Source organism: Myroides indicus (assembly GCF_004364575.1).
In the GTDB taxonomy this organism is placed as follows: Bacteria; Bacteroidota; Bacteroidia; order Flavobacteriales; family Flavobacteriaceae; genus Flavobacterium; species Flavobacterium indicum_A.
Window position 1 is genome coordinate 1 of the sequence record NZ_SOAG01000020.1, and the last position, 57671, is coordinate 57671.

The 57671-nt window shown below is 35.3% G+C and carries 41 protein-coding genes, 4 tRNA genes, 2 rRNA genes and 2 CRISPR repeat arrays (1 of these 49 running past the window's edge); of the genes, 26 read left to right on the plus strand and 21 right to left on the minus strand.

Going from position 1 to position 57671, the window contains the following annotated elements; translation table 11 throughout:
* From C8P70_RS09075 to C8P70_RS09090, 4 genes are all read left to right on the plus strand, one after another.
* A 23S ribosomal RNA gene (locus tag C8P70_RS09075) occupies positions 1-185 on the plus strand; the annotation flags it as partial.
* A gap of 142 nt (positions 186-327) precedes the next feature.
* Positions 328-437 (plus strand): 5S ribosomal RNA (gene rrf / locus C8P70_RS09080).
* A 121-nt stretch (positions 438-558) separates the two neighbouring features.
* On the plus strand, positions 559-3780 hold the full coding sequence (locus C8P70_RS09085) for an AsmA family protein (protein WP_133713022.1): 3222 nt from the start codon (positions 559-561) through the stop codon (positions 3778-3780).
* Positions 3781-3822: 42 nt separating this feature from the next.
* Positions 3823-4641 carry a tetratricopeptide repeat protein gene (locus tag C8P70_RS09090; RefSeq protein ID WP_133713023.1) on the plus strand — a complete coding sequence of 273 codons (819 nt, stop codon included), beginning with the start codon at positions 3823-3825 and terminating at the stop codon, positions 4639-4641.
* On the opposite strand, the gene C8P70_RS09095 is transcribed toward C8P70_RS09090, so the two are convergent.
* Both C8P70_RS09095 and C8P70_RS09100 read right to left on the minus strand, forming a co-directional pair.
* The gene (locus C8P70_RS09095) at positions 4642-5319 is read right to left on the minus strand and encodes a response regulator transcription factor (RefSeq protein WP_133713024.1); all 678 of its coding nucleotides are present in this window, start codon (positions 5317-5319) and stop codon (positions 4642-4644) included. It abuts the gene before it with no gap.
* A complete protein-coding gene (locus C8P70_RS09100) occupies positions 5312-6640 on the minus strand; it encodes a sensor histidine kinase (RefSeq protein WP_133713025.1) in 1329 nt (442 codons plus the stop codon). Before C8P70_RS09100 ends, C8P70_RS09095 begins: the two co-directional genes overlap by 8 nt.
* A 124-nt stretch (positions 6641-6764) precedes the next feature.
* Between C8P70_RS09100 and C8P70_RS09105 the strand changes: the two genes are divergently transcribed.
* Together C8P70_RS09105 and C8P70_RS09110 are read left to right on the plus strand one after the other, a co-directional pair.
* Positions 6765-9131: an outer membrane beta-barrel family protein gene (locus tag C8P70_RS09105; protein ID WP_133713026.1), complete on the plus strand. Its 2367-nt coding sequence runs from the start codon at positions 6765-6767 to the stop codon at positions 9129-9131.
* 168 nt (positions 9132-9299) lie between these two features.
* Positions 9300-10763, plus strand: a complete 1464-nt coding sequence (locus C8P70_RS09110) for an SLC13 family permease (protein ID WP_133713027.1) — start codon at positions 9300-9302, stop codon at positions 10761-10763.
* 44 nt (positions 10764-10807) lie between these two features.
* On the opposite strand, the gene C8P70_RS09115 is transcribed toward C8P70_RS09110, so the two are convergent.
* Together C8P70_RS09115 and rimO are read right to left on the minus strand one after the other, a co-directional pair.
* The gene (locus tag C8P70_RS09115; RefSeq protein ID WP_133713028.1) at positions 10808-11557 is read right to left on the minus strand and encodes a glycerophosphodiester phosphodiesterase; all 750 of its coding nucleotides are present in this window, start codon (positions 11555-11557) and stop codon (positions 10808-10810) included.
* A 99-nt stretch (positions 11558-11656) separates the two neighbouring features.
* Positions 11657-12970, minus strand: coding sequence for a 30S ribosomal protein S12 methylthiotransferase RimO (gene rimO, locus C8P70_RS09120; protein ID WP_133713029.1), 1314 nt, complete (start codon positions 12968-12970; stop codon positions 11657-11659).
* A 141-nt stretch (positions 12971-13111) separates the two neighbouring features.
* On the opposite strand from rimO, the gene C8P70_RS09125 reads away from it, so the two are divergent.
* The 4 genes from C8P70_RS09125 (at position 13112) to C8P70_RS09140 (ending at position 18023) form a co-directional block, all read left to right on the plus strand.
* Positions 13112-14905 (plus strand): ABC transporter ATP-binding protein, encoded by a 1794-nt coding sequence (locus C8P70_RS09125; protein ID WP_133713030.1) that lies wholly within the window; start codon positions 13112-13114, stop codon positions 14903-14905.
* Positions 14906-15124: 219 nt separating this feature from the next.
* Complete coding sequence (locus tag C8P70_RS09130; RefSeq protein WP_133713031.1) at positions 15125-15961, plus strand: helix-turn-helix domain-containing protein; 837 nt, start codon at positions 15125-15127, stop codon at positions 15959-15961.
* Positions 15962-16143: 182 nt separating this feature from the next.
* Entirely contained in the window at positions 16144-17604 is a 1461-nt protein-coding gene (locus C8P70_RS09135) for a MauE/DoxX family redox-associated membrane protein (protein WP_133713032.1), read from the plus strand.
* A gap of 110 nt (positions 17605-17714) precedes the next feature.
* Positions 17715-18023 carry a DUF6520 family protein gene (locus tag C8P70_RS09140; protein ID WP_133713033.1) on the plus strand — a complete coding sequence of 103 codons (309 nt, stop codon included), beginning with the start codon at positions 17715-17717 and terminating at the stop codon, positions 18021-18023.
* A 52-nt stretch (positions 18024-18075) separates the two neighbouring features.
* Here the strand turns inward: C8P70_RS09140 and C8P70_RS09145 are convergent, their stop codons facing one another.
* The 4 genes from C8P70_RS09145 to C8P70_RS09160 form a co-directional block, all read right to left on the minus strand.
* Positions 18076-20595, minus strand: a complete 2520-nt coding sequence (locus C8P70_RS09145) for an alpha/beta hydrolase family protein (protein ID WP_133713034.1) — start codon at positions 20593-20595, stop codon at positions 18076-18078.
* A complete protein-coding gene (locus C8P70_RS09150; RefSeq protein WP_133713035.1) occupies positions 20585-21952 on the minus strand; it encodes a RagB/SusD family nutrient uptake outer membrane protein in 1368 nt (455 codons plus the stop codon). Before C8P70_RS09150 ends, C8P70_RS09145 begins: the two co-directional genes overlap by 11 nt.
* Positions 21953-21963: 11 nt before the next feature.
* Complete coding sequence (locus C8P70_RS09155) at positions 21964-24975, minus strand: SusC/RagA family TonB-linked outer membrane protein (RefSeq protein WP_133713036.1); 3012 nt, start codon at positions 24973-24975, stop codon at positions 21964-21966.
* Positions 24976-26149: 1174 nt separating this feature from the next.
* Complete coding sequence (locus C8P70_RS09160; protein ID WP_133713037.1) at positions 26150-26800, minus strand: carboxypeptidase-like regulatory domain-containing protein; 651 nt, start codon at positions 26798-26800, stop codon at positions 26150-26152.
* A 783-nt stretch (positions 26801-27583) separates the two neighbouring features.
* On the opposite strand from C8P70_RS09160, the gene C8P70_RS09165 reads away from it, so the two are divergent.
* Both C8P70_RS09165 and cas13b read left to right on the plus strand, forming a co-directional pair.
* Entirely contained in the window at positions 27584-28084 is a 501-nt protein-coding gene (locus tag C8P70_RS09165) for a RodZ family helix-turn-helix domain-containing protein (protein ID WP_133713038.1), read from the plus strand.
* Between the two features lie 232 nt (positions 28085-28316).
* Positions 28317-28682: a CRISPR direct-repeat array (repeat unit 36 nt; unit sequence GTTGTAACTACCTTTATTTTGAAAGGTAAACACAAC).
* A gap of 521 nt (positions 28683-29203) precedes the next feature.
* Positions 29204-32617, plus strand: a complete 3414-nt coding sequence (gene cas13b, locus C8P70_RS09170) for a type VI-B CRISPR-associated RNA-guided ribonuclease Cas13b (RefSeq protein WP_133713039.1) — start codon at positions 29204-29206, stop codon at positions 32615-32617.
* A gap of 114 nt (positions 32618-32731) precedes the next feature.
* Positions 32732-33098: a CRISPR direct-repeat array (repeat unit 36 nt; unit sequence GTTGTAACTGCCTTTATTTTGAAAGGTAAACACAAC).
* A gap of 1197 nt (positions 33099-34295) precedes the next feature.
* Here the strand turns inward: cas13b and C8P70_RS09175 are convergent.
* Entirely contained in the window at positions 34296-34856 is a 561-nt protein-coding gene (locus C8P70_RS09175; protein WP_133713040.1) for a four helix bundle suffix domain-containing protein, read from the minus strand.
* Positions 34843-35241: a hypothetical protein gene (locus tag C8P70_RS09180; protein WP_133713041.1), complete on the minus strand. Its 399-nt coding sequence runs from the start codon at positions 35239-35241 to the stop codon at positions 34843-34845. The genes C8P70_RS09175 and C8P70_RS09180 overlap by 14 nt, the downstream gene beginning before the upstream one ends.
* A 135-nt stretch (positions 35242-35376) precedes the next feature.
* Between C8P70_RS09180 and C8P70_RS09185 the strand changes: the two genes are divergently transcribed.
* Together C8P70_RS09185 and C8P70_RS09190 are read left to right on the plus strand one after the other, a co-directional pair.
* Positions 35377-35676, plus strand: a complete 300-nt coding sequence (locus C8P70_RS09185; protein ID WP_133713042.1) for a DUF6922 domain-containing protein — start codon at positions 35377-35379, stop codon at positions 35674-35676.
* Positions 35663-36388, plus strand: coding sequence for a nucleotidyl transferase AbiEii/AbiGii toxin family protein (locus C8P70_RS09190; protein WP_133713043.1), 726 nt, complete (start codon positions 35663-35665; stop codon positions 36386-36388). The genes C8P70_RS09185 and C8P70_RS09190 overlap by 14 nt, the downstream gene beginning before the upstream one ends.
* A 2128-nt stretch (positions 36389-38516) precedes the next feature.
* Here the strand turns inward: C8P70_RS09190 and C8P70_RS09195 are convergent.
* From C8P70_RS09195 to C8P70_RS09205, 3 genes are all read right to left on the minus strand, one after another.
* Positions 38517-39368, minus strand: a complete 852-nt coding sequence (locus C8P70_RS09195; RefSeq protein ID WP_133713044.1) for a hypothetical protein — start codon at positions 39366-39368, stop codon at positions 38517-38519.
* A 109-nt stretch (positions 39369-39477) separates the two neighbouring features.
* Positions 39478-41046: an OmpP1/FadL family transporter gene (locus C8P70_RS09200; RefSeq protein ID WP_133713045.1), complete on the minus strand. Its 1569-nt coding sequence runs from the start codon at positions 41044-41046 to the stop codon at positions 39478-39480.
* A gap of 32 nt (positions 41047-41078) precedes the next feature.
* Entirely contained in the window at positions 41079-42080 is a 1002-nt protein-coding gene (locus tag C8P70_RS09205) for a hypothetical protein (protein WP_133713046.1), read from the minus strand.
* A 103-nt stretch (positions 42081-42183) separates the two neighbouring features.
* On the opposite strand from C8P70_RS09205, the gene proS reads away from it, so the two are divergent.
* The 10 genes from proS to C8P70_RS09255 all read left to right on the plus strand — a co-directional run bounded on the left by proS (position 42184) and on the right by C8P70_RS09255 (position 49534).
* Complete coding sequence (gene proS, locus C8P70_RS09210; protein WP_133713047.1) at positions 42184-43659, plus strand: proline--tRNA ligase; 1476 nt, start codon at positions 42184-42186, stop codon at positions 43657-43659.
* Between the two features lie 153 nt (positions 43660-43812).
* Positions 43813-44103 (plus strand): hypothetical protein, encoded by a 291-nt coding sequence (locus C8P70_RS09215; RefSeq protein WP_133713048.1) that lies wholly within the window; start codon positions 43813-43815, stop codon positions 44101-44103.
* Positions 44104-44195: 92 nt separating this feature from the next.
* Positions 44196-44267: transfer RNA gene (locus C8P70_RS09220), tRNA-Glu, on the plus strand.
* Positions 44268-44303: 36 nt separating this feature from the next.
* A tRNA-Glu gene (locus C8P70_RS09225) sits at positions 44304-44375 on the plus strand.
* A gap of 35 nt (positions 44376-44410) precedes the next feature.
* Positions 44411-44482: transfer RNA gene (locus C8P70_RS09230), tRNA-Glu, on the plus strand.
* Positions 44483-44518: 36 nt separating this feature from the next.
* Positions 44519-44590, plus strand: a tRNA-Glu gene (locus C8P70_RS09235).
* A 42-nt stretch (positions 44591-44632) separates the two neighbouring features.
* Positions 44633-44884, plus strand: a complete 252-nt coding sequence (gene rpsT, locus C8P70_RS09240) for a 30S ribosomal protein S20 (RefSeq protein ID WP_133713049.1) — start codon at positions 44633-44635, stop codon at positions 44882-44884.
* Between the two features lie 112 nt (positions 44885-44996).
* Positions 44997-46796, plus strand: a complete 1800-nt coding sequence (gene typA / locus C8P70_RS09245) for a translational GTPase TypA (RefSeq protein WP_133713050.1) — start codon at positions 44997-44999, stop codon at positions 46794-46796.
* A gap of 109 nt (positions 46797-46905) precedes the next feature.
* Positions 46906-48060 (plus strand): glycosyltransferase family 2 protein, encoded by a 1155-nt coding sequence (locus tag C8P70_RS09250; RefSeq protein ID WP_133713051.1) that lies wholly within the window; start codon positions 46906-46908, stop codon positions 48058-48060.
* 175 nt (positions 48061-48235) lie between these two features.
* Positions 48236-49534, plus strand: coding sequence for a dihydrolipoamide acetyltransferase family protein (locus tag C8P70_RS09255; RefSeq protein ID WP_133713052.1), 1299 nt, complete (start codon positions 48236-48238; stop codon positions 49532-49534).
* An 80-nt stretch (positions 49535-49614) separates the two neighbouring features.
* Here the strand turns inward: C8P70_RS09255 and C8P70_RS09260 are convergent, their stop codons facing one another.
* The 4 genes from C8P70_RS09260 to C8P70_RS09275 are packed head-to-tail and all read right to left on the minus strand — an operon-like array spanning position 49615 to position 51582.
* Positions 49615-50097: a DUF4252 domain-containing protein gene (locus C8P70_RS09260; RefSeq protein WP_133713053.1), complete on the minus strand. Its 483-nt coding sequence runs from the start codon at positions 50095-50097 to the stop codon at positions 49615-49617.
* Between the two features lies 1 nt (position 50098).
* Positions 50099-50617: a hypothetical protein gene (locus C8P70_RS09265; protein ID WP_133713054.1), complete on the minus strand. Its 519-nt coding sequence runs from the start codon at positions 50615-50617 to the stop codon at positions 50099-50101.
* Positions 50614-51102, minus strand: a complete 489-nt coding sequence (locus tag C8P70_RS09270) for an RNA polymerase sigma factor (protein WP_133713055.1) — start codon at positions 51100-51102, stop codon at positions 50614-50616. The genes C8P70_RS09265 and C8P70_RS09270 overlap by 4 nt, the downstream gene beginning before the upstream one ends.
* 6 nt (positions 51103-51108) lie before the next feature.
* Entirely contained in the window at positions 51109-51582 is a 474-nt protein-coding gene (locus tag C8P70_RS09275) for a DUF4252 domain-containing protein (RefSeq protein ID WP_133713056.1), read from the minus strand.
* Positions 51583-51748: 166 nt separating this feature from the next.
* Between C8P70_RS09275 and C8P70_RS09280 the strand changes: the two genes are divergently transcribed.
* Positions 51749-52588, plus strand: a complete 840-nt coding sequence (locus tag C8P70_RS09280) for an aldo/keto reductase (protein WP_133713057.1) — start codon at positions 51749-51751, stop codon at positions 52586-52588.
* 77 nt (positions 52589-52665) lie between these two features.
* On the opposite strand, the gene C8P70_RS09285 is transcribed toward C8P70_RS09280, so the two are convergent.
* Positions 52666-53910, minus strand: a complete 1245-nt coding sequence (locus C8P70_RS09285) for a 3-deoxy-D-manno-octulosonic acid transferase (protein WP_133713058.1) — start codon at positions 53908-53910, stop codon at positions 52666-52668.
* A gap of 170 nt (positions 53911-54080) precedes the next feature.
* Between C8P70_RS09285 and C8P70_RS09290 the strand changes: the two genes are divergently transcribed.
* Entirely contained in the window at positions 54081-55211 is a 1131-nt protein-coding gene (locus C8P70_RS09290) for a DegT/DnrJ/EryC1/StrS family aminotransferase (protein ID WP_133713059.1), read from the plus strand.
* 39 nt (positions 55212-55250) lie between these two features.
* Here C8P70_RS09290 and C8P70_RS09295 read toward each other — a convergent pair whose 3' ends face one another.
* From C8P70_RS09295 to C8P70_RS09305, 3 genes are all read right to left on the minus strand, one after another.
* Positions 55251-56435 (minus strand): multidrug effflux MFS transporter, encoded by a 1185-nt coding sequence (locus C8P70_RS09295; protein ID WP_133713060.1) that lies wholly within the window; start codon positions 56433-56435, stop codon positions 55251-55253.
* Positions 56436-56506: 71 nt separating this feature from the next.
* Entirely contained in the window at positions 56507-57379 is an 873-nt protein-coding gene (gene fabD, locus C8P70_RS09300) for an ACP S-malonyltransferase (protein ID WP_133713061.1), read from the minus strand.
* A gap of 123 nt (positions 57380-57502) precedes the next feature.
* Positions 57503-57671 carry the 3' end of a peptidylprolyl isomerase gene (locus C8P70_RS09305; RefSeq protein WP_133713062.1) on the minus strand. Its footprint extends 1931 nt past the window's final position, so only the last 169 of its 2100 coding nucleotides appear in the window; its start codon lies off the right edge, out of view; its stop codon occupies positions 57503-57505.

The following is a 57671-nucleotide window of genomic DNA, read 5'->3' on the forward strand; positions in this document are numbered from 1 at the left end:
GCCAGGGGCATCGCAGAGTAGCTACGTTGGGCAGGGATAAGCGCTGAAAGCATATAAGTGCGAAACCCACCACAAGATTAGATTTCTTTAAAGGGCCGTTGAAGATGACAACGTTGATAGGCTACAGATGTAAAGGCAGTAATGTCACAGTCGAGTAGTACTAATAGCCCGTACGCTTATGTGCACTCTCCCTGTCTTAGGGATGGGGAGAGGGCGTCTTTCTATTCAGGATAGGGTTATACTATCTATGAGTTTTATTGTTTTTTTGTGGCATGTTTTTTCAGTATAGTTAACCATATAAGTTACTTTTAGTAGTAGCTGCCGATTCAGGGTGGTTATTGCGGCGGGGTCCACCTCTTTCCATATCGAACAGAGCAGTTAAGCCCGCCAGCGCAGATGGTACTGCCGCAAGGTGGGAGAGTATGTCGCTGCCCTTTTTTTGAAAATCCCCTTCACACAAAAGTGAAGGGGATTTTTTGTTGAATGTAAATCAATAAAGTCCGTTAAACTTACCGAAAAAAAACGTTATTTTGCTTTATGCTTAAAGATCAATACAAAATGATAAAAAAAATACTATTAAGGTTGGGTATTGGCACAGGAGTACTATGTGTATTGATATTGTTGCTGATGTATATTGTGCCGGTATTTTATGCTGATCAGATAGATGCGAAGGTTAAAGAGCTGATGAAGGAATCCATTAAAGGAGATGTGGATTTTGAAAATATCGATTTGTCTTTTTACAAAAAATTTCCAGTCTTGACAGCAACAGTTTTTAAGCCGACTATTCAAGGAGTTCAGTTAGACACTCTTTACACAGACAACTTATTTGGAGCTGAATCTGTGAGTTTAGGAATTGATCTTGTTAGTATTTTCAGAGGTGAGATGGTGTTTAACAGGATTTATATTGACCATCCTGAGGTCAATATTTATGTTACGGAAGCAGGTAAGGCTAACTATGATATTTTTATATCCGCTGATGAAAAGGAGGAAAGTGATCAGAGTCTTGCGTTAAAGATTGATGAGCTCTATATAAATAATGCAGAAATTGTTTACAATGACTTAGCCAGTAAATTAAGTCTTGTTGCCTCTGATTTTGACTATATCGGACAAGGAAATATGAGCGATGCTGTTTTTAATTTGAATAGTAAAGCTAGTATTAATTCCTTTGATTTTAATTTTGATGGAGTACACTATATCAAAGAAAAGCCGATTTTAGCTGATCTTGAGACAAAAGTAGATACTAAATCTCTTACGTTTTTGTTTTCAAAAAACGATTTGCGTATAAAAGGTTTACCAGTGGATTTTAAAGGACATTTTGGCTTTATTGAAAACGGCTATGATATGTTGTTTGATATAAAAACGGAAAATGCTACATTAGAACAATTACTGTCAGTGATTCCGCCTGATTATCAGTCATGGCTTGATAATACTAAATTTGAAGGTGATATTGACGGCAAATTCCATTTGGAAGGAAAATACGTCATTGTTGATAGTTTGGCTCCTGATGTAAATTTATCCTTAAAACTTAAAAATGGCTTTATTCAAAATGGACAGGTAAATCAACCGTTAGAAAACATTGTCTTGGATTTTGCTTACTCCATCCCCGGATTAAATATTGAAAAGGGCGTTGCAAAAGTTGAAGAATTATCTTTTGATCTTAATGGAAAACGCAGTGATTTAAATTTTGAAGCAGAAGGCATAACCACAATTAATACAAAAGGAAAGATCAATGCAGCTGTAAATCTTGATTTGTTGCAGAAAGCCGTTGGTATTGAGGGTTTTGTAATGCGAGGAGAATTAGCATTAAATGGTGAATTTGATGGGATTTACTCTAAAGGAGAGGTAATCAGAAAGACTATACGCAAAGTCTATAGGGATTCTATTATTACAAGTATACCCGAGTTTAATTTAAAGGGATTTGTCAAAGAAGGATATTTTAAATTGGCCGGACTTCCTGAAGCGTTAGAAAAAATTAATTTTGATTTTGAGTTTAGGACTAAGAATTCTGATTATAGAAGTATTTCGGCGAGACTCTCTGATATTGCTTTAATGGCAATGAGTAATTATGTAAAAGGGGATTTATATTTAAAAAATCTCTCAAATTATGATGTTGAAGCTACTATTGATGCTAAAATAAATTTAGAAAATATAAAAGAATTCATTCCCGTGAAAGATATTGTCTTGCGAGGGATAATTGATGCTAAAACAAATATAAATGGGACTTATGAACCTCAACGAAGGTTATTTCCGATAATTGATTCTGACATTAAATTTACCAATGGTTATATTCAGTTTAATCGAATTCCAGATTTGCCGATAGAAGACATTCAAATTCACACTATTGTCAATAGCAAGCGAGGCTCGTTTAGTGATTTGACGATTAAAGTGCTTCCGATTGACTTTAAGATAGCCGGAGAGCCTTTTCAGCTTGCTGCAAGTTTATACAATTTAGATAACTTAAATTACAACGTTAAATCTAAAGGCGTATTAAACATAGGAGATTTATATAAAATTTTCAAGATTGATGGATTAGATTTACACGGCAAAATTTTGACAAACCTATTTTTAAGCGGGTTGCAAAGCGATGCTTTAAAAGGAGATTTTGACAAACTAAAAAACGGAGGTTATTTTGAAGTAGAGAATATTAATGTTTCTTCTGATTTGTTTCCAAAACCATTGCATATTAAGAAAGGAGTTTTTAAATTCTTCAAAGAAAAAATGAAATTTGAGAAGTTTGAAGCCAATTACGGGAGTTCTACGATTTCCATGGACGGGTATTTGACAAATGTTATTGATTATATGCTTCAAGGAGATACATTGAGAGGTAATTTTAACCTTCAGACACCTTATATGAATGTTGATGAATTTATGATGTTTGCAGATAATCAGACGAGTAAAATAACGACAGCTAACACTGTAGATGCAGGTGTTATCCAAGTACCGGCAGACTTAAATATCGGCTTTAATGCTACTGCAGATAAAATTAAGTATACAGAATATAATTTGGAAAACTTTACCGGGAATTTGCTTATAGCTCATGGAGGAATCAGTTTAAAAGATACTCAATTTAATCTGATAGGAACTAATGTTCAAATGAACGGTATCTATCAGCCAACAGGATATAAAAGTGCTTTATTCAGTTATAATATCAAAGCTTCAGATTTTGATATACAAAGAGCCTATAAAGAAATTACGCTGTTTAGAGAAATGGTCAGTATGGCAAAAGATGCTTATGGGGTTGTTTCTTTAGATTATAGCTTAAAAGGGCAATTAAACAGTAGTATGTTTCCGGTGATGAAAAGTTTAGAGGGCGAGGGCACTCTTTCACTGGCAGATATCAGCTTTAAGGGATTTAAGCTTTTGGGAGCAATTGCAGAAAAAACCGAAGCTAAATCACTAGAAAACGGAAGTTTATCAGATGTAAATATTAATTCATCCATCAAAGAAAACGTTATTACTATTGAACGCACAAAGATGAAGATGGCGGGGTTCAGACCTCGTTTTGAAGGTCAGGTCAGTTTGGACGGAGAGCTCAATATTGGTTTCAGGTTAGGTTTGCCGCCTTTAGGTATTATTGGTATACCAATGAAAATAACCGGAAATTCAGAAGATTTTAGCATTAAGCTGGGCAGGTACAAACCCAGCGAAGTATTAGGAAAAGAAGTTGAAAGTGACGATGAAGACATAGATGTAGAATCAGTGCATGATTCTATACCCGAATTGCCGGAGGTTCCTGCTGATACACCTGAGCAGGAAAACGAAACAGAAGCCAAGGCGTAATTAGTTAATACCATTACCTTGTAAAATAAAAGATTTAGATTTATGAAATATATCAAAACCCTGATCATATATTTTTTGTTTTTGGGGATATTGAACGCCCAAAATCAAACTGAATCCTATATTTATGAAAGTATAAAATTTGAATGTCCAACAGAAAATGACACTATAAAAGCGTTGTATAAATCGGCGTTTGAAGCATTAAATACGCCAAAATACATTAATACTGCCGGCAAGATTTTTTTTAATATTTTACAAATTGACAAGAGTTTATGCGATGCTTATTTTTTTACAGGAATAGCGCTTACCCAGCAAGAAAAACATCAGGCAGCACTAAGCTACTATTACTATGCGGATAGTTTAGCTACGAATAATAATTCTGTTTTTAAAGAAGAACTTGCACAAGCGGCTTTAAGAGTCAATAATGTGGGATTAGCCCGTAAAAAGTATGAAGAGATAATAAAATATTTTCCGGAAGACCCTGATGGATATTATGGCTTAGGGCTTACGGCAACCACGTTAGGAGATTCTGAAGAAGGGTTGAAAAATTTGGAAATTGCAGAACAAAAATATTTGTCAGAACAAAGCTGGACAGTGCAAAGAAAAAACGAAGTATGGCTGATGAAAGCCATACTCTTAACCATGGAAGAGCGATACAAAGAGGCAATCGATTATTTTGACAGATGTGAAAATACATTTGGAGAACTGGAAGATTTTAATGCCAATCTAGCTTTATCAGCATATCATTTATATCAAGAAAAAAATGATGAACAATGGAAAAAAAGATGTTTGGAGGCTTTACAGAAACTAAAAGACAAGGAAAAACTCAAAGAAAGTTTTTTAGCTATTTTTAAATTTGAATAATCATCTCAACGCCAAGTCAATTTCAAAACCAATGCCGCGTATACTGGTTATTTGGATGTTGTCGTCGTGTATAAAATATTTCCGGAGCCGGGTTATAAATACATCCATACTGCGCCCGCTGAAATAATCCGAAGAATGCCATATTTTTTCAAGAATAACATTTCTATGGACAATTTTATTGTTGTTTTGGATAAGTAAAAGGAGTAAATCCCTTTCGCGTTCGGTTAAGCGAAAACTTTCTTTCGGATGAGTCAACTTTAATTGAAACGGATGAAAAGAATAATTTCCCAATTGATATTGTTGCGTTTGTGCAGATTCAGCATATTTTAAAATATTATCTATGCGGAGTTTAAGCTCTTCAGGATCACAGGTTTTGGAAATATAGTCTGCAGCACCTGATTTTAACCCCATCAGTCGGTCTATATTTTGGTTTTTTGCCGTAAGAAATAAAAAGGGCAATGCCGGGTACAGCATCTGTATTTCTTTTGATAAACTGAAACCATCTTTTACAGGAAGCATAATATCTAAAACCGCTAAACTGAATTTTTCCTTTTTCAGCATATCCAAAGTGTTCTCAGGTGTTGTAAGCCAGATTACTTCGAAACCGCTTATCTCCAAATATTGCTGCATTACTGTACCGTAATCGATATCGTCTTCTACCAAAAGAATTTTATGCATAGGGCAGAGAAATTTTAAAAGTTGTTCCTGTGTTTATTTTGCTTAGCAGTTCAATGTTTCCGTTTAGCTGTTGTACAATTTGTTGTACTTGATAAAGCCCGATACCCAACCCCGTAGTGGTGTGGACATTGTTATTGATTATGCGATAAAATTTTTTAAAAATCAGTTTTTGTTCTTCTTTTTCAATTCCTAAACCATTGTCCTTAACCATTAATAGAATGGAATTGCTGTGCTGAGTTATGTGGCAGGTAATTTCTGTTGCTCCATATTTAACGCTGTTTTCAAGCAGGTTTAATATTATGGTTTCCATCGGGGTATTTGGCAGCGATAAGGTTTCATCTGCGTTCCATTGCGTATAAAAAGTTACGCCCGTATAATGCAGTTGCAGATCGTGAATCATATTGTCAAATGAAAGGCTGCTAAACGGCGAACTGTTCTGTACGTTAGACGGAATCAATTGCTGTTGTATTTTTTCTAATCGGTTTATCTGGCGTAACAGAAGTTCAACCGTAGGAGATTTATATTCTTTGGACAGGTTATTACAGCCATATTTTAAGGTTGCAATCGGGAGTTTAAACTCATGGGAAACATTGTCTACCATATTGTGCAAACTTAAAACTTCTCTTTCTTTCTGTCGGATGGTTTTGTAAGTAATGTAATACAAAATCAAAATAAAGAGGCAGATTAATACAGAAAAAGCCAGTAAAGGAAAAAGCTCTTTAAGTGCAATGCGGTAAATGTTTAATACTTCGATATGCGTTTCCTGATTAATGGTAAAATGACGGTTATAATCTTCCGGACAATCTAAACACTCCTCATCGTTTTTGTTGGAGCTGCTTTCGTTAATTTCCCATTCTGAAGTGTTGATACGAGTAGGTTTTTTTACTTTTTGAGTGGTTTCTAATATGGTGATCGGTTCTTTTAATAAGTTTTGGGCAGAAGAATTGAGAGTAATCTGTTTTACACTAAACCGGACGGCAACATCATAATTTAAATTTTTAAAGACACTATCTGTTTTTTGAGTAAAAAGATGACTGTTTTTTTCAATATTTAGAGCTATGGTATTTTGAACCGAATCTATAGTTGTTTTATTTTTCAATACATCTAAAAACGAATTATAAATTTCACTTTCCTTTTTTAAGGTTATTTGCTTAAAAAAAGAGGTTTCTGTCAGAGCATCAACTTTGTCGTGAGCAATGCGGTTAATTTCTTTTTTTTTAAGCTCTAAAACTTTAATGAAATAGAATGCCATTATTCCCACCAGTAAGAAATAAAAAATGCAAAACGCCTTAAAATAATATTTGGGCTTAGACTGACTCATTCTTACAAATGTAAATCAAAAAAAGAAATTCTCTTTTCCGCGTTTCGCCATTAACCGTTCATTAACCATCCGTTAACCGGGTCTCTTTTAAGAAGAAGCGATTTTTGTCAGAAATATTCAGGTTATGATTAGATTAATTGTTTTTTGTTTTTGCCTTTTATTAGCACTGATTGCCCATGCCCAGCCACAAAACGTGTGGCGCGGAACAATACAAAATGCACAAGGAACTGCTTTGCCTTTTGTTACTATTGAAGTGCAAAACAGCGAGGGAATAAACTTGTTAACTTCTTTTAGCGAAGAAGACGGAAGTTATGAGCTGACTTGTCCGCAAGAAGCTTTTGAACTGCGTTTTAAATACGTGGGATATAAAGATTTTATTTTGCCTGTTTCAAATAATTTTTTGGCTGAGATAACCCTGCAGGAAGACAGCGCTTTATTAGATGAAGTGGTCATTACAGCCAAACGACCAACAATTAAACGCGAAATAGATCGGCTGGTGTTTAATGTGCAAGATACCCCTTTGGCAACGACGAATGCCTGGGATATTGTCAAACAAACACCGGGCGTGAATGCAATAGGAGACAATTTAAGTATACGAGGAAGTCAAAGTATTTTGATAACTATCAATGATAGAAAAGTAATGTTGATAGGAGATCAATTAAAATCTCTGCTAGAAGGAACGGAAGGAACACAGGTCGAAGCTGTAGAAGTGATTACCAATCCGCCAGCAAAATACGAGGCTCAGGGAAACGCTGTACTTAATATACGATTAAAAAAGAATAATTTATTAGGATATAAGGGCAGTATTTCCGAGCGATTCAAGCAAACCACTTATGCTTATAATACAGCAAGTACGCAACACATCTATACAGGTGAAAAATTCAATGTATCCGGAAGCTATTCTTTTGGCACTGGTGCAGGGGTTCGTTACAATGAAGATAATGTCTTGTACGAAAATGGCGAACGATGGAGTAGTGTGATGACGCGTAAGAACAAAATAAAGGGACAACATAGTTTCCAGGCGGAGATGGATGTGAAGCTTGATACTACGCTAACACTGACTGTTGGCGGAACAGGATACATTAACGAACAATCTAAAGGAGATTATGAAATTCCAACTTTGATTTACAATCCACAAGATATTGTTGAGTCTTCCTATACGACTTATAATAGAAAACGCGCGAATATGGATACCTATACAGGATATGCTTTAGTAGAAAAGAAATTCAATCCTGAGCAAAAATTATTGTGGTCGTCTTATTTTACTTATGAAAATCAAAAAGACAACCAACGAGTTTTGACGGAATTGAATTTTAAGGATCAGCCGTTCTCTGAGCGACTTTTTGCTACTAAAGACAGACAGCGCACGCGTTTGGCTGTTTCAGGTTTAGATTATAGTATTGATAATGAATTATCAAAATGGGAGTCAGGCGCAAAATACAGCATTGTAAAAGCCTCGTATTTATTAGACTTTTTTGGTCAAAAACAGGAGAATCTGGCTTATGACCCAGCCAAGAGTAATGTTTTCGATTATCAGGAAATTAATTGGGCGGCTTATACTTCCTACACCAGGCAATGGAAGCAATGGCAAGCGAAAGTAGGTATACGAGGAGAATACACAGGCATTCAAACGAGAAGTACACAAGGAGGGACAAACAACCAATCGTATTTTAAGCTATTCCCTTCAGCTTATTTAAAATATGATGTAACCGAAGATCATCAATTGAGTTTGGCGTATAGCAAGCGAATTGACAGACCTTCTTATTCTTGGATGAACCCTGCAAAAAGCTATTATAACTTGTTCTCGTATTTTCAAGGAGATCCCGATTTGAAAGCAGCAATTAGTCATAATTTTAGTTTGAATTACACATTTGAGCAATTGAATATCGAATTTTTTTACAATAAAGAGATTCATCCTTCCATGGAAATTTCATATCAAGAAGATGCAACAAATATGTTGATTTATCACTATACCAATATAGATAAAAGACAAACAGCAGGGGCAGTGACAAGTTTCGCTTATCAGATTTTACCACGTTGGTCAGCCAATACCTTTTTGCAGTTGCAACAGCAGGAAGATTATTTTTATGGAGTTGATAAGCAGCTACATAAAAATGACGCTTTTGTTTTTGGAGGTCGTATAAGCACCTCAGTAGATCTCGATCAAAATAGCAATTGGAAAGCGATGCTGACGTACACTTTTCATACACCAACGGTGCAAGGATCTTTTACCATCAGCGGATATCAACGCACCGATTTTATTATGAGCCGCGAGTTTAATCAAAAGAAATGGTCAGCTAATCTGTATGTCTATAATATTTTTGGAAGTGATCGACAAATTATTAAAACACAATATGCCAATCAGTACAATTACTTCAAAGATTATATGGATACTCAGGGAATTGCCCTTGGACTACGTTACAATTTTGGCAATCAAAAAGTAAAATACAGCAGCAAAGAAATTGATATGCAAGAAAAGGATCGCCTGTAAGATTGATTTAGTTTAGTAAAAAAGGAAAGCTGAAATAGCTTTCCTTTTTGTTTTGGTCTATTTTTTGTAATAATTGTTTTATTTAAGAAAAAAGAAAGAAGGCTGTTTTGTAGAGTTGTTAAAATACATTTTAGTTATTTTGTAGCTTTGCAGGATAAACCGATAGCTATGGCATTTGATTATTTTGACCAGATTCGTAAAATTAGAACAGGGATCCGCTTTTATAGTGAATTGCTAATTGAAGCTTCCTGGAATGTGTGGAATATTAAAACGAGAGTAGGTATTTTTTTCTTTTCGCTCTTAGTTTCTCTTGGCATTACCTATTTTTTTACTCCGGAAGTATTTACAGATGCACAAACTTACACACTTTTTATTCTCATTTTTTCGGTATTGCTGTGGGCAACGGAAGCTATTCCGCCTTTTGCGGTAGGAATTATGATTATTGGTTTTTTGGTTTACACGATGGGAAATATGGAAGGAGCTACTATTTCTCCAAAAGAAATTTCAGATACCTGGTCCGACAGTGTAATATGGATTTTTTTGGGAGGGTTTTTTCTCAGTGAAGGAATGCGTAAAACAAATTTGGATTTATCGCTGTTTAAAAAAACAATCTCTTTGTTTGGTGCTAATCCCAATATGCTTATTTTGGGTATTATAATCGTAACTTCTGTTTTATCGCTTATTATATCCAACACAGCTACAGCTGCTATGATACTGGCTTCGGTCATGCCTTTAATAGACAGAGAGGGCAAAGATTCCAATATGTCCAAAGCTATTTTAATCAGTATACCTGTTGCAGCAACTTTTGCCGGAATGATGAGTATGGTCTCTACTCCGCCTAACTTAATTGTTGTAAATGTATTAAGGTCTAAAGGATTTGAAGTGAGTTTTACGCAGTGGTTTGTGCTGGGCTTTGTTCCGGCTTTAATTCTGTTAATTGGATTTTGGTTTGCGGTCGTTAAAAAATATACGTCTAAAGTAACGGAATTAGATGTTTCATTTGTAAATGAGACAATCCATCTTACAAAATCTTTGCGGTTACAGCGGATGATTGTTGTGGTTGTATTAACTGTTACAGTAATGTTGTGGATGTTTGGCAATCGGCTTAATATTCCAACAGCAGGAGCGGCAATGATTCCGATTATGTTTTTGCCCATGCTGGGAATTATTAGTGCGGAAGATGTCAGAAAGCTGCCTTGGGATACTTTAATGCTGGTAGCAGGAGGTTTAGCACTGGGGATGGCAATTAAAGAGCTTCTTGCACCTTATTACTCCCAATTTTTAGAAGGTATAGAGTTTAACGTAGTCGTTGTGATTATAATTTTTGCAATCGTTACCGTTTTGTTTTCCAATATTATGAGCAGTACCGCTACCGCTACAATTGTTATTAATATTGCAGCGATTGTTTTACCACCCGAACAAATTTTGCCTGTTGGACTGGTGATTGGGTTGTGTTCTTCTTGCGGGTTGTTTTTGCCGGTTTCCACCCCGCCAAATGCGATTGTTTTTGGAACAGGAATGCTCAAGCAAAAAGATTTCAGGCTAGGCGGAATGTTCGGAGCTGTTGTAGGAACAATAGTTATTATTGTTTGGGTTTTGATTCTGCAGTATTTAACCCCGTTTTTAAAATGAGATCCTTATTAAGGTGCAGTTGTCTATAGAAAACAAACTTTATATTACTCAATTCGTTCAGGATAATTGGTTATGATACCGTCTACTTTTAGTTCATACATTTTTCGGATGTCTGTATATTCGTTTACTGTCCATGGATAAATCAGCAGTCCTGCGTCTTTTATTTTCTGGACATTGAAAGGCGTAAGTTTTTCAAAATAAGGGTTGATGGCAACCGCCCGAATCTCTTGAGCAAAAGCGATAGCCTCCAAAGGCTCCTGCTCTGTTAGTACGGCAATAGCGATGGAAGAATCTATTTCTCTCATCTTTTTCAATTCGTCCCACCGGAAGCTCGAAATGATAAAATCACTTTTCTGCCATCCTTTTAATAGAAAAGAACGAATGATCTCATGCGTTTTTTCGGCTGTATCGCTGCCCTTCAGTTCAATGTTTAAAATTGCTTTTTTGTCAATTGCTTCAATAACCTGAGAAAGCATAGGAATTTTATACTCTCCTTTCACCCACAGTGGTTGCAGTTCAGCATAGGTATAGTCTTCTATATAACCTGTTCCGTTGGTAACTCGTTCCAGAACGGCATCGTGAAATACGATCAAAGAATCATCTTTAATCTTGTAAACATCTATTTCAATCATGTCACAGTTCATTTCAACCGCCTTTTGTATAGATTCAACCGTGTTTTCTGCTACGTGAGCCATAGCTCCGCGATGACCGATTCGGAGTGTTTTTTGATTTTGTGAAAACGAAATTGTACTCATGATAATACATAAAGTAATAAAAAAATGTTTTGCCGTCATACCCAAGATAAGTTTTATACAAAAATCGCTGTCTTGTGTAATGCAGGGCTTATCGCAGTATTAATTTTAAATTAAAAAGCCGGTTTAAACCGGCTTTTACTATTTTACAGGAGTGCCGTAAAGGTCAAACTCCGTAGCATCGTCAATGTAAACGGCAGCAAATTCACCTACTTTTACATAGTGTTTTGCAGCGTCAATCAGTACCTCGTTGTCCACATCCGGACTGTCGTATTCTGTACGTCCTACAAAGTAATTTCCTTCTTTGCGGTCGATGATACAGCGAAAAGTTTTTCCGATTTTTTCCTGATTTAATTCCCATGAAATCTGAGCCTGAATATCCATAATTTCATTGGCTCTGGCTTGTTTTACTTCTTGGGGTACATCGTCTTCCAAAAGATAGGCATGGGTATTTTCTTCGTGTGAATAGGTAAAACAGCCCAACCGTTCAAAACGCATTTCCTGTACCCAGTTTTTCAAAATCTGGAAATCTTCTTCAGTTTCGCCCGGATAACCTACAATCAATGTCGTCCGTATAGCCATACCTGGTACGGCAGCTCTAAAATCTTTTAGCAACTTTGTTGTTTTGTCTTTGGTTGTTCCGCGACGCATCGATTTTAGTATATTGTCAGAAATGTGCTGAAGCGGAATATCAATGTAATTGCATATTTTGGGTTCGCGTTTCATCAGTTCCAAAACATCCATAGGAAATCCGGTTGGAAAAGCATAGTGCAGGCGAATCCACTCAATGCCTTCTACTTGAGCAAGGTTCTCCAGCAATTCGGCAAGGTTTCTCTTTTTGTATAAATCCAAACCATAATACGTCAAATCCTGAGCAATTAAAATTAATTCTTTAACTCCGTTTTTGGCAAGTCCTTCGGCTTCTTTTACCAATTTTTCAATGGGCTGAGAAACGTGCTTTCCTCTCATAATCGGAATAGCGCAAAAACTGCACGGTCGGTCACATCCTTCAGCTATTTTCAGATAAGCATAATTTTTGGGCGTAGTGGTAAGTCGTTCTCCCAAAAGTTCGTGTTTGTAGTCGGCTCCCAGTGCTTTTAACAACAAAGGCAAATCGGTGGTGCCAAAATACTGATCTACGTTTGGAATTTCTGTTTCTAAATCCGGCTTATATCTTTCCGAAAGACATCCGGTTACAAAAATCTTGTCCACAATTCCCTGTTCTTTTTTGTCGACGTATTCCAAAATGGTATTCACAGACTCTGCTTTAGCGTTATTGATAAAACCACAGGTATTGATTACTACAATGTTGGCTTCGTCATTCACAGCTTCATGGGTTACCTCTTTGCCGCTGGCTTTTAGCTGCCCCATAAGCACTTCGCTGTCGTAAACATTTTTGGAACATCCCAAAGTGACTACGTTAATCTTATTCTTTTTTAAACTTTTGGTTCTCATGTATTTATCTGATAGGAGTGCAAAATTACACATTTTATTGAAACGAGTTGTCTTTTTGTTATAAGTTTAAAGATTTGAAAAAGCTAACTTCTTGTTGCAGAAAATAAAATACCGCTTTTAAATAATTCTTAAATTTGAAGAATGACATTGCTACAGTTATTTAAAAATTTAAGACCGTTTGTCAGACCTTATCGCTGGCTGGTATTCGGCGCTTTATCACTTACGCTGATCGGGTCGTTTACCGCTCAGGTTAATGCTCTGGCACTTCGCTATACCGTGGATGAAATCAATGCTTTGGTAGAGGCGGGAGAAGGATTGGATGCCGGGCTTCATATTTTGGTGACGATTACTTTGGTATTGCTAATCAAAGAGATTGTTAATATAGTGATTACTTTTGGTCAAAAGTTTTATGGCGAAAAACTCCGCATTTACGTATCGCGGGATTTAGCTCAGGCAATCGTGGATCGCATTTTGTCGTACCGCATGGCTTTTTATACATCCAACGACAGCGAATCGGGCAAACTGCAAACCCGTATCGATCGCGGAATTGAGAGTCTGACCCGTTTGGTACAGAATTTCTTTATTAATATTCTGCCTTTGTTTGCCAATTCGCTCATTGCTTTAATTCTGATGTTTAACGCCAATTTCTGGGTAGGACTGGTAGGTTTGTGCATTGTTCCGGTTTATATTTATATAACCATTAAACAAGCCGGTACGCTAAGCGGGTGGCGCAGAAAGATGAGACAGTTCAGAGAGAGCAAAAGTCAGGGTATTATCAATATTATTCAGTCTATTACGGTAATAAAGTCTTTTAACCGGGAAAAAATCGAATCGGATAAACAGAATACGATTCAGTATGAGATGACCGAAAATCAGCTCAAAACTCAAAAAACAGGCTTTTTATTCAACAGCATTAAAACTTTTGTAGAACAGATAGGCGTTGTTATCATCATTATCCTGACTGCGTTTTTGGTACTCAGCGGACAGATGAGCATTGGTATGATTATGTTTCACATTCTGCTGTTTAATAACGTGACGGCTCCCATCGGACAGCTTCACCGCATTTTTGATGAAATGAATGATGCAATGATTTATTCCGAGAGCTTTTTTGAAATTTTGCACGACGACAAGGAAATTGAGCATTCAGGAAGTTATAAGCCCGAAAAAATAACAGGCAAGTTTGAACTAAAAGGAGTAGATTTTGTTTACCCCAACGGCACACAGGCATTGTACGATGTTAATATGGAAATTTTGCCTAATAAAATAACGGCATTGGTGGGGCTGAGCGGTGCCGGAAAAAGTACAATAGTCAATTTGCTGGATAAGTTTTATGAACCTACTTCGGGCAAAATTTTATTGGACGGTATTCCTCTGCAGGAATACGACACTCATTTTTTACGCAATAACATTGGTTTAGTACTGCAAAAGAACCATATTTTTAGCGGAACAATAGAAGAAAATATAAGATATGGAAACCCTGATGCTACTGCCGAAGAAGTGTACGAAGCCGCTAAACAAGCATATATTTACGAGCAGGTAATGGAGCTGCCACAAAAATTTGAAAGCAATGCGCTGTTGCTTTCTGGCGGACAACAACAACGGATAGCCATTGCCCGCATGTTTCTTAAAAATCCGCCGATTATATTTTTAGATGAACCCACAGCCAGTTTGGATGCCATTGCTACGGAACAGATTAAAAACAGCCTAGATGCTATTAAAAAGAACCGTACTGTCATTATTATTTCTCACAGTATTTCTCAGATTATCGATTCGGATTGTATTTATGCCATGCAGCTTGGCAGAATTGCAGAATCAGGAGTTCACGAAGAGATTTACGCAAAAGGCGGAGTGTATAAAAATATTTTTGACGCTATGGCACGCAGTTTAAACATTGAAAAAATTGCCAAAACCTATTCGGACGAGGAAGATTGGTAAGATTAAGTACTTTAATCAACCTCATTATACCGCAGTTTACTAAAAACAAGATTCTTCAATAAATGTAAAAAACCAACAAATATCGGGCTTATAGCCGCTTAAACTTAAATGTTAAAATAAATAATTAACTTAGTATCAGTAAATTGAGTTGTATGGGTAACTGTAAATTAAAAGTTTGAATTACAGCTATCTTAACATATTGTACATTTTTGTTTTGCTATGGAACCCGAATTGTTTGAAGAGTTAATCAGCGTTATAGACTATTTTTGGCATCGCTATGCCGGGCTGCCTTTTGCGTCTAAATATTCCATCCCTGTGCGCACTTCTTATTTTAAACAGTCTGATAGTGTGCTTTCTGCGTTGCTCCGGTTTTGTATTGCCGCCAACTTTTTGCGTTTGCACAATTATACGTTGCAAGACCTGATAAAACATCGTTTTGCCATAGAGTATAACCCGCTTTCTCACCATTGGAAATGGGTGGAAGCCCGCAAGCTGAGCAAAAGGTATAAACAAAATGTCTTAAACCGGTTGGAATGCTATACACAACACCTTTTGCTCCGTACGGATGCTCCGCAAGTAGTCAGTGTATATCTGACTGATTCTGCTCATGAGGTTCATTATATTTCCGGTATGGTACGCCGTTTTCAAACACCGGACAGACTGGTTTTTGTTTTGTTTTCCCTTGTCAACAAATACACGGATTCTCTAAAGCAGCATCCTGTTTATATTGGAGATAAAGAAAAGCTGAGGCAATTATATGAGCTGTATATTCAAAATCCGGAACAGAACCTGCAAGATTTTATCCGGGAGCAGGGATTAAATTACAGAGTTTTTCAAAAGAGCTTTAAGCAATGTTTTGGAGCCACTTTTTATCAGTATTGTTTACAATATAAGCTGCTGCACAGTCTGGAGCTTTTGTTGTTTACAGATAAAAATAACAAAACGATAGCTTATGACAGTGGCTTTCAGGATTACAATCATTTTAATAAAACCTTTAAAAGATTGTCCGGCTTAAAATTAAAAGATATTCCTCGTTTGGTGGTTTCACACTATTAAAAACACTAATGTACTTATTTTTGTCACTAATGTACTCCTTTTTGACACTAATATACTTGTTTTTGACACTAATATACTTGTTTTTGTCATTAATGTACTTGTTATGGCTTTGTTTTATATCAGAACTTTGATACTTAAAATCAACTGAATGATGCTATCCAAACCTATAACACCCCCTTGCTATGAAACTAACCGTTACTTTTATTCGCTATTTTCTTATCGTACTGTGGGTATATGCCTCCGTCAGTAAACTCATTACATTTGACGAATTTCAAGTGCAGTTGGCACAGTCTCCCTTACTTAGTGCCTATGCCGTTCCTGTTTCCTATGTTGTTATTATAGCAGAACTATCGATTGCGGTTTTACTATGCGTCAGGCGCAGTCTACTTATAGGATTATACCTCAGCTTTGGATTGATGACCGCCTTTTCGGTTTATATTTATTTAATTCTCAATTACAGCGATTTTGTGCCCTGCTCCTGTGGCGGTATTTTGGAAAAAATGGGTTGGAAAGAGCATTTCTGGTTTAATATCACGGTTTGCCTGTTGATCTTGCTCGCTATTATATTTACCGACATTTTTAAGAAACGAATGCTGATTTTAAGTTCGGTATTATTGGTGTTGAGTGCGGGAATGGTTACAGTTCTTTTCTTACAGTCAGAATATAATATAAAAGATGGAGGGTTTACAAGAAATTTTATTAGTCAGAAGCTGGAAGAAGACAAAGCTTTAGATTTAAACATTAAAGCTTACTATATAGCAGGGAGTTATGAGAAAAAAATCTATCTGGGTAATTACAACAAACCTTTTAACGTAGCTGTTGTGGATAAAAACATGCGTAAAAAACACGATTATAAAGTTGATATTGACCGCAAGGATATTCCTTTTCATTCCATAAAGCTTCGTGTGTTGCATCCTTATTTCTATTTAGGCGATGGAATTAGTGCTGTACTTTTACGAGGTGCTTTAGGCAAATGGAATGCAAAAACAATTAGCTACAGGCAAACTCACTTTACGGACTTTATTCCTGTAGACAGCACCCGGTTTGTAGTCAAAGGATATAGTAAAAAATCCGGACAAAATATCCTTGGTGTATTACATACCCATAAAGATGGGCAGGTATTGGAATCTCACCAAGAGTTATTGGAAAAACAGATAGACGGCGTATTTGACACCGATGGCATACTAAATTACAGTTTGGAGCAACAAAAAGCAGTTTATACTTATTTTTACCGCAACCAGTATCTTGTAACAGATGCTAACCTCAACTTGCTTCATCGGGTAAATACGATAGATACCACGAGTATTGCCCAAATCAAAGTTTCCAAGTTAAAAAACGGCGAGCACAAAATGAGTGCACCGCCCCAGACTATTAATAAAAAAGTCGTTGTACATCGCAATCTCCTGTTTAATATCTCTAATTCCATTGGAAAATCAGAATCCAAAAGCATGTGGAAACAGGCAGTGATTGTAGATGTGTATGACTTTGTGAAACAAGCTTATATCGGCAGTTTTTACGTGTACCACCGCGGGGAACACAAACTCTCGGATATGCTTGTTACAGACCATTATCTGTATGGTTTGTTTGACCGGGAATTGGTTCGGTTTATTTTACCCGAGCAATTAAGAGAGAGGATTTACTAATTTTTAAAGCGTGTGTTTTTTCATACTTTTTGGCAAAAAGTACAGGATAAAAGAAGAGGTTGAAAAGCTTTTTATCCTTTAAAAACAAGTTTAATTTAAATAGCAAAAAAATGAAAAGTATTTTAAAAAAAGCAATCTTGCCGGTAGCCGTGTTTGGGATTGCCATAGCAGCAGCATTTGCTACTAATAATGTAAAAAAAGAACAAGCTCAGCCTATTTATACAGGAACATTTTATTATCAGGATTTAGATGAATACGACTGTATGGATATTGAAGTGAATTTAGATTGTACACTTGTAAATAGTGGTGTTTTATGCACTTGGCAAGAAGGAGCAAATCTACATAATGTATATGCCAAGGAAGTAGATGACAATAGTTATTCTTGTTCTATCCCATTGTATAAACGCACGGTTCCCTGACTGAACATAGAATTTGTGTAATTTGAGAAACGCCCTAAAAAGGGCGTTTCTTTTAATATTTTTTTTCATCTATGCCGTTTTGAATCCAATTAATATTTTTATTGTCTTTTAGAAAGTAATCAAACCAGTTTATGGTTCTGATAGTCAAATCTTTTTGCTCTTGAGATAAATCGTTTGTAATTGCGTGGTTTACATTTTTATAAAACAAGGCTATAGATGGTTTTTTATAGCGTTTGAGAGCGATAAACATATGACGTGTATTTTCCCAATGTACATTATGGTCTTTCATTCCTGTCCATAATAATATGGGAGTATTTATATTCTGAGTATATAAAATAGGAGAGTTTTTTAGGTATTTATCAGGGTTGTCCGCATAAGAACTTCCTAATTCATATTGAATAGTTTCAAATCTGGAATAGTTAGGTTTCGATAAATGGTAGTTGAATTCATAGGTATTCCATATTAAATCCGCTAAACCAGCACCGCTGACTATGGCTGAAAACCTATCTGTTTGAGTTGCAATAAAATTAGCTTCATATCCTCCAAAAGAATGTCCTATTAAACCCAGTTTGGTTTTGTCAATGGAAGGTTCTTCATTTGTTATTGCTTCTATTCCCTTTGTAACACATTCCAAAGCAGAAAGTCCAGGACCTTCTTGTGATACATAGGTATCGGGTAGAAATACAAAATACCCTGATTCATTCAACAAGGATTGATTATATCCATGTTGATTAAATAAGGTTGGAATATCAAATATATTTCTTGTTGATCCTTGTCTCTCATAGACACTTGTAACCATAGGATATTTTTTCTCTTTAGTATAGTTTTTAGGATAATATAAAACTCCCGTTAATTCTATACCGTATTTATCTTGATAAGTAATGATTTTTTGTTTGCGCCATTGGTAGTACTCTTTGGATAAATTGGATTCTACTAATATTTCTACTTTACCTCTATGGGCAATTTTTATAATTGGTGGCTGGTTAAAGTCTTCCTCTGTCCATACTATAGTTTGTGCATCAGCACTTGTTAATCTTGATAAATATAGGGTGTTAACAAGTTTAGTAGTTTGATCCACTATCTTAGAAATTTCACCTCTGCAGTAGCTATAAAGTGAAGTAGAAGGTGTGACAGACTGCACGATGGTAAACAGTATAGGTGTTTGAACATTTATAAAAACAGAATTCTTTTTTTTGCTGGTATTGATTAATTGGATAGTAACAGGATATTGATCTGTAAACTCTGCTATAATAGTGGATTTCCTGTTTTTGACATCATATTGCTCCAGATTATTTCTATTCTGAATCAATAAACTTTTAGAGTCATCAGCCCATATAGGTTGTGTATTGGGATGTGAGTGTTTAATAGATTGCTGTTTTTTAGTTTTAAAATTATATAATTCCCAGTATTTTCCTTTTGGATATACAATTGCGCTTGCGTCCGGAGACAGGTTGAATTGATCTTGAAAATGCGGAGTAAGGGTTAATTCAGCAAGGGTTTTTTGGGGCTCTATTTGTTCCAATATATAGCGATTATCTTCATATACTTTATGATACTGTATAAATTCAAAAGGATTATAACTAACCATATAGTTAGGTTTTTGAATGTTTAAGTACTCTTTTAGCCGATTCCTATTCAGTTCAGATAAGCTATTTTGTTTGGTGTGATAAATAAAAGCTTTGTAATCAATATTTTGTAATATCCGATTCGATTGGTGTAAATTTCTGGCATTTCCGTTCCAAATATCAATATATTTAGAATTTGTGCTTTGAGTGGTATCGTTTGTTTGATAAGAGATGTAAATATCGTTGTTTAGAAAGAAGCTCAGCTGTATATTTTCAGCAATGGAATGCAAAGAATCCGGGAGTTGAATGGCTTTGCTATTACGTCTTTGTAAATCTCTAAACAGTAATTGATATTCTTTGTTTTTAAAAACAAAAGCGTTTTCGGCATCATTCCAGACCATAGCGTTTAAATCCCATTGCAAGTCTGTTATTTTACAAGCTTGAAATGTTTTTAAATCTAAACTGTAAAGTTGTTTTGAATTGACCTCTTTTTGGTATAACAAATAAGTCTGTTTATTGTTTATAATGTATTTTTTTACATTGTTGGCAGTAAATAATTGTTTTTCTTTTCCAAACGCATACTTAATAATATTTAATTGTTTGCTTTTTGACAAATAACAAACAGACAAATTGCTTTTAATTACATTAAAATTCTGTATCTCCTTTATACGAACCTGTTCTTTAAAGTTACTTAAATTCATAATTACTAAGTCGGCTTTTTCTTTTCCTACAAGTAAATTATTTCCTAAAAAAGATAGTTTAGACATATTAGTTATCTCTTTTTTTTTCTTGTTTTTGGTGTGAATTACGAACCCTTTGTTTTGCGCAGGGTCATTGATGTAATTTTGATAATAGATTAACCATTGCCCGTCTTCTGATATTTGGGAAGGAAACAGCGTGTTCCAATCAGGATTTAGGGATAGACTGTCTCTGCCCGAATTTGCGTATAATGCAGAGACAGTCATCCAGATCAACCCAATCACGATATATCTTTTTTTAATAGCCATTGTTTTGTGGTAGCAGGTTGGGGTTTAATAATATTTCGCCTTCCGGTATGGGGAGCAAAGCGTGTTTGTCTTCCCAGTTAGGTTTAACTGTTTTTAGTATGTGTAATTTGTTGTTGCGTTTCAGGTCAAAAAAGCGATGTCCTCCTTCAGTAAAAAACTCTCTTCGGCTTTCACTCAGCATTTCGTTTATAAATTCCTCTTTGGACAATGTCTCGGGTAGAGGTAGGAGTCCTGCTCTGTGACGGATAAGATTTAAATAATGTACGGCTTCTGCTGTGCGGTTTTGATAGGCTAAAGCCTCCATCAATATAAAATAGGCTTCTTCAATTCTAAATACAATAGAATATTCGTCTGTATTGTTTTCTTTGTTTTTGTATTTGTAAGCGTGATAATAGGACGTTGTGCCGTCCGTCACTTCTTTGATCCAATTTTGAAAACGCAAATCCTGTTCAGAAAAAGTATTCACAAGGTTGGGCTGCAAAACAACTCTAGTTGGAGGAAGAGTATTAAATATATAATCCGCATCGTAGGTACTATAGGTTTCCGTACTTATTTGCCAAAGCGTACTTTTTGCTTGCTTTTTAAATACTTTGTTTAGATCACTTTCCATTTTAAACAGAGGATTGGCAATTACTGCTTTGGCTGTCTGTTCTGCCAGAACATATTGCTTTTGCAATAAATAATTTTGTGCCAGAAGCAATTCTGCAACTGCGCGATTAGGATAAATATGCTCCGGATGACGATAATCTTGAGGAAGTAATGCTAAAGCGCTTTTTAAATCGCCTTCACTAGATTCTAGTACATTGCCAACAGGTATTTTTGAAATGGCACTGTTTATTTTATAATCTGTTGAGGTTACATAAGGAATAGCCCCAAATAGCTGGGTGAGATATTGATGATATAGTGCTCTTAATAAATAAGCTTCTCCCAAAAAAACTTTTTTGTTATTTTCTTCAATATAAGAAGAAGCCGAAAGTCTTTCAATAAAAGTATTGATAGCGTAAATATCTGTAAAGGACAGACTCCAAAAAAAGCTTTTATCAATATCTGCAGCGGTAATAAAGTTAGTATAAAAAGGATTATTTTGTCCAAATGAAATCATATTGTCGGTATATAAATCCAGATTACAGGATGCTCCTAATGTTCCTCCTCTGAATAAGCGTGTTTCTCTTACATTGCTATATAAATTAGCTAAAGCAGATTTTGTGGTATTAATGTCTTTAAATACATCTTCTGTATTGATTTGATTGTTCGGTAAATCTATTTCAACCAATTTTTCACAAGACTGGATGGATAGCAGTAAAACTATAAAATACAGATATCGGATGTTGAACAGTATAAAATATTTATTTTTCATGGTAATTATATTTAAAAGGTTAATTGAACGCCAAAAGCATAAGTGCGTAATGGGGGTAGGTTTCCTGCAAAAACGAACTCCGGATCCATCCCAAAGTAGTTGGTAATTGTAAATAGATTTTGTCCTTGTATGTATAGTAGAAGAGAATCTATTTTAGCTTTGGGAATTTTTAATTTATAAGAAAGAGCAACATTTTTTAGTCGAATATAGGAAGCATCACCCACGCTTCTATCGCTTTCCTGCATTGTCGTTATCTGCTGAAAAGATGTATTATTACTGTTTGTTGCCCAGGTATATTGTGCATCCGGATTTTCAGCCGACCATCGGTCTGTCATTTCTACAGGATAGTTGGAACTAAGTGTTCCGGGAGTAATTGTCATACTTTCAAAAGTATAGTTGGTTTGTTTAACAAACTGAAACAAAAAATCCAGCGAAATATTTTTATACGAAATAGTATTTTGCAATCCGCCGTGATATTCTATTCCAATGTTCTTATCAATTTGCTTGTCTTCGTTATCCAGTTTTCCGTCTTTGTTGTAATCTGTAAAAACATAGAGCCCTGTATCAGGGTCAATTCCTTCGTAGTGATACAGTTTTACCAGATTAATCGATTTTCCGATGATATAGGTATTTCTGTAGGTGGAGTTTTCAAGATCAGGAAAGGCAGTTAATTTATTTTTTGGAAAGGATATATTAAAATTAGAATTCCATTGCCAGTTATTGTTGCGAATATTAGTGGTATGCAATGTAAATTCCCATCCGGAATTTTCTACTGTTGCCGGAAAATTGTCAGTAACAGAATTAAAACCGGTTACTGCTGATAAAGTAAGTCCGATTAATTGATTGGACGAGCGGTTCTTATACCAGGCTATATTGGTGTTAATGCGGTTATTAAATAAGCCAAGTTCCAAGGCGGTTTCCAGTTTGGTGGTTTTTTCCCAGCTGTAATTGGGGTTGTATAAACGCGAAGGATATAAGCCTGTTGTTCCATCGTATGTTTGTGTGTTTACGGTATAGGTGTCCAGATAAGCGTAATCGCCAATATTGTCGCTTCCGGTAGTTCCGTAACTGGCTCTGAGTTTTCCAAAACTCAGCCAACTGTAGTTTTTTAAAAAGCTTTCTTCCGTAAATAACCAAGCTGCACCAACAGCACCAAAATTGCCAAAGCGGTTGGCAGGACCAAAACGGCTCGAACCGTCTCGTCTTCCGGTTAAGTTAACAATATACTTATTGTCATAAATATAGTTTAGACGAGCAAATAAAGCAGCATACTTGTACTGAGAATTCCCAATTTGATTGATGGTTTTGGTCTTAGCAATACCGATGTTAGTCAAATGAGCATCCGTATTAAATCCTCTGCCTGTAATTTGAAAACTATTGTTTTCTCTGGACTGAAAACTGCTTCCTATAAAAGCTTGAACGCTGTGTTTATTCCATTTTTTAGCCCAATGTATCTGAGGTTCTATGATATACGAATCGGAATTATTGCTGGCTTTTTGAGCGGTAGAGTGTTCGCTGGTTCTGCCTAAAGAAGGATTGTATATAGTATGCGGAGTTAGTACCCGTTCATCAAAATAATTTGTTGTTATTCCCATATTGAGTTTAAAAGAAACACTTGGAAATATCAAATAAGATAGATTGGTGTTGAGAATTAAATTGCGGGTATTATTTTCATAGGTTTTGTTAAGTTGAGCCAATGGGTTATTCCATGTGCCATCCTGCCAGTTTAGCGTGCCGTCCTCGTTGTACAGAGCCGGCGCATTGGGCGGGAGTTCCAATGCTTTGCGGGTGAGGTCTGCTGCGGGCAGAGTATTGTTTTGGTCAGAATATGTAGTTGAAGCTCCCAGCTGAAAGCGGTTATCTTTGCTGCGGTGAATAAAACTTATTAACGCGGAGTTGCGCTTATAGCCTTTGTCTGTCGGAAATACGGTGGTACTTTCGTTATGAGCTACATTTACATTAAAACGCGTAAATTCATTGCCACCTGATACACCTAAAGAAATAGTTTTATCCATAGCTGTTCCGCCTATCAGTTCTTTTTGCCAGTCGGTATAGCGGTTTCTGTCCCACGACCCGTTCATGTCATAGGCGTTTGCCGGGTATTCCGTAACACCATCGTTGGCAAAAGCTTCGTCCCGCATCTGGTTAAACTGTTCGGTATTCATCAGTTTCATTTTAGATCCCACTTTGCTAAAAGCTGTGGAGGAAGAAACCGTAAAATGGGTTTTGCCTGCTTTGCCTTTTTTGGTGGTTATCAACACCACGCCGTTTGCTCCGCGCGAACCGTAGATTGCCGTGGCATCGGCGTCTTTGAGAATTTCAATACTTTCAATATCCGAAGGGTTAATTGCATTGAGGATACTTATGGAAGAATTAAACAAAGAGGCTGAAAAGCCGGAGTTCTCGTATATAGGAGTTTCGTATAAAGGTATTCCGTCAACAATATAAAGGGGAGTATTGCTGCCTGTATAATCTCCGGAAAGACTATTGTTTCCTCTGATTTTAATATCAAAACCTCCTCCGGAAACACCTGTGTTTTGGGTAATACTCACGCCTGCCATACGTCCTTGTATGGCTTGCAGGGGATTGATGACGGGTTGGAACTCAATGTCCTTTGCTGTAACCCGGGCAATGCTCCCGGTGCGTTCCCGGTCTTTGACGCTGTAATACCCGGCGTTTATCACAACTTCATCTAATACAGTTTCGTCCGGTTGGAGGGTAATGTTTAGCGTGGTTCCGCTAACGATGTGGGTTTGGGTTTTGTAGCCGATAAAGCTAAAGGTTACGATACTGCCGGGGATAAACTGTAACGAGTATTTTCCGTTTTCATCGGTCAGCGTGCCGTTGTTAGTGTCTTTTTCCCAAACGGTGACCCCGGGCAGGGGCGCTTCTGCATCTTTTACCGTTCCGGTAACTCGGATTTGCTGTTGGGCAAATAGGGTATGGGTGTGCAAACTGCACAGTAGGATAAGCAGCAGCAGGTAAAACCTGTGTTTGCTTTTGGGATGTGTAATGGTTTTCATAATTTTGTAATGAAATGGTTAGTTAAACATTTGTTTTTCTATTCAGCCCCTTAAAAAGTTGCCGCTTTTTAGGGGGTATTTTTTTAACTCAAAATATTCTTTAATGCCCTTTTTGTGGCATCATGATTTCTGCGAGTGTCAAACGTTTGCAGATTCCGTTAAAAAAGAAAAGGTTGTCCGACGCGTAGTGAAACGGAGCTAGTATTTTTTCTTTTAGGAATCAAAAGCTGATTTGACCGTAGAAATAATGCAGCCTTGATCTTTTGTTTCTTTTATATCAAGATAAAAGAAAAGAAACCTTGTCCTGCTGAACTCGTTTCGGAATCTCTTTTCTTATTCTTTTGTAAGGGGTACAACTATTTGTTGCAAAACAAATAATCACTGAACACAAAATCACAATAAATAAGATGTGAAGTAAAAGAATCAAAACCCCCTCTCGCTCCACCTGACTTCGCGGTCTTTTTACGCCTTATTCAGGCACGAATACAAACTGCCTACGGCTTGTATTCTCAGCACTTCATTTCGTCTTAAAGACATTCGCTTGTCAGCTGAGGCGGTTTGGTGCGGATTTTTATTTTAGGTTTATAAATCATAATGTCTCGTTTTTACTTTAAATTGTTTTTTAATGCCTTTCCAACGACCTCATTTCTCTGTCGAGTGTCTTCTTGGTGCGGTTTTGCATTAAACTATATGGGCGAAGCCACCGTCATATAGTTTGCAAAACAAACTTTAGAAAGACCGATAGGAGAAATGCAGTCTTGATCTTTTGTTTCTTTTATATCAAGATAAAAGAAAGAGGATTTCTTATTTATTATCTTTTTGATACCCCAAAAAGAAACAAAAAGGGTTTCGCTACACCAGCCTTCGCGGTCTTTTTACGCCTTATTCAGGCACGAATACAAACTGCCTACGGCTTGTATTCTCAGCACTTTAGTTCGGCTTAAAGACGTTCGCTTGTCAGCTGAGGCGGTTTGGTGCAGATGTTTATTTTAGGTTTGTAAATCATAATTTCTTGTTTTTACTTTAAAATGTTCTTTAATATTTTTTCCTCAAAGCCCTTGTGCAGGCAGGACACCTGCACAGGGCGGGGTGTTTACTAACCAAGCAATGCATTATGAAAAACAACACCCCTGTCAACATGAAGAATTGTATTATTGAAGCCGTATGTTCTATTTTAAATTTTACTTTCCAGTATAACCGTCAGAGCGGTGTCTTTTACAACTTTGATGTGTTTATACTCAAACCCCATAGAACCAAACGAAATATGACTTCCTTGAGGAACTACATACGAAAACTCTCCGTTTTTATCGGTTACTGTATGTGCATTTGCTCCATTTTCATTTATGCTCCGCTGATAAACTGTTGCACTGCCTATAGGTTTATTGTTATTGTCTAAAACTCTACCGGTTACTTTTACTCGTTTATAAGGGTTAAAGTCTATTTCAAACTTGTCTGCTTCGTCAGATTTGCTACTTTTTGGATTTCGTTTTAATTGAAGTTCTAGCCTTGTGTCTTCACTTATGTTTGCCACAGGTTTTGGGTTTAGATATCTTCCGCCGGAAACCTTAATAACAACAGTTCCTCCTTTTTGAACCGCAAACTTAAAAGTGCCGTCTTTTTCCATAAAGGTGTGGCGGTTGGTTCCTATGTTGTCGCCAAACACCAGATAGTCTGCTACTCCTTTTTCGTTTAGGGTAATGATTCCTACTGGCGGTTTTCCGGTATCTTCTACTGTGATTTTTCCGGTAACCGTAACCATTTCCTGTGCGTATAGTACAGGCATAGCTATACAGCTTCCTAAAAAGGCAATTAATAATTGTTTCATGATTAAAATTAAGTTGAGGTTGATTATTGAATTAAAAAAATACTTTTTGACAGGACATACCTATCCCATTGGTTTACAAGTGCCCTGCGTGGCAGGACACTTTATAAACACCTGTCATAAACAGCTTTTTTTAACAAAAACAGGGAGTAAAACGCTTGTTATTTGGTTTCTATTAAGAAATAAGGTACTTTTAGAGTGCGAGAATAAAAGTCTTTCCAACGGCGGTTTACACTGCTTAGGTAAAAGGCTGTAAGGTTAGATAAACACTGTGGCTGTGCCACAGCTGTTTATCTGCTATAGCTGTGCCTCATAGCAGGCGCAGTTTACGTTTTGTACGGTATGCGGATTAGCGCGGTGCGGGAAACATCCGGAGGCTTTTTGTGGGGTGGTACTAAAAATTTCGTTCTCATAATAATAAGATTTTGAGGTTATGGAACGATGTTTTTGAAGTATGAAGCTTTCTTGCAGAAAAAGCAAGGAGCGGTCTCACACTTTAGGGTTTGGGGCAACCAACCCACCTCATTAGCTTTTGAGCTAACAAGGCTACCACCTAAAGCATACGTGAAAACCGCTCACATGCCATATGCAAAAGTAAAAAACTTTTAGACATGGAGCGACATCACGGTTTTCTCAGTGGTAAAATTGGTTGCTTTAACCTGAAAAAACACCGTCAATTATTCCGTTAAACGGTCTAATTATCAATATCGCAATACAAATATAGAAATATTTTTTAAATGTAAAAAATATAATTAAGTAATTTTATAAATACATATAATTAGAGTAGTGAGTAAGTCGAATAAAAGAGAAATTATAACTTCTCCCGAGTATAGGACATTATTAGGAAAGCGATTAAGAGAAGAAAGATTAAAACTAAAATTGTCAGTAAGTGATATTGTTTATATGACAACTATAAGCGATAATACAATTAATAGTATTGAAAAAGGAATTACTACTAATATTGATTATTATGTGGAATATGCTAAAGCTGTCAAATATCCATTACAAACACTTAAAGATTTTGGTATAGCTTTAAAGCCATTTAGAGAATTAATACACAATGAAAAAGTAAGTCTAACTTCTAAGATTAGAGAACAAGTTTTAAAAACAAATTTTCTGAATGAAAATAAAACTGTAGCGGAATTAAGGGAGTATCTATTAAAATTAAAGTTAATTGATAAAGATATAACCTCAACTGATATAGCAGGTGTAATGAGAAGTCTTTTAAAAGAAGGAATTGTAACTGCTACAAAACAAGGACGGAAGAATTTGTATTTGAAGAAATAAATGTTTTAGCAATAATGTACTTTAAAGTAGGAAACATGATTTTGAAAACTCTTAGCTATGCTGAGAGTTTTTTTGTTTTTATAAGTGGTATATTTGACGAGTAATCTTATTAAAAAAAAGAAATTACAATTTGTTTTTTGCTCCTTGACATACTTTTTTTCAAGATATTTGTTCGTTTTTTTATTAAAAAACAGGCTTTACCTTTTTAATAAACAAGGAGTTATATTTAGAGGTTGTAACTACCTTTATTTTGAAAGGTAAACACAACTAAATTCAATTCGTAGATGTCTCTATCGTTGTTGTAACTACCTTTATTTTGAAAGGTAAACACAACCTCAGTTCGTAGCTGAGTGACAACAACACTGTTGTAACTACCTTTATTTTGAAAGGTAAACACAACCAAAGTCGGATCACGGATTTATTAGCCGAAGTTGTAACTACCTTTATTTTGAAAGGTAAACACAACATTTACTTTTCTCGATCCACAACCGAAAACGTTGTAACTACCTTTATTTTGAAAGGTAAACACAACCCGTTGTGTTTTACTCTATATTCCGCATCTGTTGTAACTACCTTTATTTTGAAAGGTAAACACAACGTTCTTGTCCACCTCCTTGCATTGTGTGAAGTTGTAACTACCTTTATTTTATTCATGTCTTTTTAGTTTTTACATTAAGGAGTTCATGAATGCTATGTATTTGAAAGGTAAACACAACACTTCAACATCCGGTTTTTTATAACACATAGTTGTAACTGCCTTTATTTTGAAAGGTAAACACAACTAGCTTGTACAGCTTGTACACGCGCTTGTGGTTGTAACTGCCTTTATTTTATTCACGTCTTTTTAGTTTTTACATTAAGGAGTTCATGAATGCTACGCATTTGAAAGGTAAACACAACCAATAATATTGTATGATTATTTATTTAAAATCCTGCGTTCCAATAAAAGCCCTATCAGATTTTGATAGGGCTTTTATTTTTTTATTTGAATGTGACTTAGCTTAATTTAGGTTTGAAGTTTTTGAAAATAATGTTAAATTTGAAAAGATAGTTAGCTTAATTAAAATAAAACGATGAGCTAATATTTATATAACCGTAACTAACGAAAATTAAATAAATATGGAAAATCAGGCAAGCAGAGAAAAAACTAATTACAATTTAAATGAAACACCTTGGTATTTTGGAGCCTATTTAAATATGGCAAGGCACAATATGTTTGTTTTAATAAATCACCTTACGGAAAAATTTAAATATTTAGGCTTTAACAAAATCGATGATGATTGTGAGATAATAAAAGATAACATTTTAACTTCTATTTTTAATCCAAATAACTCAAACTATGAAGCGGAGCGTTTTAAAGTGTATAAATATCTTGTAAAACGACATTATTTACCTTTTGTAAAAATATTCCATGAAAAAAATGGAGTACAATTAGACTCTAATCCAATTGTTGACTATCATAGATTAAATCAGTTCATCAATATTTCGTTTACTCATATCAATAAATTCAGAAATTCATACACCCATTATTTAGCTGTAGATAACGATAAAAACATTATTAAAGAAAGGAAAAAGGCAATTGACAATTTGATTGTTGAAGATTTAAAAAAATTATTCAAACACGCTCCTGATTTTGCACTTCAGCGCTTTAAGGATTCTCAAGAGGAAAATAATTTCAATCACTTAGATTTATATTCTATTTTAGAAAATAATAAATTGACAGAACATGGTTTTTATTTTTTCACCAATTTATTTTTAAATCAAACATACGCTATCCAATTTCTAAAAAAGATTAGCGGTTTTAAAAATGAAACAATCCCTGCTTTTAAAGCTACTTTACAAACATTTACCGCCTATGCTGTTAAAACGCCTGATATTCGTTTAGACAACGATGATAGAAACCAGTCATTATTGTTAGAAATGATGAATGAGTTACAAAAATGCCCTAATGAACTTTATAGGTATCTTTCGGAAGAAGACCAAAAAAAGTTTCAACCCACTTTAGATACAAATTCTAAGACTAATTTTATTCTAAACAGTATAGATTATAACGCAATACATGATGATGATATTGATTCCTTATTAAGCGAAACGACAAGTTTAAGAAGAAGTACAAACCGATTTCCGTATTTTGCTCTGCGGTTTTTAGAAGAAAATAATTTTTTAAATAACATTAGATTTCAAATAAATATTGGAAAACTGCATGTTAGATCCTATCCAAAAACAATTGCACACGAAAAAATAAACAGAAGAATCCAAAAACAAATAAAAGGCTTTGGCAAGTTGTCTGATTTTGAAAATAAAGAGGCTGAGGTTTTAGAAAAGTTAAATTTTAACAATGATAATTGTTATTTTGATCAATATAGCCCTCATTATAATATTGTAAATAATAAAATTGGGTTCTTTTTATTTGAATCTGGTGAAAAGACCGTTATTCAAAAAGAACAAAAATTAGTAAAACCTACCGGGTTTATTAGCATTCACGATTTGCCAAAAATTGTAATGTTGTCAATTTTAAAACCAAATGAAGTTGAAAATACAATCAAACGATTTATTGATATAAACACGTCGGATATTTTAAACATTAGTAAGCTTGATGCAATTAAAAGTAATCTTACTTTAACCCCGGTTGCTTTTACAAAAAGAAGAGAAAAATTAAAATCCATTACAACGGAAAATGGATATGAATTTTTGAATAATGACATTGAAAGGAAGATTTTTTCTGAAAATAAACTAAATCACGATTCAATACTTACATATGAGAATAAGAAAATAAATAAAAAAGATAAGGAACATATAAGTCAGATAAAGTATAAACTTTTACTAAAAAACAGAAAACAAAATCTGCAAAAAGCTTTAACACAAAAGATTTTGGTCGACCAGCTCCCTCAAAAAGTAGTTGATTATTTGCTTAACCTTGAATCAATAGCCGAAAAAAAGCTAATTCATGCAAAAATAAAAAGTATTAAAGACGAAGCCAAGTCTAAATTGAGATGGATTAAAAAGGAAGTAGAATTACCGAAGGAAGATCAAAAAATAAAATTGGGAGAGATAGCTACTTTTATAGCCAGAGATATACTCAATATGATTATTTCATTAGAAGTTAAAGAAAAATTCACTTCTGCTTATTACAACAAACTGCAAAACAAAATAGCATACTTTAGTGGTTCAAAAAAAGAAATAATTGCTATGTGTAAAGAATTGCAATTGTTTAATAAAATAATAGGACATGTTTTTTTAACAAAAGACCAAATTGAACAGTCAAAAGGAATAATTGATTTTTATCAAACTTACCTTGAATCCAAGATTTCATGGATTGATCAGAAATTGTTTCGTAAAGGAAAAGAAGGAGGCTATATTATTCCAGATAATACAAATGTTCCGTTTACAATTAGTAGCTTTAAAACCAATATAGCAGCTCAAGATTTTAATAATTGGCTTGCAAATAAAAAGAAATTGCCAATCAATTTACCTACATCACTGTTTGATAAAAACCTTTGTGAATCATTGTGTAAAAAATTAAAAACAAATAAAATAGATTATAAGGAAACAGATAAGTTTTCTATTCTTTTTGCAAAATCATTAAAAAATGATAAACAGCCTTTTTATGATTTTAAAAGGGTTTATGAATGCAGTCAAACAGGAGAGTCAGTTTTGGTAAATACTCAAAACATACATGGTAAAGCCATTAAATCTAAATATGGTAAACGTGCAGAAGAGAATGAAAAAATAATACGGTTTATACTAACTCAAGACCGAGTTGTAAAAAGGATGTGCGAATTTATATTGGCTCAAAATACAACAGAGAATTTACAACTGGACTTATCTTCATTTATTCCTCTGTCAAATCAAACCCCGTTAAATTCCGCTTTTAGTTTTAAGCATGTAATTAATCTTGAAAAGGGCAAGATGCTAACAATTATAGCAGAAGACAATGAGCATCAAAGAAGCGAAGTAGAAGAATTTAATAAATTGACATCAGTTGAAGACCAACAAAAATATTCCAAACAAAAAGGTTATCAATGGACAATGAAAGATTTCGGACGCTTTAAAAGATTTGTATCTGACAAGAGAATCTTCAATCTACTCTCTTTTTTAGAAACTGATACTGTTACCTTTGATTTTATTACTTACCAATTCAGAGAATATGATAAAATTAGAAGTGCTGTTTTTCAACAAACATTTGAACTAGAAGAATATATTGCCACAAATGATTTGGAAAATTTAATTAATGAAGAATTTAAAAGAAGAAGAGATTTTGAGGAGGTTCAATTTAAAGTATATCTTAAAGTATTAGAAAACAAGACAGATTCGAATACAATCGAAATTTTGCAAAATATTCGTAACAAATTCTCACATTCTGAATTTCCAATCTTAGATGAAAAGGAAACAATAAAAAAAATCACATCAAAACAGATAGATACTTTTGAAAAAGAAAAACATAGAAAAGGAGGAGTGGAAAGTTTAGACTTATCTATAAGTACAAAATATTTGGCTTTATATACCGAAAAAATAAACTCCATAATTAAGTAATAAACACAGGATAAAAAAATTGCTCTTTGACATACTTTTTTCTATGATATTTGCTCGTTTTTTTATCAAAAAACACGCTTTACCTTTTTTATAAACAAGGACTTACAATTAGAGGTTGTAACTGCCTTTATTTTGAAAGGTAAACACAACGATGCAACTTCTTGGTTTTCCTTAACTTGTGTTGTAACTGCCTTTATTTTGAAAGGTAAACACAACAATCCCCAATTGCTTATATAAAAAACCCAAGTTGTAACTGCCTTTATTTTGAAAGGTAAACACAACAGTCCGGAGAAATAAGCGTACACGTAAAATGTTGTAACTGCCTTTATTTTGAAAGGTAAACACAACATAACGGAGCTAGTTCATCGCTTAGTTTGTGTTGTAACTGCCTTTATTTTGAAAGGTAAACACAACTTATCGTTGTCTTTTTTAAATAAAATGACAGTTGTAACTGCCTTTATTTTGAAAGGTAAACACAACATCTATTCCTGTGTGCACCCTGAACTCTGCGTTGTAACTGCCTTTATTTTATTCACGTCTTTTTAGTTTTTACATTAAGGAGTTCATGAATACTGCGTATTTGAAAGGTAAACACAACCATATTCATAATCAACTACATTTCCGGGCGGTTGTAACTGCCTTTATTTTGAAAGGTAAACACAACCTGCTTGTTTCTGTTACCGGGTTCTGAGCTGTTGTAACTGCCTTTATTTTGAAAGGTAAACACAACCTAACAAGATACCTTACCTTCCGCCTGCTAGTTGTAACTGCCTTTATTTTATTCACGTCTTTTTAGTTTTTACATTAAGGAGTTCATGAATATTGCGTATTTGAAAGGTAAACACAACTTTATACACGTTTTAGACATCCCCATTCTGGTGCAAGTAAACAGGTGAAGCAATCTTTTTGTGTGCCTATGTATAAGAACACGCTCAGTTATACTTTGCCTTGTGCTCAAATTTTAAAATCAGGGGGATATAGGTCTCTTGAAGATAAGGGCTGGCTTGGTGGAGTGTTTCAGATAAGTTGCTTTTTTTATTCCTTTGTCCCCCGTGTTTGCCTTGTCGCCCATATTATTAAGATATCACAGGCTTTCAGGTTCTACAAAAACAAAATATTTTAGTTCATAGTTTATCAGTATTTTCTCCTCACTCTTATTAGACCCTTCTTGTACCCTTCTTCGACCTTTCTTCGGGGATCCTTCGACAAAACTACCATTTTTCCGAAGCGCAGTCGAAGTAATTCTTTTGTATGTCTTTGTATAATAATACTCTTGGCTATGCTGGGGAGTTTATATTCATAAAAAAAAGGATAGTGAAGCTATCCTTTCTCCATTTAACCATTAAAATTTTCTATTAACGAAAACTACCTTACTCAAAGATAAGAAAAAGTTTTGAGGTTTTAACCCAAGCAGAATTATACTTATACAGTTTTTGGTACAGTGTCGTGTGAGGGAGTGGTTTTGGGGTGTGGAGTAGGTGCTTCGGGGGACATAGGCTGGTTTGGTGGAGAGTTTCAGATAAGTTGTTTTTTTATTCCTTTGTCCCCCGTGTCTGCCTTGTCGCCCATTAAGATATTGCAGGTTTTCAGGTTCTACAAAAACAAAATATTTTAGTTCATAGTTTACCAGTATTTTCTTCTCATTCTTGTTAGACCCTTCTTTGAGATCTTATGGTTTTTATTTTTTATTCCTCCGGTTTACCCGTGCTCTATACATGCGCTCTCTTAAACCACCTTCTTCCAAAAATGCCTTTTCCAAAGCTTTGATTTGTCTGTTTAGTAAATAAGAAGTCACGTTTATTAAACACCACATTACATTGGTACATATTTCGGGATTTTCGTGTTCAATGGCTTTTTTAAAAGTATCGTAATTGGCATTAGGAGTGCTGTTTAATTCATCAAATCGCTTAGACAAGCGGTGATTTCTATCCCATTTGGCAATTTTATGAGTCCTCATAAAATCCTCAAAATCTATCAGCAACTCCTCCAAGCTGGCTCGTGCCACGTTGGTAAGTTTAATTTCTGTTTCTTTGGAAGTAGCGGAAGCCATACTGGCTTCGGCAATATTTTGCTTGCCCGAACGGGCAGCCTGAACCATCTGATCAATAGTGCGGTCGTATTTATGAAAAAAACGATTGCAAAAATAGACCGTACCGTCATAGATAATTTCAGCTTTCTGGTAGCTGAGCAAATTGCGGTAACCTCCGTGAAGGGGAATAAAGCCATCAGTATTTTCCATAAGACTGAATTTTTAATAACTGATAGTTAAATATATAGCTTTTTTTGAGATATATAAAATAGCAGAAAAGAATGGCGCTTGTTTTTATTTTTAATCTTTCTTTTGTCTTCAATTGTACAATCTGGGGGACATAGGTTACTTGGGGGACATAGGCTGGCTTGGTGGAACGTTTTAGATAAATAGCTTTTTTTATTCCTTTGTCCCCCGTGTTTTCCGTGTCGCCCATATTATTAAGATATTGCTGGCTTTCAGGTTTTACAAAAACAAAATATTTCAGTTCATAGTTTATCAGTATTTTCTTCTCACTCTTGTTAGACCCTTCTTGCACCCCTCTTGTACCCTTCTTGTACCCTTCTTCGAGCTTTCTTCGAGGATCCTTCGACAAAAGTGCCGTTTTTCCGAAGCGCAGTCGAAGCAATTCTTTTATGTACTTTCGTATAATAACACTCTCGACAATGTCGGGAGTTTTTGTAAGATATAAAGTATCAAAAAAATATTATTATCTTTGTTACAGATAATTATGAGAAAACAGGATAACATATTAGACAGAATTCCAAGCTATGTTTTTTGGGATACAGATGTTGCTAAAATCAATGCACAGATAGACTATGCTTTGATAATAGCTCGGGTTCTTATGTTTTCGGATTCTTCAAATTATGAAGAAAATATATTGCTTTTGGAAGATATATATTCTCCTGAAACAATAATAAAAGTTATTACTTTTACCAAAGAGCGCATTCCGGATGAGGTGTGTGCACTGACCTCTAAACGATACAGTATCCCCGTAAAAAGTAAATTCAGTAAATATGTATATTTCTGAAGAACTTATAGCTACCATTAAAGAATTGCAACAGCTCACAATATTAGAACAATTTTATTTGGCAGGCGGAACCAATCTGTCTATTAGATATAATCATCGAGAATCAGTAGATATTGATTTGTTTTGTGAAGATATTATAGGAATTGAAGGGTTTTCTGAGCTCAAAAAAAATATTGAAGAACATTTTCAAGAACGCATAATTAATATTGGTTTTCCCACTTCACAAAGTGATGAATTGGTCTATTTGAAAACCATATTAAAAACGGAAAATTCTTTTATAAAGGTTGAATTTATACAAGGGTTTAAATTACTTTTTCCTATTAGTATCATTGATGGTATGAGGCTTGCTGATGAAAAGGACATAGGTTTGTTTAAGTTGGAATCTTTGGTTAACCGATATGCAGAAAAGGATTTGTATGACTTAGACTATATTACTGATAATCCTAATCAGTCGTTAGAAAAATTAATGAGTTTGTATGCTCAAAAAAAGCAGCTGTATATTGATAGTAATATAAATACAATATTTACACTGTCAAATGATTTTTGTCCGCTAAAAAATCCGGAATTGTTGTTGCTTGAAAATCATATAGAAGCACAAGGTAAAATACCTTATCATTCCGATTCTAAATTAAGAAATAATAAAACTTCTTTCAGATATCATAAATTAAATTGGAATGTGAAAGTAAAATCATTTTTAAAAAACTCCATTTAAAAAGGATTGAGCTGTGCTTTAACAGGAGTGTTTTAGAGAAATTAGCGTGAGAAATATAAGGGGTTCATAAATACTGCACACTAGAACGGTAAACACAATGTGTGTTAAAATAGTTTTGAAGTCAAACAATAAGTTCTCTATTTTCTATAAAGGTTTTTTATTGCTTTTTCCCACTTTCCTTCGAACTTTCTTCGAGGATCCTTCGACAAAAGTACCGTTTTTGCGAAGCGCAGTCGAAGGAGTGTCGAACAACACTCGAAGAACACCCAAAAAGTAGTGATTTGGTATTTGTGAAGAAGGCTTGTTATATCAGGGCTAAACAGCACTTTTACACCTGTTGGTATACCGCTGATAAAAAAACATACCAGACTTATGCGGTCATATCCGATCAATAGCGGTCACATGCGGACATGACATCTTTCTTTTAACAGAAAAAATGCAGTAATTAGATGGTTTATATGATAAAAGCTTAAAAATAGAGGTTATAACAGTCTTTGGTAAAAGGGGTAGGGGAAGTCTGTATAATCTAATTTTGTTTTGCTTATTGTCGTTTTTTCTTAAAATTGTTCTTTAATGCCTTCACAACGACCTCATCTCTCTGTCGAGTGTCTTCTTGGTGCAGTTTTGTATAAAACTATATGGGCGAAGCCACCGTCATATAGTTTGCAAAACAAACCTTAGAAAGACCGATAGGAGAAATGCAGTCTTGATTTTTTTTGATACTTTTTTTCATCAAGGAAAAGAAAGTATAAAATGAAATATTCCTTTTTCTTATTCTTTTGTAAGGGGTACAAAAGAATCAAAATTCCCTCTAGCTGCACCTGTCTTCGCGGTCTTTTTGCGCCTTATTCAGGCACGAATACAAACTGCCTACGGCTTGTATTCTCAGCACTTCATTTCGGCTTAAAGACGTTCGCTTGTCAGCTGATGCGGTTTGGTGCGGATGTTATTTTAGATTTGTAAATCATATTATCGTTTTTACTTCAAATTAGACTTTAATGCCTTTCCCATGGCATCATGATTTCTGCGAGTGTCAAACGCTTGCGAATTCTGTCAAAAAAGAAAAGGGTGTCCGAGGCGTAGTGAAACGGAGCTAGTATTTTTTCTTTTAGGAATCAAAAGCAGATTTGACCGTAGAAATAATGCAGCCCTGATCTTTTGCTTCGTTTTGTATCAAGACAAAATGAAGGGGGGATGATGATTATATTTTCTTTATTTTCTTTTTGATAACCCCAAAAAGAAACAAAAAGGGTTTCGCTCCACCTGCCTTCGCGGTCTTTTTACGCCTTATTCAGGCACGAATACAAACTGCCTACGGCTTGTATTCTCAGCACTTCATTTCGGCTTAAAGACGTTCGCTTGTCAGCTGAGGCGGTTTGGTGCGGATGTTTATTTTAGATTTGTAAATCATATTATCGTTTTTACTTCAAATTAGACTTTAATGCCTTTCCCATGGCATCATGATTTCTGCGAGTGTCAAACGCTTGCAGATTCTGTTAAAAAAGAAAAGGGTGTCCGAGGTGTAGTGAAACGGAACTAGTATTTTTTCTTTTAGGAATCAAAAGCAGATTTGACCGTAGAAATAATGCAACCTTGAAATCGTAAGATTCGACGTTCTTTAGTGTTGAAATATTAAATTCGCGTCATTTTTTGCTTCGTTTTACTTCACATCGTGTCTATTTTGATAGGAGTTCAGTGATTATTTGATTTTAAGCGTTTTTATTTTTATTTAAAATCAAATAGTTGTATCAAGGAAAAGAAAGTATAAGATGAAATATTTCTTTTTAAAAGGTTTCTTTATCTTTTTGATACCTCCAACTATTAGCTTTTTCCATTTTGTCAGTTATTGTTGAAAAGCTAATAATCATGAGACACAATCTTAAATAGACGCTTAGTCGAATAAAAAGAAATAAAAAGGGTTTGGCTTGATGTAATTAGTTTGTTATTAGCTCTTCTGCTAAGTTCGTTGAGCTTAAAGTGCTTTTGTCTGAACTGTATAAAAAATTACTGTCACTATTTTTAAGAAGTACAAAATAGCTTTTAATTTGAGCACATTTTATTAAGGAATATATTAAAAGAGCCGTTTTAGATATTCTAAAACGGCTCTTTTACACTATATGTACAATCTTTATAATCTAAATATACCTCCAAAAGCAATCACGGTTTCGCCAAAAAAGAAATCGTGCATGGCTTTGTCTTTTTTACTGGCAGTAGTACGTACGTCATACATATTTATATATCCGCCTTTTAGTTCTGTCTGAACAAAGAAGTGTTTAAAAAAGGTAATGTTTAGCCCGGCTTTGACAGAAGTACCTAATCCGGCTAAATGAAATTCGTCATAGCGTTCTTTACCTAAGAGCGTAGTGTTGGTTTTAGGATATATAATTCCAAATCCAATTCCTTCCGTTAAATTAATCTGTACTTTATCCGTATTCCATATTCCGAATAGTTTGGAAATATCATCTACGCGGTTTAGTTCAAAATTTAAATAATTTAAACCGTCGGTGTGTTCAAACATTAAAAACTTTTCTGTTAACAGAACCTGATTGGGGTTTCCCGGAACTTTTTCGTCATACGACCCCTCATTTGGATAATATCCGGTATAGTTTACGGTTTTGTCTTGAGACATTACATATTTCATGTGGTCAACGCCTATAGAGATGTTGTATTTGTCGCTGATAAAATATCCGATTCTTAAATTGGTTTGCGGAATAGTCATACGACCGGGATTGATGTAGTCTACATGCCAGCCTTTAGGTTTGTCGTGTGCATGAACATTTTCCAACGTAAAATCATAATCTTCTCCCCGAAAGCGAATATCAGATTTTGTATAATATCCTCTGTTACCTCCCCAATAAATATAGAACTTTCCTTTGTTGGAATCGGTATATCTCATCGGTGTGGTTACTGCTTCCTGTGCAAATCCTAACGAGGTGATGAATAAAGCTGTTACACCAAATAGTCTAGTGATATATTTCATAATACCAATCTTATTAGTCGTTTGTTTTTAATGTGGTGCAAAGGTACAATAAAAAAATCTCTTCATACTTTGGGAATGAAGAGATTTTTAGTGCTAAATATTCTAAAAACTAGAAATTTATGTTGTAAGTTAGGTTAATCCAGTTGTCTTTTGTTTTTATGTTTGCAAGGCTGGTTAAGTTATCCATGAACGATGTATCAAGCAAACCTCTTTTGTAGCTTCTTGTGGCATAGCTGTAAGATAAATCAAGTCGCGAACCGCCAAAATCATATCCGATACCGGCAGAAAAACTGTTTAAGTCTCCGGCAAGTTTTACATCTTTATATGGACTTTCTTCATATCTGTATCCTCCTCTGATACTTACCTGTTTAATTCTGTATTCTGCACCTATTCTTAGTTCGCCGGCAGTTTTCATATTATTTTTAAAGCTTTGGTTCAGCATGTTATAGGCATCGTCATATTTAGGTCTAAATTCGTTTTTGCTGTAATCCTGTAAGGAATAGTCTACACTGATTAATCCTCGTTCTCCGAAAATATAGGCTAAACTTCCGGTATATTTAGATGGGGTTCTGAGGTTATAACGGTCATATAGGTTGACCACATTCGGATAAACACCGCCGCGTTCGCCATCTGTAAAAGAAGTATTTAAAGACTGGGTAAGTTCGTCGTTTAAACTATACCAGGTCGGAGATTGATAAGTAAGACCGGCTCTTAAATCGTCTGTTATTTTTACAATAGCCCCCAGATCAAAAGAAAAACCAGTTCCGTAGGTGTACAGATAGTTGTTGAATACAGCCGATGTAACGGGTGGTAAATCGTTGTTGCTCTGGGTTGGTGGTTGAGAATTAAACGTTTCAAGACTACTGCTGTTTTGTGTGTAGTCTATTACATGAAGGTTAAGATTGGTACCTATGTAAAAACGCTCGTTTAATTCAACAGCAAAGTTTCCGCTGAATTGTCCCGTATAGCCTGTTGTACTGATAGCGCGTGCTTGAGCAGAACGTCCGTCAAAGTTTTTTTCATAACCATCGCTGTTGTTCAGCGGATTTATCAAACCTGCCTGATAGGCAAGATAAGCCTGTTGTCCGTTGTATCCGTTTTGGTATCCGGCATTAATGTATCCGTCGGTATGGTTTGTATTTCCCTGATCTACTACATTTATCCCGATGGGTCCGCCATTGCGCCCTCCGTGATTGGCAATTTGCAAAAAGTAATCGCCTAATCCGGTATTGTTCATCGGACTATTGCCCGAAAAATACATGTCATTTCGTAAATTTTTAGTGCTTTCGTAGTTCAGACCTATGGTGAACTTTGACATTGTAGCATTGGGATTATTGGATTTAAATACAAACAGAGCGCCCATTTGTCCAAGATCTAAACCTGAATATCTTTCAGAATTGTGATTGCCAAAATAATTGGATTTGTTATTTCTGTTGAGGTACGACAAGCTTAAAGCAGCAGTATTATAATTAAAGATAGCACTTCCTGCCGGGTTGACTTTTAAAGCAGATAAATCTCCTCCTACGGCTCCAAAAGCACCGCTCATTCCTCTAAAGCGAGCTGTGCCGCTAAGGTCGGATTCGTTGTATCTCATCACATCTCCCGGAGAAAGTTCCTGTGCATTCACGAAACTGTTCAGGGCTAAAAATCCGATTAAACTTAAAAAATATTTATTCATATATAATAGTCTTGCTTAATAAAAAATGAAAATTATCTTCTGTAACTACTGCGAGAACTTCCGCCGGTTGCACTTCCGCCATAACTTCCTCTGGAAGAAGAAGGGCTTGAATAACTGCTTCTGGAAGAATTGTAAGAACTTCTGGAATTATTATAGCTGTTGGTACTGTTGCTTCTTGTGCTGTTATTGTAATAGCTCGAATTGTTGTATCGGTTGCTGTTGTAATTTGAGTTAGTGTTGTACGAACTTCTTGAGCGATTATAATTGGTGTTTTGCTGATTGTTTGAATTCGTATTGTAAATCGGTCTGCCCGTTCTGTAATTGTTGTCTCTTACCTGATAACTGCTGCGTGTGTTGTACGAAGAACGTGCATTTGCAGTATTTGTGCCAGTACGCGAATAATAGGAGTTATTTCGTAGCGAATTGCTGTTATACGGCGTTCTTTGGGTGGCATAATAAGACGAACGTGCTCCTGCCGGGTAGGCTGTGTTTGCATAATAGCGGTGATAAGGATAATATCCTCCGTAATAATACGGATAACCATATCCCCAGTAATTATATCTCCATGGATTGTAATAACCATAATAGCCCCATCCCCATCCGAAGCTTAAACTTGAGCCCCAGTAAAAGGAATCGTAAAACGGATCGTAATATCCGCCCCAATAAGACCAGTAGGGAGAGCCGTAATAGCCGCTGTTAAAAACGTTTACCTGAAAGCTGCTCGGTTCACTGCCCCAAGAACCATACCCGGTGGTACTGATAGGCTGGTAGCTTAAAACGCTGTCGTTTACAGGAGACTGATAGGTGTTTACATCTGTAAAATACTCTAATTCTTCACTTCGGGACTTAAAGTAATTTTCGTAATAATCCGCGTCTTTTGTTGTATTATATGTATATGTTCTATTTTTGTCGTAAATTCCGTCATCGTAATATGATGCGCTGTGATAGGTACTACAAGAAACAGCCAATCCCCCTAATATAACCAGAAAGCTCAGTTTACCTGATAAGTTGAGTTTTGCAAGAATTGTTTTCATTTCGTTGTGTTTTTAATTGTTCGTACAAACAAATTTAATTAGTTTTGTCGATTATTCTAGTTAATTAAGAGTTAAACAATATTTTAGGGCTAATATATAAAGAATGAGTAAAAGTATTACTAAAAGAGCGGAGGACTATTCGAAATGGTACAATGAGCTTGTTGTAAAAGCAGATTTGGCAGAAAATTCGGGTGTTCGCGGGTGTATGGTTATCAAGCCGTACGGATATGCTATCTGGGAAAAGATGCAGGCAGAATTAGATAGAATGTTTAAAGAAACAGGACATCAGAATGCTTATTTTCCGCTGTTTATCCCCAAGTCTTATTTTAGTAAAGAAGCGAGTCACGTAGATGGTTTTGCCAAAGAATGTGCCGTTGTTACTCATTACCGCCTGAAGACAGGAGAAGACGGAAAAACAATAGAAGTGGATCCGGATGCTAAATTGGAAGAAGAGCTTATTGTGCGTCCTACTTCAGAAACAATTATTTGGGACACTTACAGAAAGTGGATTGAATCTTACCGCGATTTGCCTATTTTGGTCAATCAGTGGGCAAATGTGGTGCGCTGGGAAATGAGAACGCGCTTGTTTTTGAGAACAGCAGAGTTTTTGTGGCAGGAAGGGCATACAGCACATGCTACCCAAGAGGAAGCTGTTGCAGAAGCAGAGCAAATGCTGAATGTTTATGCTGATTTTGCAGAAAACTTTATGGCTATTCCTGTTGTAAAAGGATATAAGACAGAAAATGAACGTTTTGCCGGAGCAGTAGAAACGTATTGCATAGAAGCTTTGATGCAGGACGGAAAAGCATTGCAGGCGGGAACTTCTCACTTTTTGGGACAGAATTTTGCTAAGGCATTTGACGTAAAGTTTACCAGTCAGGAAGGAAAACAAGAATACGTTTGGGCTACGTCATGGGGAGTAAGTACCCGATTGATGGGAGCTTTGATTATGACCCATTCTGATGATAATGGTTTGGTGTTGCCTCCAAATTTAGCACCAATTCAGGTTGTTATTGTACCGATTCACAGAAATGACGAACAGCTGGAAGCGATTCGCGAAGAAGTGAAAAAAATTACCGATCAATTTAAAAAACTGCATATTTCTTTTAAATTTGACGACCGAACTACACTGAAACCAGGGTGGAAATTTAATGAATATGAGCTAAAAGGCGTACCGATTCGTTTGGCAGTAGGACCGAAAGATTTGGAAAACGGAACTTTTGAAGTGGCGCGACGTGATACGTTGACAAAAGAAGTGATTGCTAAAGAGGGGTTAGTTGAATATGTACAAAATTTGTTGGAAGAAATTCAAGTTAATTTGTATAAAAAGGCGCATCAATACAGAGCTGAACACATCACCGAAGTAAATTCGTTTGACGAATTTGAAAAAGTTTTGGAAACCAAAGGCGGATTTTTATCTGCACATTGGGATGGAACAGTTGAAACGGAAGAGAAAATAAAAGAACTGACCAAGGCAACTATCAGATGTATTCCAATCGATAGAAAAGAGGAAGAAGGAAAATGCGTGCTAACTGGAAATCCGTCTAAAGGAAGAGTGCTGTTTGCCAGAGCGTATTAAAAGTAAAAATGATATGATTGAAAACATACTTTGTAATAGGATAAAGTGATTTTAAAAAGAGAAGCGGATGGGATTGGTTAAAATCTTACTTTTTTTTGTCTCTGCCATACCTATACAAAGGAGAAATAGGAATTGATTTTGACAAAATGACTTTTGCTGGGGTATGACGAGGACGAGAGTAAAAAAGTTGAATTTGAGTTTTACAAAAGGAGGATTTCAGAACTTTGTTTAGGGTGTGATGAAATTTATAGTTTTTATCAAGCCAAAGGAGTGGGGGTATTTTGGTCGCCAATTAGCCTTGTGTATGAAGGATTTTTTGATAAAAATGATATAAAATACTATTTGATTTTAAATTTTAACGGGATTACTGCCGATAATGAAGAGTTGTTTGAATTTAAAAAAACAGACTGTCTCATTAAAATAGATAAGGGAAGTGCGAAGTAAAAAGGGATAAATCTTTTTAAAACTTTCTTTTAAAAAAGCTTGCGGATTTGAAAAAAAGATGTACTTTTGCATCCGCGTTGAATAAACAACACGGTCCGTTCGTCTAGGGGTTAGGACGCCAGGTTTTCATCCTGGTAACAGGGGTTCGATTCCCCTACGGACTACAGGTTCTTTAAACAGAATTGCAAACACAAATTTTTGGTCCGTTCGTCTAGGGGTTAGGACGCCAGGTTTTCATCCTGGTAACAGGGGTTCGATTCCCCTACGGACTACAGGTTCTTTAAACAGAATTGCAAACACAAATTTTGGTCCGTTCGTCTAGGGGTTAGGACGCCAGGTTTTCATCCTGGTAACAGGGGTTCGATTCCCCTACGGACTACAGGTTCTTTAAACAGAATTGCAAACACAAATTTTTGGTCCGTTCGTCTAGGGGTTAGGACGCCAGGTTTTCATCCTGGTAACAGGGGTTCGATTCCCCTACGGACTACAGAGAAAAAACAGTATAGACTTAATAAAATATTTAAACGAAATGGCAAATCATAAGTCAGCTTTAAAAAGAATTAGAAGTAACGAAAAAAAGAGAGTATTAAACAGATATCAGCATAAAACAACTCGTAATGCTATTAAAGCTTTGCGTTTGATTGAAGATCAAAAAGAGGCTGCTGATAAGTTACCTGTAGTGGTTTCTATGATTGATAAATTAGCTAAGAAAAATATCATTCATGCAAACAAAGCTTCTAACTTAAAATCTAAGCTTACAAAACACGTTGCTGCATTATAATAGCAACTCGTTTTGAGTTAAAAAAAAATACACCAAGCTCTCAAACCTCTGAGGGCTTTTTTTGTTGAAGCTATACGTTTTATAAATAAAAAATTAATTTTAAAATCCCTATATGACACCAATTAGGAATATTGCTATCATTGCACACGTGGATCATGGTAAAACAACAATGGTTGACAAGATTTTACATCACTGTCAGCTATTTCGCGAAAGTGAAAATACTGGAGAATTAATCTTAGACAATGAAGATATCGAGCGCGAAAGAGGTATTACTATTGTGTCTAAAAACGTTTCGGTAAATTATAAAGGAACAAAGATTAATATTATAGATACTCCCGGACACGCGGATTTCGGAGGAGAAGTAGAACGTGTATTAAACATGGCAGACGGCGTTTTGTTGATTGTAGATGCTTTTGAAGGGCCTATGCCGCAAACCCGTTTTGTATTGCAAAAAGCAATCAGTTTGGGACTAAAACCTTGCGTGGTTGTAAACAAAGTTGATAAAGAAAACTGTACGCCGGAAGAAGTACACGAAAAAGTATTTGACCTGATGTTTGAATTAGGTGCAGAAGAGTGGCAGATGGACTTTCCGGCAGTGTACGGCTCGGCAAAGAATAATTGGATGTCTACCGATTGGAAACAGCCAACAGACTCTTTTGAACCTTTGCTGGACATGGTATTAGAACATATTCCGGCAGCAGAAGTGAGAGAAGGTACGCCTCAAATGCTGATTACATCACTGGATTACTCCACTTTTACAGGTCGTATTGCGATTGGACGTTTACACCGCGGTGTTTTAAAAGAAGGCATGAACATTTCTTTGATTAAACGCGATGGAAAAACGATTAAATCAAAAATAAAAGAACTGCATACCTTTGAAGGTTTAGGAAGAAAAAAAGTATCCGAAGTTCACGCAGGAGATATTTGTGCAGTAGTGGGAATAGAAGGATTTGAAATCGGAGACGTAATTGCTGATTTTGAAAATCCGGAAGCTTTGCCAACTATTACTATTGATGAGCCAACGATGAGTATGCTGTTTACTATTAACGATTCTCCTTTTTTTGGTAAAGAAGGAAAATACGTTACGTCTCGCCATATCAAAGACCGCTTAACGAAAGAGTTGGAGAAAAATCTGGCTTTACGCGTAAACGAAACGGACAGTGCGGATAAATTTATGGTTTTTGGTAGAGGTGTATTGCATTTGTCTGTTTTGATTGAAACTATGCGACGTGAAGGCTATGAGCTTCAAATCGGACAACCGCAGGTTATCATTAAAGAAATAGACGGAGTTAAGTGTGAGCCAATTGAAGAGCTGACTATTGATATTCCTGAAAACTTATCCGGACGAGCTGTTGAATACGTAACGCTTAAAAAAGGTGAAATGACCAGTATGGAACCGCGTGGCGAGCGTATGATCATTAAATTTTTGATTCCGTCGAGAGGAATTATAGGTTTGAGAAATCAGTTGCTGACAGCTACGGCAGGTGAAGCAATCATGTCGCACCGCTTCTTGGAATATCAACCTTACAAAGGGGAAATTGCCGGACGTACAAATGGCTCTTTAATTTCTATGGAAAACGGAAAAGCAATTCCGTATTCAATTGACAAGTTACAGGAACGCGGTAAATTTTTTGTTGATCCCAACGAGGATATTTATGAAGGACAGGTTATCGGAGAAAACTCTCGCGGTGATGACATGACGGTAAACGTAACAAAAACGAAAAAGCTGACTAACGTTAGAGCGTCAGGTTCTGATGATAAAGCAAGAATTGTTCCCGCCATTAAGTTTTCATTAGAAGAGGCATTGGAGTATATCCAAAAAGATGAATATGTTGAGGTAACGCCTAAATCGCTTCGTTTGAGAAAAATTTTCTTAAAAGAAACGGACAGAAAACGCAATAAATTAGCTTAAACAAAGCAAAACATATACCAGAGTCTTTATCATTCGATAAAGACTCTTTTTTTAGTAATAATCTTTGACATTACAATAAAAATAACAGCAAACCTTTTATATTTGCCCCATGCAATTATCTGTTATTATTCTTAATTATAACGTACGCTTCTTTTTAGAACAATGTATTAAGTCTGTTCAAAAATCCTTAAAAAACTTAGAGGGGGAAATTATCGTTGTAGATAATAACTCGCAGGATGATAGCAGTGCCATGATGCGTGAGCTGTTTCCGGATATCCGGTATATCCAAAACCAAACTAATCTCGGTTTTCCTAAAGGCAATAATATTGGGGTAAGTATGGCAAAAGGAGAATATATCTGTATTCTCAATCCCGATACAGTTGTGGCAGAAGATACTTTTGAAAAGGCATTACATTTTATTCAAACCCGAAATGATATCGGAATTCTCGGTTGCAAATTAATTGATGGACGAGGCAGTTTTTTGCCGGAATCTAAAAGAGGGATCCCCACTGTCTGGCGCTCGATGACAAAAATTTGCGGAATGCATAAGCTATTTCCCAACAGCAAGTACTTTAACGGATATTATGCATCCCATTTGCGCAACAATCAACAGGGAGAAGTGGAAGTACTGGTGGGGGCGTTCATGTTGATGAAAAAAGAGCTCTATCTGGATTTGGGAGGATTTGACGAGCAGTTTTTTATGTATGTAGAAGATACCGATTTATCTTATCGCAGTTTAAAACAGGGCAAGGTAAATTATTATTTTCCCGAAACGGCAATTATTCACTATAAAGGCGAAAGTACCGTAAAGGATAAGGAATACGTCAAACGGTTTCACTCGGGGACTCAAATTTTTTATCAAAAGCATTTTAAGGCGTCTCTCTTTTTTGAGTTGTTGATGAAAACGATAACTTTTTCATTTTTAATAACCAAGCAGGATAAAAAGCAAAAAATGAAAATTGTCTCTGCGGAATGTTATGTAGTTACGCGATGTAATGAGTTACAGCACAAACTGAAAAATGACTGTAAAACGAAAGTTTATTGTGTTGAAAATACAGAAGCTTTACGCGATCTTCATTTACATCAGAAGCCGCAGAATATTGAAATTATATTTGACGGAAACTATCTGTCCAACAAAGAAATTATTGCTTTTATGACAGAATATCAAAAATCTAATATCTTTTTTAAGATTAAACCAGAGCAAGCTGATTTTTTGATCGGGAGTAACGACAGAAATAGTCGGGGAGAAGTGGTTCTGTTGTAAAAAATATTATCTTCTGCGTTTTATCCGGTTCATGAAGAACGTAACTTGTATAAGTATGAATGCTCAAAAAGATAAAAGTCTTTTTGGGGTGCTTTTTTGCAGATTAATTATTAGAAATCCAAAATATTACTAAATTTGTAGTCTGAATAAGAAAACACAACCTTAGGTTATAAATATGGCAAAGTTCGAATTGAAATTACCCAAAATGGGTGAAAGTGTTGCTGAAGCAACGATTACAAACTGGTTGAAGAATGTTGGGGATCATATTGAAGCTGATGAAACAGTATTAGAGATAGCAACAGATAAAGTGGATAGCGAAGTTCCGTCAGAAGTAGAGGGTACTTTGGTAGAAATATTATTTCAAGTAGACGATGTTGTTCAGGTAGGACAAACGATAGCAATAATAGAAACAGAAGGAGGAGAGGCAGTTTCTGCTCCTGAAACAGCTGTACAAGCTACAAAAGCTGTTGAGCAAGTTATAGAAACAGCTCAAAAAGCAGTTGCGCCGGTTGACTTTTCAGAATCGGATAAGTTCTTTTCGCCTTTGGTTAAAAATATAGCAAAAGAAGAAGGTATTTCTCTGTCTGAACTGGAAGCAATTAACGGAACTGGAAAAGAAGGAAGAGTAACTAAAAATGATATTTTAGAATACGTTAAAAACAGAGGAAGCCAATCACCACAACCGACAATAGTAAAAACAGAGGCACCAAAAACTGCTCCTGCCGTACAGACTGCAAGTAAAGCTGCTCCTGTTTCCGTAAACGGCGCAGACGAGATTGTAGAAATGGATCGTATGCGAAAACTTATCTCCGGATATATGGTGCAGTCTGTTCAAACTTCAGCTCACGTTCAGTCGTTCATTGAAGTGGATGTGACTAACATCGTTAAATGGAGAAATAAAGTAAAAAATACATTCGAAAAAAGAGAAGGAGAAAAGTTGACTTTTACCCCGATCTTTATGGAAGCCGTTGCAAAAGCTTTGAAAGACTTTCCGGGTATGAATATTTCTGTAGATGGCGATTACATTATCAAGAAAAAGAATATTAATCTGGGGATGGCAGCTGCATTGCCGAACGGAAATCTGATTGTTCCTGTAATTAAAAATGCCGATCAATTAAATTTGGTGGGTATGGCAAAAGCGGTAAACGACTTAGGAAATCGTGCTAAAGCCGGTAAACTAAAACCGGATGATACACAAGGCGGAACGTATACGGTTACCAATGTGGGGACTTTTGGCAGTGTATTTGGCACGCCAATTATCAATCAGCCGCAAGTTGGGATTTTAGCATTGGGAGCCATCCGAAAAGTACCTGCGGTTATCGAAACTCCGGAAGGAGATTTTATCGGAATCCGCCAAAAAATGTTTTTGTCGCACAGCTATGATCACCGCGTGGTTGACGGAGCATTAGGGGGACAATTTGTAAAACGCGTAGCGGATATTTTAGAAGCTTGGGACGTTAACAGAGAAATATAGTATAAGTTTTTTATTGTATTAAAAAATGGAGCTGTCTCAAAACAAAAGAGACAGCTTCTTTTTCTTAAAAAAACACATAATTATTTGGTTTTGTCTGTAGAAGGCTTAACTACTTTTTTAATGTCAGATGAAGTGAACGAGCCTTTTATGCGAATGATTGTACAGGATTGATCTTCGTTTACATACATAATTAAATCCTTAAATTTGTCGTTTTGCTTATAGCCTAGAAAATTTACACTTTGTTTTTTTTCTTTGATGGTCATTAAAGATTCATAAGTTTTGCTTTTAGTTAAAGATTCCATTTCAGAACGCATTACATTTATTGTTTTGGTATCACCTTCACAAGTATATATTTCTATTTGCTCCAGTTTGTCAGAAAGTTGCCCAATATCGGTACCTCCTGCACTTTCAAATTCAGGAATCATATTCAGTAGTGCTTTGGAAATGTAAACGACGGATACATTGTCATTATCGGCTAATTTATTAAAAAGCTTTTCTTGTGCATGCAGCATTCCTATGTTAACAAGAAAAAGAGCAATGATATATGTGATTTTTGTTTTCATTTTACTGTTGATTAAAATTGTTTATTGATTTTTTTAAAATTTGATTAGAGTATGCTATTGTTTGTTGTGAATGGGATAACTGACCAAGTCCTTTATTGTATTTTTTGGAAATTAGAATAATAGCTTCTTGTGCTTTTTGTATTTTTTCAATATCTGTCTGGGACAGATTTTTAGAAGGCTGATCGGAAAAGTTCTTGTTAAAAAGAAAATATATTCCAATTAATAGAGTAAAAGAAGCCGCAAGAGATGTCCATATCCATCTTTTTTGAAAGGCAATAATACGAGGTTTTGAACTGATTTCTAGATGATCTATTCTAGCAATCAAACGACTTTCTAGCTCTGCGGGGATTTTAATCAGATCTTTTTTAAATATGGTGTTTAAAATAACTTGCTCATTTTTTAAATCTTCTGAAATATCTGTCTGATTAAAGTACTCAATTAATTCTTTTTCTTGTTCAGCAGAGGTTTCTCCCTGATAAAAAAGAGCTATTAACTTTTTAATTTCTTCTGCTGTTTTCATATCCTTTTCCATTGTAAAAATTGATCTTTGATTGTCTTTCTTGCCCGTGATAAAATAACTCGCAAATTGACGGCACTTATTCCCAGTGTCTCTTCAATAACTTCATTAGGATATTCCTCCCAATGTTTCATCCAAAATGCTGTCTTTTGTTGCTGGGGTAAGGCATCTATAATTTTTTTTATAAACTCAGCTTCATCTGTCCAATCTGCGTTTTCTACAAAAATTGGTTTTTCTGTCATTTGTTTTATTTTCTCTTCTTTTTTGTTTTGTTTTATATAATCCATACATGAGTTTCGCAAAACAATGACAGCATATGCCTCCATATTTTGAATGCTTTTTAGCTTATCTCTTTGAGACCAAAGTTTGACGTAAGTATCCTGTACCAAGTCTTCCGCAAGATAAGTGTCTTCAATAATCCGATACGCAATCCGATAGAGTTTTTGGTGATAGGGAATAAAAATTTCTTTAAAACGTTGTGCATTCATTTTCTTTTATTTCCCGTATTTATTTACCAGCGCTGTAAGGTCTTTTTGTTTGATATTTCCTTGCAGTCTGACGATAACAGGTTCATCATTATCAGATACCAATATTAATAGTTCTTTTATACTATCCTTTTTTCTCTTCGTTAAAATTTTTACGTTTTTGCCTTTCTCTCTAACCTGTATTAGCGTTTCGTAATTGCGGTCAGATTTAAGATTGTTTATTTCCCTTGAAATTTCTTGTTTAACATCAGCTTTACAGTCCGATAAATCATAAACTTCGATTTTATTGATATTTTTTGTACTATCCGGTATATCGTTTGTTGTTTCTATCATTTTTCCCATCCATAGTAGTAAACCGCCGATTTTTACGCTTTCGACGTTTTCAGCTTGAGCTGCCTTTTTTAAAAGACGATCTAAATCATGCGCCATACTATATTGACTAAAAAAAGCTAGACAGATAAAGGTAATTACTATTTTTTTCATAATTCATTATTTTTAAAGTTATGTTCAAAAGGGTGTGCGCAGTCTTTTGTTTATCTATAAGACTTCAAAAGAGCAAAAAGTGTTACAAAAAAAACAAATATTTTTTTTCGGATTTTGATTTTTGTACCTTGAAGCATAAAAGAATTTATTTAAATAAATTGAGAATATGAATAATTATATACTAAACAACGGCGTGTTAATTCCCGAAATAGGCTTTGGCACGTGGCAAACGCCTGATGGCGATACAGCGATTGAAGCGGTGAAAACAGCTTTACAAGCAGGTTATAGACACATAGATACAGCATTAATATACAGGAATGAACAAAGTGTTGGAAAAGCAATAAGAGAGTCCGGGATAGCGAGAAAAGACATTTTTGTAACCAGTAAATTGTGGAATAAAGCCAGGGGATACGATACTGCACTTAAAGCATTTGAAATTTCGCTAAAAAATCTGGGAATGGATTATCTGGATTTGTATCTTATTCATTGGCCGGCAAATGCGAAACAATTTGACGATTGGGAAAAAATAAATGCAAATTCTTGGAAAGCGTTAGAAAAACTTTATGCAGAAGGGTTGGTTAAAGCTATTGGCGTAAGCAATTTTTTGACAGAACATTTAAAAGCACTGGAAAAAACAGCAACGATTTTGCCCATGGTGAATCAAATAGAATTTCATCCCGGTTATATGCAAACTGAAACTGTTGCATATTGTAAAAACAACAATATTTTAGTAGAAGCCTGGAGTCCGTTGGGAACAGGAAAAATGCTTGAAAACGAAACACTGAAAAAAATTGCAGGTTCTTATAAAGTATCTGTTGCTCAATTGTGCATTCGTTGGATTCTGCAAAAAGGTCATCTTCCCCTACCTAAATCTGTTACGCCAGAACGTATAAAGCAAAATTTAGAAGTATTTAATTTTACAATATTGGAAAAAGATATTAAAACTATAGATAATTTACCTTATATTGGCGGTTCGGGATTACATCCTAATGAGATTGATTTTTAAAAAGCAAATAAATTTTATCGAGTAATTATTAATTCACATAAGAAAAGGGTAATCTCTTTAATAGAGTTTATCCTTTTTTATTTATGCTGATTAAAAATACGAGTGAAAATTTTTTCTGTTGCGTTTTTATTTTTAAGAATAAAATTGCTGCAAATTTTTCCGGTTGTAATTCGCTTATTGCTGTCTTCTAAAAAATTATCCAACACCGTATTTAATTCATGCTGATTGTGAACCACAATGCATCCACCGAGAGAAATTAAGTCTTTGGCTTCCTGAAACTTTTTATAATTAGGACCAATTATCACGGGAACTCCATAGGTGGCTGCTTCCAAAATATTGTGTACGCCAGAGCCAAATCCCCCGCCAATATAAGCAATGTCAGCATAACTGTATGCTTTAGTTAACAAGCTGTAAGCATCTATGATTAAAACCGTATATTCATTTAAATTTTTGCTTTCTCGGTCGGAGTATAAAAGCGTCTTCTTTTTCAGAATTTTTTTCAGATTGTCAATTTGTTCCTTTTTAATGTTGTGCGGAGCAATAACAAATTTGGTGTTTTTGGTAGAGTTATTGATATAATCTGCTAAAAGTACTTCGTCTTCTGTCCATGAACTACCAACCACTATTACAGGATTTTGTTTGTGATTTGTAAAGTCGTCTAAAAAGTCTAATTGGTTGTTGTTTTCCAAAATTTGAGAAACCCGATCAAATCGCGTATCACCAACTATTTCTGTATTAGAAAACCCTAACTTGGAAAGCAACATTGCAGAAGTGTCATTCTGAACAAAATAATAAGTAAATGCCCGAAGTGCTTTTCTGTAGAAACTACCATACCATTTAAAAAACACCTGATCAGGACGAAATATTCCTGATATCAAATAGGTAGGAATACGTTTTTTATGTAATATATTAAGATAGTTAGGCCAGTATTCGTATTTGACAAAAAACACTTTTTCAGGATGAATAAGATTAATAAAGCGTTTTGCATTGCGAATGGTATCCATGGGCAAATACAGTGTTGCATCTGCAATAGGATTGTTTTTTTTTACTTCATATCCTGAAGGAGAGAAAAAAGTAAGAACAATTTTATGGTTCGGAAATTTGCTTTTCAATATTTCGATAAGAGGGAGCCCTTGTTCATATTCTCCTAAGGAAGCTACGTGGATCCAAAAAACTTTGTCTGAAGAAAAGATGAGTTGCTTTACGATTGCAAAAGATTCTTTTCGGCCCTTAACAAATAATCGGATTTTTGGGTTGAATAAAGCGATAACCTTTAAGACGAAAAAAGAAATGTAAACAAGTATATTGTAAAGGTAGAACATATTTAAAAATTTATAAAACGAAAATACGCTTCTTTTGACAAAGATAATGTATAGAGAGCTAATTAATTCTTACTTTTGTTAATCAAATCAGATGAAAATAAATAAGTATTTACTTTAGGAACCGGCGGTTTTATGTGGGTACTTTTAATAAAAAAATAAAAGAGTGTAAAATGAAAAAAATTCAAATGGTTGACTTAAAAAGTCAATATAAAGACATTAAAGAAGAGGTAAATCAATCTATTCAGGAAATATTAGAAAACTCTACTTTTATTAATGGTCCTCAGGTTCATTCTTTCCAGAAAAACCTTGAAAAATATTTAGGCGTAAAACACGTAATTCCATGCGCAAATGGTACAGACGCTTTGCAGATAGCTATGATGGGCTTGGGTTTAAAACCCGGAGATGAGGTAATTACAGCTGATTTTACTTTTGCAGCAACGGTTGAAGTAATTGGCTTATTACAGCTGACGCCTGTTTTAGTTGATGTAGATCCAAAGACATTTAATATATCAGTTGAAGCCATAAAAAAAGCAATCACTCCAAAGACCAAAGCTATCGTTCCTGTACATCTGTTTGGACAGGTTGCCGATATGGAAGAAATTTTAAAAATAGCCGAGGAACACAATTTATATGTGATTGAAGATAATGCACAGGGAATAGGAGGAAGCTATACTTTTTCTGATGGGAAAAAAGTGAAAACCGGAGCCATGGGACATGTATCAGCTACATCATTTTTCCCTTCTAAAAATTTGGGGTGCTATGGAGATGGAGGAGCTATTTTTACCAATGACGATGAGCTGGCTCATATTATCAGAGGTATTGTAAATCACGGAATGTACGAGCGTTATCATCATGATGTGATAGGGGTAAATTCAAGATTAGACAGTATTCAGGCAGCTGTGCTGAATGTTAAACTTCCCCAATTAGATAGTTATAACACAAGAAGAAGATCCGCGGCAAATCAATATTCAGAAGCTTTAAAAAATCATCCGAATGTTATTACGCCTGTAATTCAAGGAGATGATGACAGTCACGTTTTTCACCAATATACTTTGCGAATTGTTAATGCAGACCGAAATGGGTTAATGGCTCATTTACAGTCAAAAGAAATACCTTGTGCTATTTATTATCCAATTCCGTTGCACAAACAAAAGGCATATCTGGATTCTCGTTATAAAGAAGCAGATTTTCCGGTTACCAATCAATTGGTTCAAGAAGTTTTGTCATTGCCTATGCACTCAGAACTGGAACCTGACCAAATTAAATTTATTACAGACGAAATAAAGAGTTTTTTAGGATAAGAAGTAAAGAAACGGCTCATTTTGGTGAGCTGTTTTTATTTAATATTTTGAATAAGTTACTTGATTAATGATAAAGGAAAACAATGCGCAACTTGTCAAAACTATCGCTACAATATTCATAGCTCCGTTGTTCAGACTGTTTAAGGTAATTGAAGTTATAAATGTAAAGGCAAGCTGTGATGCACCGAAAAGAGCTGATGCTGTTCCAGATTCTGCTTTAAAGGGCTCTAAGGCAAGTGTGGTTGTTGTTGGGAATAACATTCCTAAGGGTAGTACAAAAAAGAACAGAGGAATCAGCTGAATGTAAATGGATACTTCTGTTTCAATAAGAATCCAAAGTGTGCAAGCTGAGATTACCTGAATTGAAGCAGCCAGCCGAATAATATTTTTAGGTAATAAAAACTTTCTCAAGATCGTTGAGGTAAGGAAAGCACCAATCATTATACCGCATGAATTAGCCATAAAAACAAAGCTAAACTGCGTGCTGGACAAACCGCCAACCTCCATTACTAATACAGGTACATTGGATATGTAAAGCATGAGACAGCTGTAAGCAACACTTCCTATTAAAGTATAAGTTATAAACGTTTTATTTTCAAAAAGGCGAAAATAATTTTTCAGAATAATATTAACTTTCAAGTTTTGCGATTTGTTCTTGTAGGTATCTTTTAAAAAGAAAAAAGTCATAAGGATACTTATTCCTGCAAAACAAGCCATTGCTGTAAAGACGTGCTGCCAGTCAAAGTATTTTAGAATTACATTACCGAACAATGGTGCAACAATAGGAGCAATTCCACCAACAAGTGCTAAGATGCTGAAAATTTTTAAGGTTTGGTCTTTGTCGTACCGTTTGTTCACAATAGCCCGGGCAATAACGATTCCGCCGCTACTTCCAAAAGCTTGTAAAAAGCGATAAATCCACATCCATTTGATATCTTGTACGTATACGCAGGCAAGAGAGGTAACAATAAAAATAAATAAAGATAGAAGAATAGGAATTCTGCTTCCGTATTTATCTGAAATTGGTCCCCAAAAAAGCTGACCTATCGCAAGTCCGCCTAAAAAGGTAGAGAGCGATATTTGTACCTTATTGATAGGAGTTTGCAAATCACCTGCAATCTTAGGAAAGGCAGGCAGATACATGTCAATAGATAAAGGGCCTAAAGCAGTTAAGCTAACTAAAGTCAGGATTAGAATCCAATCTTGTAAAGTAAGTTTACTCAAATTAAAGACAAATAGAAAAATCCCTGATTATAAATAGCAGGGATTTCAGATTTTACAATTTATTTTAATAATCAGGCTGAAATCGTTTCAGCTTCCTTATTTATTTTTTTAATTAATCCAACCAAAACTTTTCCGGGACCTACTTCTGTGAAAGAAGTTGCACCGTCTGCAATCATTTGCTGAACGGATTGTGTCCATCTGACAGGAGCTGTCAATTGTAAAATTAAATTCTTTTTAATTTCTTCCGGATTGCTGACTGCTTGGGCATTAACGTTTTGATAAACCGGGCAAATCGGCGTATTAAAAACAGTTGCTTCAATAGCGGCAGCCAATTCTTCGCGTGCGGGCTCCATCATCGGAGAGTGAAAAGCACCGCCTACAGGTAAAATAAGTGCTCGTTTTGCACCTGCTTCTTTTAAAGCTTCACAGGCTTTTTCTACTGCTTCTGTTTCTCCTGATATTACTAGTTGTCCCGGACAGTTATAATTTGCTGCAACAACGATTCCATCTATTTCTGAGCATATTTTTTCTACAGCATCATCTTCCATGCCTAAAACAGCAGCCATTGTAGAAGGAGTTATTTCACACGCTTTCTGCATTGCTGTAGCTCTTTGAGATACCAGTTTTAATGCATCTTCAAAAGCCAATGTTTGGTTAGCTACTAAGGCAGAAAATTCGCCTAAAGAATGTCCGGCAACCATTTGTGGATTAAAATCGGGAAGTGTTTTTGCAAGTATGACAGAGTGTAGAAAAACAGCTGGTTGTGTTACTTTTGTTTCTTTCAGTTGTTCTGCCGTCCCTTCAAACATAATATCTGTAATTCTGAAACCTAATATTTCGTTTGCTTTTTCAAACATTTCTTTGGCTAATTCAGAACTTTCGTATAAGTCTTTTCCCATCCCAGTAAATTGTGCTCCCTGTCCCGGAAAAACGTATGCTTTCATAAAATTGATTTTAATTTAATATAGGCAAAAATAAGGTATTTTTATTACTTAATGTCAAGACAATTAAAAAAGCCGCTTGAGTCTTTAAGATTAAGCGGCTTTACTAATTTATAAAACTTAAAATTACTGGATAATACCTAAACGGTTATCTTTAATTTTAGCATTTTCTTTTAGCATATCCAAAACTTTAGACTGGGCAGAATTACGTGCTGTGCTTTGTGCTTTTGTTTTGTACGTATTGTAATTTCCTAAATCCGGTGCTTGGCTGATGTTTTTAGTTTTAACCATATAA

Excerpts from the sequence above, each read along its gene's own strand:
- C8P70_RS09085 (WP_133713022.1), top strand. The coding sequence starts at position 559 with ATGATAAAAAAAATACTATTAAGGTTGGGTATTGGCACAGGAGTACTA.
- C8P70_RS09090 (WP_133713023.1), top strand. The coding sequence starts at position 3,823 with ATGAAATATATCAAAACCCTGATCATATATTTTTTGTTTTTGGGGATA.
- C8P70_RS09095 (WP_133713024.1), bottom strand. The coding sequence starts at position 5,319 with ATGCATAAAATTCTTTTGGTAGAAGACGATATCGATTACGGTACAGTA.
- C8P70_RS09100 (WP_133713025.1), bottom strand. The coding sequence starts at position 6,640 with ATGAGTCAGTCTAAGCCCAAATATTATTTTAAGGCGTTTTGCATTTTT.
- C8P70_RS09105 (WP_133713026.1), top strand. The coding sequence starts at position 6,765 with ATGATTAGATTAATTGTTTTTTGTTTTTGCCTTTTATTAGCACTGATT.
- C8P70_RS09110 (WP_133713027.1), top strand. The coding sequence starts at position 9,300 with ATGGCATTTGATTATTTTGACCAGATTCGTAAAATTAGAACAGGGATC.
- C8P70_RS09115 (WP_133713028.1), bottom strand. The coding sequence starts at position 11,557 with ATGACGGCAAAACATTTTTTTATTACTTTATGTATTATCATGAGTACA.
- rimO (WP_133713029.1), bottom strand. The coding sequence starts at position 12,970 with ATGAGAACCAAAAGTTTAAAAAAGAATAAGATTAACGTAGTCACTTTG.
- C8P70_RS09125 (WP_133713030.1), top strand. The coding sequence starts at position 13,112 with ATGACATTGCTACAGTTATTTAAAAATTTAAGACCGTTTGTCAGACCT.
- C8P70_RS09130 (WP_133713031.1), top strand. The coding sequence starts at position 15,125 with ATGGAACCCGAATTGTTTGAAGAGTTAATCAGCGTTATAGACTATTTT.
- C8P70_RS09135 (WP_133713032.1), top strand. The coding sequence starts at position 16,144 with ATGAAACTAACCGTTACTTTTATTCGCTATTTTCTTATCGTACTGTGG.
- C8P70_RS09140 (WP_133713033.1), top strand. The coding sequence starts at position 17,715 with ATGAAAAGTATTTTAAAAAAAGCAATCTTGCCGGTAGCCGTGTTTGGG.
- C8P70_RS09145 (WP_133713034.1), bottom strand. The coding sequence starts at position 20,595 with ATGGCTATTAAAAAAAGATATATCGTGATTGGGTTGATCTGGATGACT.
- C8P70_RS09150 (WP_133713035.1), bottom strand. The coding sequence starts at position 21,952 with ATGAAAAATAAATATTTTATACTGTTCAACATCCGATATCTGTATTTT.
- C8P70_RS09155 (WP_133713036.1), bottom strand. The coding sequence starts at position 24,975 with ATGAAAACCATTACACATCCCAAAAGCAAACACAGGTTTTACCTGCTG.
- C8P70_RS09160 (WP_133713037.1), bottom strand. The coding sequence starts at position 26,800 with ATGAAACAATTATTAATTGCCTTTTTAGGAAGCTGTATAGCTATGCCT.
- cas13b (WP_133713039.1), top strand. The coding sequence starts at position 29,204 with ATGGAAAATCAGGCAAGCAGAGAAAAAACTAATTACAATTTAAATGAA.
- C8P70_RS09175 (WP_133713040.1), bottom strand. The coding sequence starts at position 34,856 with ATGGAAAATACTGATGGCTTTATTCCCCTTCACGGAGGTTACCGCAAT.
- C8P70_RS09185 (WP_133713042.1), top strand. The coding sequence starts at position 35,377 with ATGAGAAAACAGGATAACATATTAGACAGAATTCCAAGCTATGTTTTT.
- C8P70_RS09190 (WP_133713043.1), top strand. The coding sequence starts at position 35,663 with ATGTATATTTCTGAAGAACTTATAGCTACCATTAAAGAATTGCAACAG.
- C8P70_RS09195 (WP_133713044.1), bottom strand. The coding sequence starts at position 39,368 with ATGAAATATATCACTAGACTATTTGGTGTAACAGCTTTATTCATCACC.
- C8P70_RS09200 (WP_133713045.1), bottom strand. The coding sequence starts at position 41,046 with ATGAATAAATATTTTTTAAGTTTAATCGGATTTTTAGCCCTGAACAGT.
- C8P70_RS09205 (WP_133713046.1), bottom strand. The coding sequence starts at position 42,080 with ATGAAAACAATTCTTGCAAAACTCAACTTATCAGGTAAACTGAGCTTT.
- proS (WP_133713047.1), top strand. The coding sequence starts at position 42,184 with ATGAGTAAAAGTATTACTAAAAGAGCGGAGGACTATTCGAAATGGTAC.
- rpsT (WP_133713049.1), top strand. The coding sequence starts at position 44,633 with ATGGCAAATCATAAGTCAGCTTTAAAAAGAATTAGAAGTAACGAAAAA.
- typA (WP_133713050.1), top strand. The coding sequence starts at position 44,997 with ATGACACCAATTAGGAATATTGCTATCATTGCACACGTGGATCATGGT.
- C8P70_RS09250 (WP_133713051.1), top strand. The coding sequence starts at position 46,906 with ATGCAATTATCTGTTATTATTCTTAATTATAACGTACGCTTCTTTTTA.
- C8P70_RS09255 (WP_133713052.1), top strand. The coding sequence starts at position 48,236 with ATGGCAAAGTTCGAATTGAAATTACCCAAAATGGGTGAAAGTGTTGCT.
- C8P70_RS09260 (WP_133713053.1), bottom strand. The coding sequence starts at position 50,097 with ATGAAAACAAAAATCACATATATCATTGCTCTTTTTCTTGTTAACATA.
- C8P70_RS09265 (WP_133713054.1), bottom strand. The coding sequence starts at position 50,617 with ATGAAAACAGCAGAAGAAATTAAAAAGTTAATAGCTCTTTTTTATCAG.
- C8P70_RS09270 (WP_133713055.1), bottom strand. The coding sequence starts at position 51,102 with ATGAATGCACAACGTTTTAAAGAAATTTTTATTCCCTATCACCAAAAA.
- C8P70_RS09275 (WP_133713056.1), bottom strand. The coding sequence starts at position 51,582 with ATGAAAAAAATAGTAATTACCTTTATCTGTCTAGCTTTTTTTAGTCAA.
- C8P70_RS09280 (WP_133713057.1), top strand. The coding sequence starts at position 51,749 with ATGAATAATTATATACTAAACAACGGCGTGTTAATTCCCGAAATAGGC.
- C8P70_RS09285 (WP_133713058.1), bottom strand. The coding sequence starts at position 53,910 with ATGTTCTACCTTTACAATATACTTGTTTACATTTCTTTTTTCGTCTTA.
- C8P70_RS09290 (WP_133713059.1), top strand. The coding sequence starts at position 54,081 with ATGAAAAAAATTCAAATGGTTGACTTAAAAAGTCAATATAAAGACATT.
- fabD (WP_133713061.1), bottom strand. The coding sequence starts at position 57,379 with ATGAAAGCATACGTTTTTCCGGGACAGGGAGCACAATTTACTGGGATG.